The sequence below is a fragment of the Natronococcus amylolyticus DSM 10524 genome (genome assembly GCF_000337675.1).
Lineage (GTDB): Archaea > Halobacteriota > Halobacteria > Halobacteriales > Natrialbaceae > Natronococcus > Natronococcus amylolyticus.
Map to the genome: position 1 here is coordinate 57,672 of NZ_AOIB01000043.1, position 56,824 is coordinate 114,495.

Annotated in this window: 53 protein-coding genes (2 of these 53 only partly in view); 25 read left to right on the forward strand and 28 right to left on the reverse strand. The window is 65.9% G+C overall.

The features are described from left to right. The 4 genes from aglJ to C491_RS20705 all read right to left on the reverse strand — a co-directional run. A protein-coding gene (gene aglJ, locus C491_RS20690) for an S-layer glycoprotein N-glycosyltransferase AglJ (RefSeq protein ID WP_005559904.1) crosses the window boundary here: on the reverse strand, positions 1-256 show its start. It extends 758 nt beyond the left edge of the window; only the first 256 of its 1,014 coding nucleotides appear in the window; its start codon is at positions 254-256; its stop codon lies beyond the left edge, outside the window. Between the two features lie 69 nt (positions 257-325). Continuing rightward, positions 326-1,705: a Cdc6/Cdc18 family protein gene (locus tag C491_RS20695; RefSeq protein ID WP_049892448.1), complete on the reverse strand. Its 1,380-nt coding sequence runs from the start codon at positions 1,703-1,705 to the stop codon at positions 326-328. Between the two features lie 923 nt (positions 1,706-2,628). Next, positions 2,629-3,360 (reverse strand): UTP--glucose-1-phosphate uridylyltransferase AglF, encoded by a 732-nt coding sequence (gene aglF, locus C491_RS20700; RefSeq protein ID WP_005559908.1) that lies wholly within the window; start codon positions 3,358-3,360, stop codon positions 2,629-2,631. Between the two features lie 111 nt (positions 3,361-3,471). Then, positions 3,472-4,440: a ParB N-terminal domain-containing protein gene (locus tag C491_RS20705; RefSeq protein WP_005559910.1), complete on the reverse strand. Its 969-nt coding sequence runs from the start codon at positions 4,438-4,440 to the stop codon at positions 3,472-3,474. Between the two features lie 85 nt (positions 4,441-4,525). Between C491_RS20705 and C491_RS20710 the strand changes: the two genes are divergently transcribed. Together C491_RS20710 and C491_RS20715 are read left to right on the forward strand one after the other, a co-directional pair. Continuing rightward, on the forward strand, positions 4,526-5,461 hold the full coding sequence (locus C491_RS20710; RefSeq protein ID WP_005559913.1) for a hypothetical protein: 936 nt from the start codon (positions 4,526-4,528) through the stop codon (positions 5,459-5,461). A gap of 54 nt (positions 5,462-5,515) precedes the next feature. After that, positions 5,516-6,232, forward strand: coding sequence for a hypothetical protein (locus C491_RS20715; protein WP_152421401.1), 717 nt, complete (start codon positions 5,516-5,518; stop codon positions 6,230-6,232). On the opposite strand, the gene C491_RS20720 is transcribed toward C491_RS20715, so the two are convergent. Then, positions 6,229-7,164, reverse strand: a complete 936-nt coding sequence (locus C491_RS20720; RefSeq protein ID WP_005559917.1) for a glycosyltransferase family 2 protein — start codon at positions 7,162-7,164, stop codon at positions 6,229-6,231. The two genes, C491_RS20715 and C491_RS20720, sit on opposite strands and share 4 nt — an antisense overlap. 72 nt (positions 7,165-7,236) lie before the next feature. Between C491_RS20720 and C491_RS20725 the strand changes: the two genes are divergently transcribed. Further along, positions 7,237-8,130: a glycosyltransferase gene (locus C491_RS20725; protein ID WP_005559919.1), complete on the forward strand. Its 894-nt coding sequence runs from the start codon at positions 7,237-7,239 to the stop codon at positions 8,128-8,130. Positions 8,131-8,135: 5 nt separating this feature from the next. On the opposite strand, the gene C491_RS20730 is transcribed toward C491_RS20725, so the two are convergent. After that, positions 8,136-9,293 (reverse strand): MFS transporter, encoded by a 1,158-nt coding sequence (locus C491_RS20730; protein ID WP_005559920.1) that lies wholly within the window; start codon positions 9,291-9,293, stop codon positions 8,136-8,138. A gap of 152 nt (positions 9,294-9,445) precedes the next feature. Here C491_RS20730 and C491_RS20735 point away from each other — a divergent pair, with 152 nt between their 5' ends. Then, complete coding sequence (locus tag C491_RS20735; RefSeq protein WP_005559922.1) at positions 9,446-9,751, forward strand: hypothetical protein; 306 nt, start codon at positions 9,446-9,448, stop codon at positions 9,749-9,751. Positions 9,752-9,796: 45 nt separating this feature from the next. Here the strand turns inward: C491_RS20735 and C491_RS20740 are convergent, their stop codons facing one another. Both C491_RS20740 and aglG read right to left on the reverse strand, forming a co-directional pair. Then, entirely contained in the window at positions 9,797-10,276 is a 480-nt protein-coding gene (locus C491_RS20740; protein ID WP_005559924.1) for a hypothetical protein, read from the reverse strand. A 110-nt stretch (positions 10,277-10,386) separates the two neighbouring features. Continuing rightward, the gene (gene aglG, locus C491_RS20745) at positions 10,387-11,346 is read right to left on the reverse strand and encodes a glucosyl-dolichyl phosphate glucuronosyltransferase (RefSeq protein ID WP_005559926.1); all 960 of its coding nucleotides are present in this window, start codon (positions 11,344-11,346) and stop codon (positions 10,387-10,389) included. 145 nt (positions 11,347-11,491) lie between these two features. On the opposite strand from aglG, the gene C491_RS20750 reads away from it, so the two are divergent. Beyond that, entirely contained in the window at positions 11,492-14,455 is a 2,964-nt protein-coding gene (locus C491_RS20750) for an oligosaccharyl transferase, archaeosortase A system-associated (protein ID WP_005559928.1), read from the forward strand. A 108-nt stretch (positions 14,456-14,563) separates the two neighbouring features. On the opposite strand, the gene C491_RS20755 is transcribed toward C491_RS20750, so the two are convergent. The 4 genes from C491_RS20755 to glpA all read right to left on the reverse strand — a co-directional run bounded on the left by C491_RS20755 (position 14,564) and on the right by glpA (position 20,207). Continuing rightward, a complete protein-coding gene (locus C491_RS20755) occupies positions 14,564-15,724 on the reverse strand; it encodes a Cdc6/Cdc18 family protein (RefSeq protein ID WP_005559931.1) in 1,161 nt (386 codons plus the stop codon). Beyond that, positions 15,724-17,076, reverse strand: coding sequence for an anaerobic glycerol-3-phosphate dehydrogenase subunit C (locus tag C491_RS20760; protein ID WP_049892449.1), 1,353 nt, complete (start codon positions 17,074-17,076; stop codon positions 15,724-15,726). The genes C491_RS20755 and C491_RS20760 overlap by 1 nt, the downstream gene beginning before the upstream one ends. A gap of 82 nt (positions 17,077-17,158) precedes the next feature. Next, a complete protein-coding gene (gene glpB / locus C491_RS20765; RefSeq protein ID WP_005559934.1) occupies positions 17,159-18,445 on the reverse strand; it encodes a glycerol-3-phosphate dehydrogenase subunit GlpB in 1,287 nt (428 codons plus the stop codon). A gap of 1 nt (position 18,446) precedes the next feature. Continuing rightward, positions 18,447-20,207, reverse strand: a complete 1,761-nt coding sequence (gene glpA / locus C491_RS20770) for an anaerobic glycerol-3-phosphate dehydrogenase subunit GlpA (RefSeq protein ID WP_005559936.1) — start codon at positions 20,205-20,207, stop codon at positions 18,447-18,449. Between the two features lie 309 nt (positions 20,208-20,516). On the opposite strand from glpA, the gene glpK reads away from it, so the two are divergent. From glpK to C491_RS20790, 4 genes are all read left to right on the forward strand, one after another. Next, the gene (gene glpK, locus C491_RS20775) at positions 20,517-22,055 is read left to right on the forward strand and encodes a glycerol kinase GlpK (protein WP_005559938.1); all 1,539 of its coding nucleotides are present in this window, start codon (positions 20,517-20,519) and stop codon (positions 22,053-22,055) included. 2 nt (positions 22,056-22,057) lie between these two features. Next, entirely contained in the window at positions 22,058-23,176 is a 1,119-nt protein-coding gene (locus tag C491_RS20780) for a hypothetical protein (RefSeq protein WP_005559940.1), read from the forward strand. 115 nt (positions 23,177-23,291) lie between these two features. Then, complete coding sequence (locus tag C491_RS20785; protein WP_005559942.1) at positions 23,292-23,975, forward strand: HAD-IIB family hydrolase; 684 nt, start codon at positions 23,292-23,294, stop codon at positions 23,973-23,975. A 234-nt stretch (positions 23,976-24,209) separates the two neighbouring features. Beyond that, positions 24,210-24,422: a hypothetical protein gene (locus C491_RS20790; RefSeq protein WP_005559943.1), complete on the forward strand. Its 213-nt coding sequence runs from the start codon at positions 24,210-24,212 to the stop codon at positions 24,420-24,422. Positions 24,423-24,485: 63 nt separating this feature from the next. Here the strand turns inward: C491_RS20790 and C491_RS20795 are convergent, their stop codons facing one another. Then, a complete protein-coding gene (locus C491_RS20795; protein ID WP_005559945.1) occupies positions 24,486-24,827 on the reverse strand; it encodes a carboxymuconolactone decarboxylase family protein in 342 nt (113 codons plus the stop codon). Positions 24,828-24,967: 140 nt separating this feature from the next. On the opposite strand from C491_RS20795, the gene C491_RS20800 reads away from it, so the two are divergent. From C491_RS20800 to ribB, 4 genes are all read left to right on the forward strand, one after another. Further along, positions 24,968-25,273, forward strand: coding sequence for a hypothetical protein (locus C491_RS20800; protein WP_005559946.1), 306 nt, complete (start codon positions 24,968-24,970; stop codon positions 25,271-25,273). A gap of 107 nt (positions 25,274-25,380) precedes the next feature. Beyond that, the gene (gene twy1, locus C491_RS20805) at positions 25,381-26,412 is read left to right on the forward strand and encodes a 4-demethylwyosine synthase TYW1 (RefSeq protein ID WP_005559947.1); all 1,032 of its coding nucleotides are present in this window, start codon (positions 25,381-25,383) and stop codon (positions 26,410-26,412) included. A gap of 188 nt (positions 26,413-26,600) precedes the next feature. Beyond that, positions 26,601-27,308: a DUF120 domain-containing protein gene (locus tag C491_RS20810; RefSeq protein ID WP_049892450.1), complete on the forward strand. Its 708-nt coding sequence runs from the start codon at positions 26,601-26,603 to the stop codon at positions 27,306-27,308. Next, complete coding sequence (ribB, locus tag C491_RS20815; protein ID WP_005559949.1) at positions 27,305-27,997, forward strand: 3,4-dihydroxy-2-butanone-4-phosphate synthase; 693 nt, start codon at positions 27,305-27,307, stop codon at positions 27,995-27,997. Before C491_RS20810 ends, ribB begins: the two co-directional genes overlap by 4 nt. Before the next feature lie 9 nt (positions 27,998-28,006). Here the strand turns inward: ribB and C491_RS20820 are convergent, their stop codons facing one another. Beyond that, positions 28,007-28,357, reverse strand: coding sequence for a DUF7471 family protein (locus tag C491_RS20820; protein ID WP_005559950.1), 351 nt, complete (start codon positions 28,355-28,357; stop codon positions 28,007-28,009). A gap of 176 nt (positions 28,358-28,533) precedes the next feature. Here C491_RS20820 and C491_RS20825 point away from each other — a divergent pair, with 176 nt between their 5' ends. The 4 genes from C491_RS20825 (at position 28,534) to C491_RS20840 (ending at position 33,487) form a co-directional block, all read left to right on the forward strand. Beyond that, on the forward strand, positions 28,534-29,046 hold the full coding sequence (locus C491_RS20825) for a winged helix-turn-helix transcriptional regulator (protein WP_005559951.1): 513 nt from the start codon (positions 28,534-28,536) through the stop codon (positions 29,044-29,046). A 159-nt stretch (positions 29,047-29,205) separates the two neighbouring features. Beyond that, complete coding sequence (locus C491_RS20830) at positions 29,206-30,468, forward strand: beta-propeller fold lactonase family protein (protein WP_005559952.1); 1,263 nt, start codon at positions 29,206-29,208, stop codon at positions 30,466-30,468. Between the two features lie 3 nt (positions 30,469-30,471). Continuing rightward, entirely contained in the window at positions 30,472-32,484 is a 2,013-nt protein-coding gene (locus tag C491_RS20835) for a copper resistance CopC/CopD family protein (RefSeq protein WP_005559954.1), read from the forward strand. Between the two features lie 73 nt (positions 32,485-32,557). After that, positions 32,558-33,487 (forward strand): branched-chain amino acid transaminase, encoded by a 930-nt coding sequence (locus C491_RS20840; RefSeq protein ID WP_005559956.1) that lies wholly within the window; start codon positions 32,558-32,560, stop codon positions 33,485-33,487. A 156-nt stretch (positions 33,488-33,643) separates the two neighbouring features. On the opposite strand, the gene C491_RS20845 is transcribed toward C491_RS20840, so the two are convergent. The 4 genes from C491_RS20845 to C491_RS20860 all read right to left on the reverse strand — a co-directional run bounded on the left by C491_RS20845 (position 33,644) and on the right by C491_RS20860 (position 36,317). After that, complete coding sequence (locus C491_RS20845) at positions 33,644-34,123, reverse strand: acyltransferase (protein WP_005559957.1); 480 nt, start codon at positions 34,121-34,123, stop codon at positions 33,644-33,646. 68 nt (positions 34,124-34,191) lie between these two features. Continuing rightward, a complete protein-coding gene (locus tag C491_RS20850) occupies positions 34,192-34,629 on the reverse strand; it encodes a hypothetical protein (protein ID WP_005559958.1) in 438 nt (145 codons plus the stop codon). 89 nt (positions 34,630-34,718) lie between these two features. Then, positions 34,719-35,441: a DUF502 domain-containing protein gene (locus C491_RS20855; protein ID WP_005559959.1), complete on the reverse strand. Its 723-nt coding sequence runs from the start codon at positions 35,439-35,441 to the stop codon at positions 34,719-34,721. Positions 35,442-35,480: 39 nt separating this feature from the next. Continuing rightward, on the reverse strand, positions 35,481-36,317 hold the full coding sequence (locus C491_RS20860; protein WP_005559960.1) for a proline dehydrogenase family protein: 837 nt from the start codon (positions 36,315-36,317) through the stop codon (positions 35,481-35,483). 153 nt (positions 36,318-36,470) lie between these two features. Between C491_RS20860 and C491_RS20865 the strand changes: the two genes are divergently transcribed. From C491_RS20865 to C491_RS20895, 7 genes are all read left to right on the forward strand, one after another. After that, the gene (locus C491_RS20865; RefSeq protein ID WP_005559961.1) at positions 36,471-37,016 is read left to right on the forward strand and encodes a CDP-2,3-bis-(O-geranylgeranyl)-sn-glycerol synthase; all 546 of its coding nucleotides are present in this window, start codon (positions 36,471-36,473) and stop codon (positions 37,014-37,016) included. 218 nt (positions 37,017-37,234) lie between these two features. Further along, complete coding sequence (locus C491_RS20870) at positions 37,235-38,617, forward strand: aspartate aminotransferase family protein (RefSeq protein WP_005559962.1); 1,383 nt, start codon at positions 37,235-37,237, stop codon at positions 38,615-38,617. A gap of 11 nt (positions 38,618-38,628) precedes the next feature. Next, positions 38,629-39,024, forward strand: a complete 396-nt coding sequence (locus C491_RS20875; RefSeq protein WP_005559963.1) for a Rid family detoxifying hydrolase — start codon at positions 38,629-38,631, stop codon at positions 39,022-39,024. A gap of 96 nt (positions 39,025-39,120) precedes the next feature. Continuing rightward, on the forward strand, positions 39,121-40,401 hold the full coding sequence (locus C491_RS20880) for an amidohydrolase (protein WP_005559965.1): 1,281 nt from the start codon (positions 39,121-39,123) through the stop codon (positions 40,399-40,401). Between the two features lie 87 nt (positions 40,402-40,488). Then, on the forward strand, positions 40,489-41,136 hold the full coding sequence (locus C491_RS20885) for a hypothetical protein (RefSeq protein ID WP_005559967.1): 648 nt from the start codon (positions 40,489-40,491) through the stop codon (positions 41,134-41,136). Positions 41,137-41,546: 410 nt separating this feature from the next. After that, positions 41,547-43,163, forward strand: coding sequence for a BCCT family transporter (locus C491_RS20890; RefSeq protein WP_086009745.1), 1,617 nt, complete (start codon positions 41,547-41,549; stop codon positions 43,161-43,163). 128 nt (positions 43,164-43,291) lie between these two features. After that, entirely contained in the window at positions 43,292-44,653 is a 1,362-nt protein-coding gene (locus C491_RS20895; protein WP_005559970.1) for an aminotransferase class III-fold pyridoxal phosphate-dependent enzyme, read from the forward strand. Positions 44,654-44,731: 78 nt separating this feature from the next. Here the strand turns inward: C491_RS20895 and C491_RS20900 are convergent, their stop codons facing one another. The 8 genes from C491_RS20900 to C491_RS20935 form a co-directional block, all read right to left on the reverse strand. Beyond that, positions 44,732-47,071: a PAS domain-containing sensor histidine kinase gene (locus tag C491_RS20900; RefSeq protein ID WP_005559971.1), complete on the reverse strand. Its 2,340-nt coding sequence runs from the start codon at positions 47,069-47,071 to the stop codon at positions 44,732-44,734. A gap of 119 nt (positions 47,072-47,190) precedes the next feature. Then, the gene (locus C491_RS20905; protein WP_005559972.1) at positions 47,191-48,159 is read right to left on the reverse strand and encodes a sugar phosphate isomerase/epimerase family protein; all 969 of its coding nucleotides are present in this window, start codon (positions 48,157-48,159) and stop codon (positions 47,191-47,193) included. Positions 48,160-48,318: 159 nt separating this feature from the next. Continuing rightward, complete coding sequence (locus C491_RS20910) at positions 48,319-48,522, reverse strand: hypothetical protein (RefSeq protein ID WP_005559973.1); 204 nt, start codon at positions 48,520-48,522, stop codon at positions 48,319-48,321. Then, positions 48,515-49,711 carry an ABC transporter ATP-binding protein gene (locus C491_RS20915; RefSeq protein WP_005559974.1) on the reverse strand — a complete coding sequence of 399 codons (1,197 nt, stop codon included), beginning with the start codon at positions 49,709-49,711 and terminating at the stop codon, positions 48,515-48,517. Before C491_RS20915 ends, C491_RS20910 begins: the two co-directional genes overlap by 8 nt. A gap of 1 nt (position 49,712) precedes the next feature. After that, positions 49,713-50,711, reverse strand: a complete 999-nt coding sequence (locus C491_RS20920) for a carbohydrate ABC transporter permease (RefSeq protein ID WP_005559975.1) — start codon at positions 50,709-50,711, stop codon at positions 49,713-49,715. A 1-nt stretch (position 50,712) separates the two neighbouring features. Further along, positions 50,713-51,732 (reverse strand): carbohydrate ABC transporter permease, encoded by a 1,020-nt coding sequence (locus C491_RS20925; protein WP_005559977.1) that lies wholly within the window; start codon positions 51,730-51,732, stop codon positions 50,713-50,715. A 2-nt stretch (positions 51,733-51,734) separates the two neighbouring features. Next, on the reverse strand, positions 51,735-53,219 hold the full coding sequence (locus C491_RS20930) for an extracellular solute-binding protein (RefSeq protein ID WP_005559979.1): 1,485 nt from the start codon (positions 53,217-53,219) through the stop codon (positions 51,735-51,737). 138 nt (positions 53,220-53,357) lie between these two features. Beyond that, the gene (locus tag C491_RS20935; protein ID WP_005559981.1) at positions 53,358-54,434 is read right to left on the reverse strand and encodes a TrmB family transcriptional regulator; all 1,077 of its coding nucleotides are present in this window, start codon (positions 54,432-54,434) and stop codon (positions 53,358-53,360) included. A gap of 208 nt (positions 54,435-54,642) precedes the next feature. On the opposite strand from C491_RS20935, the gene C491_RS20940 reads away from it, so the two are divergent. After that, a complete protein-coding gene (locus tag C491_RS20940) occupies positions 54,643-55,464 on the forward strand; it encodes a hypothetical protein (RefSeq protein ID WP_005559984.1) in 822 nt (273 codons plus the stop codon). A gap of 3 nt (positions 55,465-55,467) precedes the next feature. On the opposite strand, the gene C491_RS20945 is transcribed toward C491_RS20940, so the two are convergent. Then, positions 55,468-56,424 (reverse strand): carbohydrate kinase family protein, encoded by a 957-nt coding sequence (locus tag C491_RS20945; protein ID WP_005559986.1) that lies wholly within the window; start codon positions 56,422-56,424, stop codon positions 55,468-55,470. 52 nt (positions 56,425-56,476) lie between these two features. After that, a protein-coding gene (locus C491_RS20950) for a TIGR00366 family protein (RefSeq protein WP_005559988.1) crosses the window boundary here: on the reverse strand, positions 56,477-56,824 show its final stretch. 1,083 nt of this gene lie beyond the right edge of the window; 348 of the gene's 1,431 nt are visible here — the last part of the coding sequence; the start codon falls outside the window, past its right edge; it ends in the stop codon at positions 56,477-56,479.

The window sequence follows — 56,824 nt, forward strand, 5'->3', positions numbered from 1 at the left end:
CGGCCTGGGTGAACACCTGGGCGCCTCGCTCGCGCGCGATAGTGCGCGTCTCGTCGTCGGAGTCGCCGTCGACGACGACGACGTTCGAGTACCCCTGTTCGCGGAAGCCGTCGATCACGCCGCCGATCGTCGCCGCCTCGTTCAGCGTCGGGATGAGGATACAGACCTCGTCGGTCGAAATATCGCGCGTCCGTTCGCTCATCGACAGGAACGCCTCCCGCTCGAGCGTCGACGCGCGGACCCCGTCATGCTCCATTGCTCGTGAATTTCGTGCCGTAGATGAAAAATATATTGGTCATTGATAGTACAAAATAGTCGGTCGGCGCTACGATCCCACTATGGAGACGATGTGCTGGCGCATCCGCCCGTCGATCGGGATCTTCGCACACCGCTCGTCGAGACCGATCGTCTGGAGCAGGAGACTCGAGTCGTCGAGCAGGGAGAGCTGGAGGTAGGTGCCCTCGCGGTAGCCGTCGCTGGTCCTGGTCATGTTGATGATCTTCAGCGTCTCGTACTCCCGGAGCTGGTCGGTGATGCGTTTCTTGCCGAGGACGTTGGCGTCGATCGCCTCGGCGAACGCGCGGTAGACGCGGTACATCTCGGTGGCCTTGAACGCCGAGCGCTCGGAGAACTCGTCCATCGTCGCAAGCGCTGCGATCGCGATCTTCGCCTGCGTGGGACACCCTCTGATAAGATCCTGGATCCGGGTCACCTCGGCGTCGTCGTTTGCGACTCGGACGTGGCTCTCCGTGACCTGGGCGGCGTCGTTGTCCCTGGCGACCTCGCCCGCGAGCCGGAAGAGATCGATCGCCCGACGTGCGTCGCCGTGTTCCTGAGCCGAGAAGGCCGAACACAGCGGGATGACGTCGTCGGTCAGCACGTTCTCGCGGTAGGCGTCGCGCCGGCGCTCGAGGATATCCCCGAGCTGGTTTGCGTCGTAGGCCGGGAAGACGATCTCGTCAGGCGAGAAGGAGCTCTCGACGCGAGTGTCGAGTCGGTCGCCGTACTTCAGGTCGTTGCTGATCCCGATCACCGTAATACTCGCGTCGACGTCGTTCTCCTCGCCCGCTCGCGAGAGCTGCATGAGGAGTTTGCTGTCGTCGGCCTCCTCGGGCGGGACGTTCTCGACGTCATCGGGCGGGGCGAGCCGGTCGATCTCGTCCAGGACCACGATGATCGCGTCGTACAGTTCGTCGATGACCGACCAGAGCCGATCGTAGTACGCCCCCGTCGCGATCCCCGAGTGCGGGATCGTGATCCCCGTCTTCTCGGGTTCGTTCAGGCTCTTCGCGAGGTGGATGACCGTCTGGACCTCCGAACGGCGCTGGGCGCAGTCGATGACCGCTCGGCCGATCCGGACGTCGTTCTCGAGGCCGCGGCCGACGACCTCGCGGCTGACGTAGCGGGTGACCAGCGTCTTCCCGGAGCCCGACTTTCCGAGCAGGAGCGTTCCCTTGCCCGTTCCGCCGGTGATCGTCGGCTTGAGCCGTCGGGCGACGGTCTCGATCTGGTTGTTCCGACCGACGATCTTGTTCTGGTCGGGGACGTGGTCGATCCGGAGCAGATCCTCGTTCGCGAAGATCCGATCTTCCTCGTCTAACACCGAGAGCGGATCGTCGCGAGACTTGGAGCGGGAGTGGGCGACCGCGCCGTGCTCGGCGGCGTACTCGCCGAGCGTCCCCGTCCCCTCCGCGTGCAAAGGCATACACCGTCTTTCAGATGAATTTTCCTTAGCTCTTTCCCTCCGCGAGCGGGGGTCACTCGCGTCGAGTTCGCGTCGGAATCGAAGCCGCCCGAACACTGGTCGCGAGTCACACACCGGATTTCAGATGAATCGCCGGCAAGGGGAGGGTCAGTGCTCCCCCACCCACACCGGATTTCAGATGAAATGCTGCGAAGCCGGGACCGATCTCGGACGAGTACCCCCACCCACACCGGATTTCAGATGAAATGCCGCGAGGAAGGGGGTGGTGGGGGAGGGCTCGTGACGGTCGATCGACGGCTCGGCGTGGGGTGGATCTCCGGGAGACGACCGCGACCTGCGCTCGTCTCGAGTGCTTCTATGCCTCTGCTCGCGGACGATACAGTCCGTGAATCGGCGATATCATCTGAAATCCGGTGTCGGGTCGAAGAACGAACTCGAGACGCGAACACCCCGTGACACCGACGAGAGCAATGCCTCGAGTCCCTCGATCCGGGTCCGTTTCTGGACGTAGAGGCGTAAGGTATAAACAGCAGAGAAGGATCGTCGTTCGATTTCAGAAACTCGACATAGAACGGTTGGTTCGGGATTGTCCCACTACACTACTACTACTAGATTACCACTAGAGTAAAGTATATAATAGAAGTCAGCGATCGTTTTAGACGAAACTCTCGTAGAGATCCGTAGGTCGTGTCTAGCACTCTCTGCACTCCTTAGCGCTCCTCGAGTTCGCTCGAGCCGGAGCCGTCGCCACCCCACCCCCTCCCCACCTCCGACCGATTTCATCTGAAATCCGGTGTGGGGGTGTCCGTCCCCGGAACCGACCCTGATCGCGTTCCGACTGTCGTCCGAACCCCGCTGATCCGTCCGATCTGCGAGCGATAGTCGTCGCTCCCTTGAGGACCTACTCGAGAACGGGTCGACGGCTACTCCGGAATCGGTGCCTCGGCTTCCCGCACGCGCCGTTCCGCTTCCTCCCGATCGTCCGGGTAGCCGACGTCGATCCGCCAGCCGTCCATGCGAATGGCGTCGATCGTCCGTCCCGACTGAATGAGGAGATCGATCGCGTCGGGCAGTTCGTACTCGCCGCGATCGGAGGGCTGGACGAGGTGACAGGCGTGGAAGATCGCGGGCGTAAACGTGTAGAAACCGGTCATCACGAGGTTCGACGGCGGCTCGTCGGGTTTCTCGACGACCTCGACGATCTCGCCGTACTCGTTGGTGTCCAGCACGCCGTACCGGGAAGCCTCCTCGTAGGGAACCTCCTCAACGAGGAAGGCGGCGTCCGCACGCTCCTCGTGCTGGCGCTTGATCACGTCCCCGAGGTTCCCCCGGAAGACGTTGTCGCCGAGCATGAGCACGAAGTCGTCGTCGACGTGAGGCTCGGCCTGCAGGATCGCGTGAGCGAGCCCGAGCTGCTCGCGCTGGTGGGCGTAGGTGATCGGCACGCCCTCGTAGGCGTCGCCGTAGCGCTCGATGAGTTGCTCCTTCTGGTAGCCGACGACGACAACGAGTTCGGTGACGCCGATCTCGAGCAAGTTGTCGAAGACGTCCTCGACGAGCGGCTTCCCGTCGACCTCGACGAGCGCCTTGGGTTTGTCCTCGGTGAGCGGCCGGAGGCGAGTCCCCTCTCCAGCGGCCAGTACGACTGCTTGCATGTCCGAACAGTCTCCGCGAATTACCAAATAGTTTGTGTACGTGTGACGCGGCGCGGAAAGATGGCTGTCGCAACGAACCCGTGGCAACTCGAGACGCGTCCGATCCGCGTGCTACTCCGACACTCGAGGGCGAATGTCACCCGCGACCACGCGGAGATCGGGGTGGTTCGCGAACTCGCGATACTCCGCCGGAAGCGCCTCGAGGGAGTCCGCCGCCGCGAAGCGCTCGCGGATCGTCGCCCAGCGTTCGTGGCGAACGACGACGATGACGGGCACCGTCTCGAGGCCGAGCAGCTTCGCGATCGACAGCCGGTGTTTCCCGGCGCTGAACCGAATTATCTCGCCGTTCCGGCCGATTCCGACGCGCATCTCGTGGGGGAACTCGGTCTCCAGGATCGACTTCGTCGCGGCGTTTCCGGTCTCCATCCCGTCGTCCCCGTGCTCGAGCAGTTCGGTCTGGGAGACGTACCCCTCCTCGGCCATCGAGTCGTAGAGAGTGTCGAGGTCGGCACACCGACGCTCGAGTTCATCGATCGTCGACGACCGCCAGTCCTCGAGGCCGTTCTCGACCTTGCAGGCGGCGTACCGGTACTTGACCGTCCGCTCCCAGGACTCGCCCTCGAGGAACCGGGCTTCGAGCGAGCGGTGGATCCGCGTCTCGGTCCACTCGGTTCGAAACCGATCCCAGCGGCCGCCGACGACCCCGACGATCAGCTCGTCGTGTATCGGCGAGCGTTCGGTATCGCTGTCCTTCGTCGGGAAGTGTGCCTTTCCGAACCGCGACTGGTACCGAAGATCGGCGGGATCGATCTCGACGGTCGCCGGGAGATCCGACGCCGTCGGCTCGCCGGCTGCGCTCCGGTGACGGATCGCCCACCAGTAGCCGAACGCGCTCTCGTATAGGTACTCGAGGGATCGGCCGAGCGCCCTGGAAACTCCCCCGAGCCGGTAGAAGGCCAGAAACTTCCGCCACGACGTGGCCAGTGCAGCGAGAAAGAGCATCTGGTAGTCGGCCTCGGAACCGCCGAGGTTCCCGGCGACTCCCGTTTCCTGTACGTCGAGCGCGATCGATCCGGGCAAAAAACTTCGGCGAGGACGGCGTTCACGTTGGATCCGGTGATTTAACTGAAGGACTCACTTACTAATACGTGAGGAAATCGGTAGAGTGAGCCTCGTACACAGATCGGGTCGAATACTCCGCGAGGACGGCGTTCTATCCCTGCTGTGGCGTTCCGTACGGTTCGTCTGGACGACGACCGTCTGGCGGCAGGAACTCGTTCAGCGGCTCCCAGTGTGGGCACTCGAGTTCGCGTTCGATGTCCGCAGCCGGCTGCTGTTCAGCATGAGTGACGCGAACCCGGCCCGACCGATCATGATCGATCCCGACGAGATCGAGTACTACCACGGGAGCGACGACCCGTGGCGGCTTGGACGCGTTCTCGACGGCGACTGGGACGAGCCCGAGGGACGGTTCGAGGAGACGGCCGTCTACCGGTCGCTCGAGGCCCGGTTCCTCGAAGGCGTCGACTGGGCGGAGACGGAGCTCTACACCGAGTACCGCGACCGCCTCGAGGCCGGCGATCCGTACTGGCGATGTACGACGGAGGCGGAACTCGAGGCCTACTTCGAGCGGATCGACGACCTCTACGAGTCGATGGCCGAGGAGGGGTACCGCTCACAGCGGGAGCTGCTGGCCGACGACGACGCCGACCCCCGCGGGGAGAACACCGACGCGGTCCACCCGGTCGTCCAGGAGATCGGCGTCAACGTCTACCGCGACGGCGAACTGGTCAAAAAGGGTGCGGGCTTCCACCGACTCGCGATCGCGAAGCTGCTCGACCTCGAGGAGATCCCGGTGACGGTGCGGGTCAGACACGCCGACTGGCAGGCGGTCAGAGACGAGATCCGCGCGGCCTCGTCACCCGAGGAGTTGGGCGACCGGGCGAGAGCCCACCTCGAGCATCCGGATCTCCAGGACGTCGTCCCCGAACACTGGCGGGCGTCGACGATCGAACCGACGGATCGTCCGGATCGTCCGGATCGCGAGGCGCCGCGGACGGACGATTCTGAGGACGACGACGTCCCGGTACCCCGCCGGTAGCCGACACGCACCGAGCCAGCACGGTTAACTACCGCTGTCCGGAATCTCTCGGACGTGTCCCATCTCCTCGCGCGGGTGAAAGAGATCTGGCGGCGAGACGGCGCTCTCGCGGTCGCCGACGAGACGGTCGCCCACCTCCGGTGGCGTCTCGAGCGCTCCGCGGCGTACGGAGCCGTCAAAACCCGCGAACTCGAGCTTCGGAACCGATACGTCGACGCCGATCCACTCGAGCTGACCTGGGTCGATCCCGCCGAGATAGAGTACGTCGTCGGCGAACTCGTCCCCGACGAGACCGACGACTCGCACTTCGAACGGCCGAACGTCCCGGCCCAGGGGCGGGACGGGATCGGTGCCGTCCGCGGGGGCGAGTGGGACCGACCGACGGTTCCGTTCACCGACCTCTCGGAGTACCGGCTCTTCGAGGAGCGCTTTCTCGAGGGCGTCCCCTGGACCGAGACCGAGTTCGTCGACCGTCACCGCCGGTCTGCGGACTCAAACTGGTGCGAACGGAAGCTGGTGCACAAGCTCGAGCGCTTCGACGACCTCTACGAGACGATCGCGACGGCGGGGTACTCGAGCCAGCGCGAACTCGGCGGCCACCCGCTGAACGAGATCATCGTCTACCTTGGCCGGAACGGCGAACTCCGGTGGCACGAGAACGGCCGCCACCGGCTCGCGATCGCGAAGCTGCTCGACCTCGAGTCGGTACCCGTACTGATCACGGTTCGCCACCGAAAGCTGCTCTTTCCGGGCGAACAACCCCCTCGTTAACTCCCGGAGCGGTAGCTCTCGAGTCGGCTCGCGAACACCGCGAGCCGGCTCTTCACCTCGAGCACGCCCAGTAACGCCCTGCAGCCGACGCTGGCCGCCCAGTAGTAGAGGGTATATCGCACGTTTCCGGGATCGATCGCCAGCGCGTGCCTGAGATAGGCGGCCGCCGACTCCCGTCGTCCGCTCTCGGCGTAGATGATTGCGACGTTCGCCGCGAGCTCGGCCCGCCGTCGTCGGCCGACGTGTTCGCCATGTCGCTCGAGGACTCGTCTGTATCCCTCGAGCTTGCGCTCGGGATCCGTTCCGATCCGCTCGCCGTCGGTGTGGCGGTCCAGGAGTAGCTCGGGGATGCCCCTGATCTCGGCGCCCTCGTCGGCCGCCAGCAGGCGCAGGTAGAACTCGTAGTCCTGGACGGCGGGCAGCTCCTCGTCGAGGGGGCCGACGTCGTCGAACGCCGACGCGCGAAACGTCGTCGCCGAGAAGCTTCCGACCGGGTTGCCCCGCCCGAGGTCCTCGAGTGTGACCCGTTCCTGTGCGCGGATAACGTCGTAGACCGCGCCGTCCCGGTGTTTCCGATAGGAGGTGTAGACGCCGCGGACTTGCTCGGGAGCCTCCTGAAAGGTCTCGAGAACGCGGGCGACGTGGGTCGACGCCAGTTCGTCGTCGGAGTCGAGAAAGGAGACGAACTCGCCGGTCGCCCGTTCGATCCCGCGGTTCCGTGCCGCGTTCGCCCCGCCGTTCGATCCGGTCTCGAGGACCTCCAGCCGATCGTCGTCGCACGAATCGAGGACCGCGTCGGTCCCGTCGGTCGAGCCGTCGTCGACGACGATCACCTCGAGGTCGTCGGCCGTCTGTGCGAGCGCGCTGTCGATCGCCCGACCGACGACCGACGCGCGGTTGTACGTCGGGATCACGATGCTGACCGCGGGCATTTCGTTGTCCGTCCTCTCGCCGCCGAAATCAAAGTCCTTTTGCTCGAGAGACCGTACCGCTAAACGAATCCGATGACGACCGTTTCGATCATCACGCCCGTCTACAACGACTTCCCGGGACTCCGCGAGACGGTCGACTCGCTTGCGGCTCTCTCGACGGAGATTGACTGGGAGCACGTCGTCGTCGACAACGGTTCGACCGACGGCACCCGTGAGCGCGCCGAGCGCTACGTCGCGGATCAGCTCGGGGGCACCGTCCTGCTCGAAGACGAGATCCAGTCCTCCTACGCGGCCCGCAACGCAGGCGTTCGACACAGCGGCGGCGACGTTCTCGCGTTCGTCGACGCCGATATGACCGTTCCCGAGGGGTGGCTCGAAGACGCCCTCGACGCCTTCCGGGCCGCGGACGCCGACTACATGGGTTGTAACGTCGAACTCGAGGTTCCCGACGGCCCCTCGCTCGCCGCCCGCTACGACCACCACTCCGGCTTTCCGGTCGGCCACTACCTCGAGCACCAGCGCTTCGCGCCGACGTGCTGTCTGTTTGTCCGTCGCGAGGTCTTCGCCGACGTCGGCCTCTTCGATCACCGGCTCACCTCGGGCGGCGACAAGGAGTTCGGCAACCGGGTCGACGAGGCGGGGTACGACCTCCACTTCGCCGACGACGTCACCATGCACCATCCCGTCCGGGATTCGATTCGTGCGCTCGTCCGGAAGGATCTCCGCGTCGGCCGGGGGCTCTGCCAGCTCCAGCGCTACCACCCGGATCGGTACGGGACGCCCGGAATCCCGCCCCGTCCCTCGGGCGTCAAACAGCCCGACCCCGGCCTCGAGCGGCGGGAACGGCTGGCCTTCGGCGCGCTCGAGACTGCGCTGACGGGCGTTCGCGGGATCGGCTACTACCGCGAGTACCTCGCCAGGAAACGAGGACGCGAGCTGGGCGGGATCCCCTCGCTCGCCGAGTAGCGTCTCTATCCCGGCAGTCGGCCCGTTCGTTCGACGAGGACGAGGACGACGACCATCGCGCCGAGGACGACCGCGGCGCTCGCGAACACGGTGTCGTAGGCGTACCCTCGCTCGACGAGCGAGCCGACGGCCGACGAGCCGAGCGCCTGCATCAGCATCCACGTGGAGCTGAACACGGCGTAGGCACTGCCTCGCGTCGAGTCCGGCAGCGTGTCGAGAAGGTAGGTGTCGATCGCGGGAAAGAGAGCGTGGATGATGAAGCCGACCACCGTCGAGAGGACGATCAGTCCGATCAGCCCCTCCACCTGCGTCAACACGAGGAGGCTCGTCGCGAACGCGCCGACGATTCCGAGCAGGTACGGGACATGGGGGAACCTGTCGGCCAGATCGCCTCCGAAGAAGAAGGCGGGGACGCCGGCGGCGAAGATGATCGTCAACATCATCCCCGCCGCCCAGTCCGAGAGCCCCTTCGACTGCATGTACAGCTCGTAGAAGTTGAACAGTCCCTGCCAGACGAACGACGCCGCGCCGACGATCGCCAGCGCGGTCACGATCAGCTTCCACTCCGAGAGCGCGCCGGCGACGAAGTCGCGGTCGGCGTCCCCCGCAGTCGGTAACTCGGCGTCTCTCGCCGCGACCCACGTGTAGGCCGTCGTCAGTGCTGCGCCGACGGCGATCGCCCACAGCGAGAGTCGCCAGTCGACGAGCAGCGTGAGCGCGACGAACGGCGCGGCGATCACCGCGGCGATCTGGCTGGCGGCGCCGTGGATGCCGATGATCCGACCGATGCGTGTCGGATACAGTTCGCTCAACAGCGGGTTCGCCGAGACGAAGTAGATCCCGGAGGCGATCCCCATGAGGAAGGCGCCAACCATGAGGTGTTCGACCGTCGTCGCGGTCGCGGCGAGCGCCGAGGAGCCCGCGAGGACGAGCCCCGACACGAGGACGACGTGGTGGCGGGGGACCTTCGTGAGGATCCACCCGGTCGGCAACCGCGGCGAGGCGCTGCCGACCCAGGCGAGGGTCACGATGAGGCCGGCGGTCGCCTCGCCGATCCCGAACTCGGCGATAAAGACGTCCAGCAGCGGCGCGAAGACGATCCTGGCGAGATTTACCAGAAAGACGAGTCCGCAGAGAGAGGCGAACAGTCGGGCGCGAGTCACGGTCGGTGTTTCTAACGGGTCGTCTCAAGCGTTCCGAAGTCGGCGCGAGATCGGCTGAGGGGGTGAAGACTCGAGGAGCCTCCGAAGGCGCTCGAGCGGACACGACGAAAACGACCCGAGGCGTTTTGCTCGACGAACCCCTATCCAGGTCGATGCCGACGACGTGTGCGCTCTGTCGACGAGTCGTCCCCGACGAGCGGATCGACGATCCTCAGGTCGTCCAGGAACACCACCTCCGCCCCGAGGAACGGGCCACGAGCCCGACGGTGATGCTCTGCCGGCCCTGTCACAAACAGATTCACGCCCTGTTCACGAACGAGGAGCTCCGCGAGTCGTACGATACGATCGAGGCCCTGCGATCCGCGGACCGCCTGCAGGGGTACGTCGACTGGATCAGGGGGACGAACAAATTCGAGATCCAGGTCAGAACGAGCGGTCGGGTGCGCGACGGCAGATGACGGCAGACGACGGCGACAGCGGCGAGCGGTCTCTCTCCTGTGAGGTCAGGTCGCGAACTCGCACGCGTGATCGGGATCCCCGTCGTCGCAAGATCCCTCGAGGCGGATCCAGGTCGACGAATCGTACGTTGCGTCGACGAGGACGCAGTCGTCGTCCAGCTCACTCGCTTCGACCAGCTCCGGAACGGACTCCATCTCCCAGTCGCCGCCGTCCACCCGGACGCGTACCGCGTAGTTGCCTCGCGAACTCCCCCATTCACAGTCCACGAGCGCCCCGTAGTTGCGCTGACCGCCGCCGTCGAGTTCGCGCGCGGCCCGGATCTCGTGCGTGGAGGCGTGGACGACGTCCCCGTCCCGCAACACCTCGGCGTCGAACCGGTGTGATGACTCCGTATCCGCGCTGTGTAGCGAGACCCCGCCGAGCCGAACCGGGTCGGGATCGTTCCACTCGGCCAACGACGAACAGCCCGCACCGAGCGCGACGACGGCGACACCACCGGAACCAAGGAACGTACGACGATCCATCGGGCGTCGTTTCCCGTTTTCCCGCAAGTGCTTTCGGGTGTTTCTCGGTCCGTTCGACCGCGGATTCCCGTGGCTTCGCACTTCTCTCGATCGACGTGGCTCGAGCCCGCTCAGGCGGCCGACGCGTCCTCGAGCTCCTCCCGAACGAGCGCGTCGTCGGACTGCACAAGTCCGTACAGGTAGCCGAAACCGACCGCTGCGGTGAACACGAAGATTGCGACCAGCTGTTTAACCTTCGAGCTCGAGGGTTCACGTCCAAGGTCCCGGAGCCGTGAGGGAACGAACTCGAGCATGAGCCGTCGGAGATACTCGTTCTTGTCGCCCGCGGCTTCGGGCAACAGGAGGTCCATGATCCGCTTGGAGTACCCTTGCCAGAACGAGCGAAAGACGAGCCACCGGAACTCGCCGCGGTAGTCGAACAGTTTGTGGTTCACGACGGCGTCCGTGTTGTAGATCACACCCTTGCCGTACCGGTTCGCCATCCGGATACAGACCGGGGCCTCGTGGGCCTGGATGTGGCGGTCGCCCTTCCGCCCCGTGTTCTCGTCGTAGCCGCCGACATCGAGGAAGACGTCGCGACGAAAGGAGATGTTCGAGCCGTAGGTGTTGCGCAGCTCTTCCATATGCTCGCCCATCCCGCGCTCGTCGCAGCCGACGAGCCAGTAGAACTCTTCGGGGAAGAAGTCAGGCTTCTCGGTGACCCAGTCGGGTTTCGCGTGCCCTCCGACCGCGATCGCGTCGGTCTCCTCGTAGACTCGGGCGAGCTCCGCGATCCAGTCGGGTTCGGCAACTGCGTCGTCGTCGATAAAGGCGACGACCTCGCCGCTTGCGATCTCGGCCCCTCGAGTGCGACTGTAGGAGATCCCCCGATTCTCGTCGTTGCAGCGGAGGACGATCTCCTCGCGGTCCCCGTACTCCTCGCGGACGCGCTCGTAGACGGCCTCGTTGCCGTCGACGACGATCACGACCTCGAGGTCGTCGTACGTCTGTGCGAGCACGCTGTCGACACACTCCGAGAAGACGTCGTAGCGCTCTATCGCGTACGTACAGACGACGGCGGAGACCTTCATCGGGAGACCCGTTTCGATGAGGGGAGAATAAACTTTGTCGTCGGTCTCGGATCCCGACCGAGTAGAACTATCCACTGACTATGAAAGTAAAATAATCTGGGTGGTATGAGAAAGCTTATTCGTGGCTTCCCTCTCGTGAAACCTAATGAGTACGGAGACCGAACGAGCCGAGGAGCGGACGGAATCGTCCGTCCTCGGCTCGTGGGCGGAGTGGTACCACGTCCCGGTCGTCGGGGCCGTGATGCTGTTTATGTTTTGGGTCAGGACGCAGTCGTACGAGGCCTTCGTCACCGAGGACGGCACCCCCGCGCTCGCGGGCGTCGACTCCTGGTATCACTGGCGGACGATCCAGTGGACCGCCGAGAACTACCCTCGGACGATGCCGTACGAGGTCTGGACCGGCTTCCCGACGGGCAACTACGTCGGTCAGTTCGGAACTCTCTTCGACCAGCTGATCGTCACCGCCGCGATGATCGTCGGTCTCGGGGATCCATCCTCGAGCACGCTCTACACCGTCTCGCTGCTCGCGGTGCCGGCGATGGCGGCGCTGGTCGCGATCCCCGTCTTCTATCTCGGCCGACGGCTGGGCGGGACCGTCGGCGGACTCGTCGCCGTCGTCCTGCTGGCGCTCGCGCCCGGCCAGTTCCTCACGCGAACCACCGCGGGTCAGCTTCAACACCACGTCGCAGAGGTGCTGTTCATGGCGATCGCCGTCCTCGCGATGATGGCCGCACTGCGGGTCGCCGAGCGCGAGCAGCCGATCTACGAACTCGTCGCCGACAAGAACTGGGACGCGCTCCGACAACCGACGATCTACGCCGCGCTGGCGGGGGTCGCGCTCGCGCTGTACATCTGGGTCTGGCCCCCCGGCGTCGTCCTGATTGGGATCTTCGGCGTCTTCTTCGCGGTTCAGCTCTGTCTCGACTACGTCCGGGGGATCTCTCCGGACCACGTCGCGTTCGTCGGCGCCGTCTCGCTGGGCGTGACCGCGGTCGCGACCGCCCTCCTGATCGAGGAGCCCGGCACGAGCGTCACGAGCTTCGGCTACCTCCAGCCGGGCACCGCGGCGCTGGTCGCCGTCGGCTGTCTGTTTATGGCCTGGTTCGCCCGCCAGTGGAACGCCCGCGGGATCGATCGCCGCATCTACCCGGGCGCGATCGCCGCGCTGATCGTCGGCGCGTTCGCGGTCATGTGGCTCGTCCTGCCTGACTTCTACGACACGCTTGTCGGAAACCTCACGGGACGACTCATCCCGCTCGACCCCGACGCGGGAACGCTGACGATTCAGGAGGCCCAGCCACCCGATGACTTCACGGCCCACGTCTTCGGCGAGTTCGGGACCGCGTTCTACACGATGCTCGCCGGACTCGCGCTGCTGGTCGTCCGACCGCTGTTCGGCCGCGAGTACCGCGCGGAGTACACGCTGATCCTCGTCTGGTCGCTGTTCCTGATCAGCATGTCCGCAACCCAGATCCGCTTCTCGTACTACCTCGTGCTCGCGGTCGCCGTGGTCAACGCCGTCTTCGTCGCCGACGTCCTGCGGCTGTTCGACCTCGACCTCCAGCGCGGCGCGCGCTCGCTCGAGGGAGTCGAAACTTACCAGCTCATCATCCTGCTCGTGGTCGTTCTGCTCCTGTTCGCGCCACTGCTGCCCGTTGTCGCCGCCGACGGCGACACCGCGATCGACCGCGGCGAGGCGACGGGGCCACACCCCGACGCGATGGTCTGGGAGGAGTCGACCCACTGGCTCGAGTCGAGCACACCCGAGCCGGGTAACTACGGCGACGCCGACTACGCCGACGAACTCGAGTACTACGGCAGCTACGACTACCCCGACGGCGGGGACTTCGACTATCCCGACGGCGCCTACGGCGTGATGTCCTGGTGGGACTACGGCCACCTGATCACGACCCAGGCCGAGCGGATCCCCCACTCCAACCCGTTCCAGCAGAACGCCGAGACCGCCTCGGCGTTCCTGACCGCCGAATCCGAGCGGGAGGCCGAACTGATCCTCGAGGCGATCGCGACCGGCGAGGACCCGCTCGACGGTGACGACGACGTGCGTCCGCTCGAGGAGCTCGAGGCGACGGTCGACGACGACGCCGACGAGCAGATGCGGTACGTGATGATCGACGACCAGATGGCGGGCGGGAAGTTCAGCGCGATGACCGCCTGGTCGGGTCCCGACTACGACCACTACGTCACGCCCGACGTCGAGCCCGGCGAGGAGATCGACCGCGAGGACGTCGACGAGCGCCTTGAGGTTCCCTACGAGGACACGATGGTCGCGGGTCTCTACTTCGACGACGCTGCGGGGATGGAGAACTACCGGCTCGTCCACGAGAACGACCAGCGCCAGGCCGGCTTCGTCAGCTACGCGCTGATCGACCCCGAGACCGATCAGGTGCTCACCGACGAGACCGGCCAGCATCAGGTCGCGATCAACCAGCCCCTCGACCAGCAGACGGAGGTCCAGCTCTCGCAGTTCGAGCAGAGCCCCGACGTCGACGTCGAGTACGTCGACGAGCGCGAGGGTGCCGGCGTCAAGACCTACGAACGCGTCGATGGCGCGACGATCGTCGGCACCGCCGACGCCGACGAGGGGACGGCGGTGACCGCCGAACTCGAGCTCGACTCCGGCGTCGACCGCGGCACGTTCACCTACGAGCAGGACGCTGAAGTCGACGAGGACGGCGAGTTCGAGCTGACGGTACCGTACGCGACCGACGACGAACTCGACGTCGAGGACGGCTACACCGAAAGCGCCGTCGAGGCCGTCGACGACTACACCGTGACCGTCGAGGGCGAGACACCCCAGCAGGGCGACCTCGAGGTTCCCGAGAGCGCGGTCATCGAGGGCGACACTATGGAGGTCGACCTCGAGGAGACGGAACTCGAGGACGCCGACGATACCGAGAACGGCGCCGACGATGCGGGCGCTGGCGAGGACGATGACGTCGACACCGCCGACGATGGTGAGGATGCCAACACCGCTGACGTCGACGAGAATGATGACGCCGGCACCGCTGACGCCGACGATAACGACGAGGACGCCGACGACGATACCGCCGGCTCGCTCGTTCCGACTGCGGCCGGACTCGCGGACTGACTTCGCCCCTTTTCCGTTGGCTCGAGTGAGAAGCTCCTACTACGTGTTCGCCATCGACGCGATCGTCGGACGGTGTCTCGTCGCGACCCCGCTATCCGACGGAGTTGCTCACGACGACTCGCCGTCGGTCGCGGCCAGCGCTCGGAACGCGATCGTCGGAAACCGGGGAACAACCGTGCTCGGACGGCGCCCGCTCCCGGTCGTCGGCAACGGCACCCGCTCGATGACGCCCCGATCGGCGAGTTCGTACAGGAATCGCTTGACCGTTCCGGCGGTCAGCCCCGATCGATCCGCGATTTCGGTCGCAACCTCGCGAATGGATCGGTCGGCCGCGTCGACGGCGATCAGGTCACACAGTACCCGCTGGCGCGTCTCCGACAGCGAGAGCGCCCGGTCGACGTGGACGCCGTCGTCGGGAACGTCGTTCATCGCCCGCTCGAGGTGAGAGTGTTCGATCCGATCCGCATCGTCCTCGCCGGCCAGCACCGCGGCGCCGAACAGCGCCGCGAGGGCGTCGTGGGCGTTGCCGTCGGCCCAGACTGCGATCTCGCGGACGGTCTCGTGATCGAGCGCGCCCGCCGTCAGCCCCGTCGACGTCCGATCGGTGAGGACGTCGACGAGTTCGTGGTGACGGTAGGCCGATGCCGTCACCGTCGTCCCGCGCCAGCCGTCGGGTTCGTGCTGGCCAACGGCGAGCGTCGCGACGTTCTCGCTTACCGGTTCGACGAGTTCGCGAACGCGATCGTACGAGAGCGTCTCGGGCTCGTCGTGGTGATCGACGGCAACGACGGCTCCCCGGTCCGGTCGCGAGAGTTGGCTACGGAGTCGGTCCCGCAGGTCGTCGGTCCCGACGCCGCTCTCGGGGACCGAGTTCGGGGAGATCATCGAGAGCACGGACCGGTAGAACGCGAAGGGGCTTCCGACGCGGCGGGCGTCGACGTAGACGAACCACGTCACCGTTCCGGAGCTGCCGGCCCGGGTCGTCGTGCCGATCGTTCGGGTCGGCTCGCCGAACCGTTCGTTCAGCGCGTCGAACAGCGCCGTCACGATCGCGGACGTGCCGGCTCCCGCCGGCCCGACGAGCGCGGCCGACTCGGGTAGCTCGTCGTCGAACACCGGCTCGAGCGCGTCGAGCAACTGCTCGAGGACGGGGCCTCGTCCCACCGGTTCCGCGCGATGGACGACCGGACTGAGGTGGTTACGGTTGACGACGATCCCGCTCGTTCGGTGCGCGGATCGTCGTCTGGCGATGCGCTCCTCGAGGTTCATCAGTCGACGAGCGCAGCCTCGAGGACCTCGAGGGTGTGGGTGATCTCGTAGCCGGTGCCGTGGCCCATCTGCATCGAACAGGTCGGACACTCCGTGAGTCCGGTCGTCGCTTCCGCGTCTTCCATGTGCTCGAACATCTCCTCGCCGATCTTCATGGAGGTTTCGTAGTTCTCCTCCTTCCAGCCGTACGTTCCGGAGATGCCCGAACAGGAGTCGCCGACGTCCTCGACGTCGATCCCGTCGATCGCGCTCAGTACCTCGACGGTCTGGCCGTCCAGTCCCTGGTTGCGGGCGTGACACGGCGCGTGGTAGGCGAACTCCGCGTCGACGGCGGTGCCCTCGAGTTCGCCTTTCAGGTCCTCGTGGACCCGGAGGTACTCGACGGCGTCCCAGGTGTTCGCCGCGACGTCCTCGGTGCCCTCGAAGTCGAACAGCTCGGGGTACTCCTGGCGGATCGACATCGAACACGAGCTACAGGAGGCGACGATATCGGCGCCGTTCTCGATCGCGTCGGCGAGTTCGCGGACGTTGGTCTCGGCCGCTCGGCGGGCGTCCTCGAGCATCCCGTTGGCGAACATCGGCGTCCCGGAACAGGACTGCTCGGGGACCATCACCTCGTAGCCGAGGTGTTCGTAGACCCGAACGAGTGCCTTCGCGACCTCCGGCGTGTTGTAGTTCGAGTAGCAGCCGTGGAAGTACGCGATTCGCTTGTGGGGGTTTTCGAGGTCCTCGCCGCGTCTCGCTCGCGCCGCCCGCGCTTGCTCTCTCGAGGTGTCGTTGCCGCCGCGTTCGGTCCACCAGCCGCGGAACGTCTGGGTCGCGAACTCGGGGAACTCCCGGTCGCCGGCGATTCCCATCACTTTCTCGCCCATCCACTGGGTGGCCGAGAGCCCCATTACGAAGTTGGCGGTCCGCGGGAACGTCGCCGCCAGCGGCGCGAGCTTCCGGTAGTTCGAGAGCATCCGGTTGCGCCAGTACTCCCGGGAGAGCTTGCTCATGTTCTCCTCGACGTACTCGGCGCGAGCCGTGTTGTGCATCTGGGAGAGGGGCACCTCGGAGGGACAGGCGCTGTCACAGCGCATGCAGTTCGAGCACTTCATCACCGAGTCGTCGATGTCGTGGTCCTCCTGGCGTTTGAGCCGCCACTGCTCGGGGCCCTGGAACTTCGGTCCGGGGAACTCGTCGTCGACCTCGGCGACGGGACAGTTCGTGTCGCAGGTCGAACACTTGTAACAGTTGTCAGCGCCCGGCCGGAGGTCCATATCCTCGGCCTCGGGGAACACCTCGATCGGCTCGAACCCCTCTTCCTCGCCCGGTACGTGATCGTCCATCGGCTGTTCTGCGTCACTCATCGAATCACCTGAATAGATCGCGCTCGCTCGTTCGGTCCGCTCGAGTCCGCGTCAGTCGCTCTCGTCGATACCGTCCTTACAGTCATCTGTTCGCCTCCGTCCCGGCCCGACCGCCAGCGACGTACCCCGTGGCCAGCGAGACGCCGGCGCCCGACTTCTCGGCCGCGTAGTCGTACCCGCCGAGCACCGCTCCAGCCGCCCGTAGATTGGAAAATTCGGGCTCCTCGTCGGCGCCGAGGGGCCGCAGCTCCCGATCCGGAACCAGCCCGAAGCGGGCGTACGGTTGCTCGCCGAAGACGTCGTCGACGAACCAGTCGTAGCGGTCGTCGGCGTGTGGCACGTAACAGTCGAAGATCGGCTCGAACACCCGGTCGCGCTCGCTGCGGACGCCCTTGCCGACGAGCCCGCCCGTCGCGAGCACGTACTGGCTCGCCTCGTGGGGGATCTCCTGGCCGTGGCGGTCGACGAGTACGTGGTCGATCGCTCCGGCTTCGTCGGTCTCGTAGTCGACCACCGGCACGCCCGAGGTTACGCGAACGCCGGCGTCCTCGAGCGCGTCGTACAGCAGATCCTCGAGGCGCATCCCCGGCAAACTCGGCGGTCCCATCGGTACTTCGAAGACGCCGGCGCCCAGCGACTCGGCGAGATCGGCCCGGACCTCCGCGGCGTGTTCGTCACCCAGGAGGGCAGGGAGACCGACGCGGGACTCGCCCTCGAGGTGCGGTTTCACGATTGAGGCGAGGGCCTCGCGGGCGGATCGGTCGCCCGACCCCGTCGAGACGGACTCCTCGTGATCGAGCAGGTGGGCGTACCGCGTGAGCTTCGCGTCGTCACGGACGATCCCGGGGAACTGCAGGGTGACGCCGCGGGCCGAAAACGGCGCGCCCGCGGCCTCGAGGTGGGAGGCCGCGAGCGGGGCGTCGAAATCGGTCAGCGTCTCGAAGCCGACCAGCAGCGTGTCCTGTGAGTCGCTCGCCAGCCCGGCGGCCGTCGAAACCGGGTATCGGGCCGTCGGTTTGACCGTTCCGCCGTGGGTCGGCACCAGCGCGTTCGAGTCGGTGTGGCTGCCCGCGTAGGCGTCGCCGGCGACCGCGTCGAAAAACGAAAGCGCGTCGCGGACCGCCTCGGTGCCGACCCGCTCGTAGGGGTGGCCCTTCGGGAGCTCCTCGAGTCGCTCGAACGGGTCGACGATCGGGCCCTCGCCCTCGTGGGTGTAGCCCAGCACGTCGATCAGCCCGCTGGCGTTTCGCAGCGTGCTCTGCTTGTGGGTGACGAGTCGGACGTCGACGCCCTCCTCGGCCGCGGCGAGGGCTGTCGTCGCGCCCGCGATCCCGCCGCCGATCACGAGGACGTCGTCTGTAATCGCCATCTCAGCGCTCACCTCCGTCAGATCGAAGATCTGACGAGGATCGCGAACCGTCGGTTCGCTTCCCGCCGTCGGAGCGTGCTGGCGAGGCGGTCTGTGCGCCCGAATCGAACGCACCGTAGTCGACTCCCTCCGTGCGGTTCGCGGGGTCGTTGTCCCGGTTCATCGTCGTCGCGTGCAGGGCGTAGTTGAGCATCGCCTGGGAGAGCTGTTCCCCCCAGAGGGCGTGGCGCTCGCCCTTCCAGCGCTCCTGAAACAGTTCGTCGAGCGCTTCCCGGGTCGTCTCCTCGTCGTACTCCGGATGGAGCTCGTTGGCCATGTTCGCACAGCAGAAGCCGCCCTGACAGTTGCCCATCGACGCGCGGGTCCGGATGCGGACCGCGTTGAGGTCCGAGCCGGACTGCGAGATCGCGTCCTGCACTTCGGCTCGCGTGACGCCCTCGCACTGGCAGACCACTGGATTGGGGTCGTCGGTCTCGAGCACCTCCTGCGACCGGCTTCCGAGTCGCTGCTTGCTCCGGCGGGCAATCGGCGAGCGCAGGCCGAAGTCGTCCATCCCTTCCTCGAGGACGGCGAGGTTCTCGCTGCCCGGCAGGGCCTCCTTGGCGGTCGCACACGAGGCGCGAACGCCGAGCTGGTCACAGACGTGATTCGAGATCTCCTCGGCCATCGCCCGGTAGGTCGTGAACTTCCCGCCGACGATACTGGACATCCCGGAGACGCCGTCGCGCTCTGCGTGATCGAGCAGGAAAAAATCACGCGTGATGTCGGTGGGATCCTTCGTCCCCCGTCCTGGAGGCTCGTACAGGGGCCGGACGCCCCAGAACGAGCGGATCGTTCGGGCCTCCTCGAGGATCGGCACGAGCTCGGAGAGCGTGTCGATCATCATGTCGACCTCCCACTTCTCCTCGGGGTAGTCGTCGGGATCGGAGACCTCCTCGTCCGTGGTGCCCAGAATCGCCGTCGTCTCGTGGGGAACGATGATGTCGGCGTCGCCCTTCGGCCGGCAGCGGTTGATGACCGTGTCGACCTGTCGGACGTTCATGATCGTCATCACGCCCTTCGAGGGGCGGACCTCGACGTCTAAGTCGGCCATCGCGCCGATCTGGCCGGCCCAGGCGCCGGTGGCGTTGACGACGTAGTCGGCCGTGATATCCTCGGTCGTCCCGGGCGTCTTGTGCGTTCGCTTGCCCGGCCCGGAGTCGTGGCGCACCGTCACGCCGTAGATGTCGTCGCCGTCCCGAAGCAGGTCGATCACTTCGGCGTGGGTCTCGACCCGGGCACCGTAGTTCTCGGCGTCGATCGCGTTCGCGACACACAGGCGGAACGGATCGATCGCTCCGTCCGGGACCTGAATGGCGCGCTTGACGTCTTTCGCGAGATATGGTTCGACCTCGCGGGCCTCTCGGCCCGAGAGAACTCTCGCGGGAATGTCGCAGTCGCGACAGCCCTCGAGTTTCTCCCGAAAGTAGTCGTCGGGGTCCTCGGGGCGCTGGACGAACAGCCCGCCGGTCAGCTCGACGCAGTGGCCGGCGATCTCCCGAAGGATCTCGTTTTCTTCGATACACTCGACCGCGCTGGCCTGATCCGAGACCGCGTATCGTCCCCCGCTGTGTAGCAGGCCGTGCATCCGGCCCGTCGTCCCGTCGGTCAGATTGCCTCGCTCGACGAGCGTGACCTCGAGGCCGCGCATCGCCAGGTCCCTGGCGATGCCACAGCCGGTCGAGCCGCCCCCGAGTACGAGAACCTCGGTGTCGTGTGCCATCCCTTCGTCCGTACATCGCTTTCGTCCGTCTTTATTTTATCGACGGGAGAGAACCGCCAGTAACGTTCGGCTAGCCGGCTGATGAGTTCGGAACGGAACACTCTCGCTTTTCGAATAATACCCCCCGGACGATCGACGCTCGGGCACCTAAAGCGAAATATTTCGACCGGTTCGAACACGACCCGCACCCGTCCTAGTAACAGCTATCCTACTGTTTCGGTAACGTTTATAATGATCGTAGGAAATGTTTACCAGTAGGATGCGATCGTCAGTAAAGACATCGCTCGGGACGATCCGGGGTGACCACGAATGACAGCACAGACGTACGTCGGCGCGGTTGATCAGGGGACGACCGGAACGCGGTTTATGGTGTTCGACCACGGCGGGCAGGTCGTCGCCAACGCCTACGAGAAACACGAACAGATCTATCCGGAGCCGGGATGGGTCGAACACGACCCGATGGAGATCTGGGAGAACACGAAGAGCGTGATGACGACGGCGCTCGGTAAGGCGGGGATCAGCCCCGACCAGCTCGAGGCCATCGGCGTCACGAACCAGCGCGAGACGACGCTGCTGTGGGACGCCGAATCGGGACGGCCGGTCCACAACGCGATCGTCTGGCAGGACCGACGAACGACCGATCGGGTCGAGCAGCTCGAGGAAGACGGCCTCGTCGACACCGTTCGCGAGAAGACCGGGCTCGAGGCCGACGCCTACTTCTCGGCGACGAAAGCCGAGTGGCTCCTCGAGAACGCCGATCCGATCAAGATGGAGCGGGCCCGTCCCGCGGACATCCAGGATCGGGCGGCCGAGGGCGACGTCCTGTTCGGAACGATCGACAGCTGGCTGATCTACAACCTCACCGGCGAGCACATTACCGAGGTCACGAACGCCTCGCGGACGATGCTGTACAACATCCACGACCTCGAGTGGGACGACGAACTCCTCGAGGAGTTCGACATTCCGGAGGCGATGCTTCCGGAGGTTCGACCCTCGAGCGACGACGCGACCTACGGCTCGACCGACCCCGAGGGGTTCCTCGAGGCCGAGGTCCCCGTCGCCGGGGCGCTGGGTGACCAGCAGGCCGCGCTGTTCGGTCAGACCTGTTTCGACGCCGGCGAGGCCAAGAACACCTACGGAACGGGCTCGTTCTTCCTGATGAACACCGGCGACGAGGCCGTCGAGAGCGACCACGGACTGCTGACGACGATCGGCTTCCAGCGCTCGGGTGAGTCGGTCCAGTACGCCCTCGAGGGATCGATCTTCGTCACCGGGGCGGCCATCGAGTGGCTCGAGGACCTCACGCTGATCGACAACCCGGCCCAGACCGCCGAGCTGGCCCGCAGCGTCGACTCGACCGACGGCGTCTACGTCGTCCCCGCCTTCACGGGCCTCGGTGCACCGCACTGGGACCAGCGCGCCCGCGGCACTATCGTCGGGATGACGCGGGGTACCCGCAAGGAGCACGTCGTCCGGGCGACCCTCGAGTCGATCGCCTACCAGACCCGCGACGTCGCCGAGGCGATGGAGGCCGACTCGGGCATCGAGATGACGAGCCTCCGGGTCGACGGCGGCGCGGTCAAGAACAACTACCTCTGTCAGCTCCAGTCCGACATCATCGGCTCGAAGATCGTCCGCCCGCAGGTCGACGAGACGACGGCGCTGGGGTCGGCCTACGCCGCCGGACTGGCCGTCGGGTACTGGGAGGATATCGAAGGGCTGCGCGACAACTGGCAGATCGACCGCGAGTTCGACCCCGAGATGGACCGCGGCGAGGCCAACCGGAAGTACGACCGCTGGGGCGACGCGCTCGATAGATCGCGGGACTGGGCCCGGGACGGTGACTGAGCATGCTTGACGCGCTTCTCGATCTCGCCGAGATCATCGCCGCGTTCGGCGGGGGCGCTTTCGGCGCCGCGCTCGGCCCGCTGCCAGCGTTTATTTTCACGGGCTTCATGGTGATCGCGGGCGAGGCCGCGACGCTCGTCGATCCCGAGGCGGCCGCGATCACCGATCAGGTCGCGTTCGGCCCACCGTTCTCGCCGGCGATTAGCTTCGCCGGTGGGGTGGCGGCAACGGCGTACGCCGCCAGGCGGGGGTATATGGACACTGGTTTCGACTACCACGAGGCCAAGAACATCGCCTACGCGCTCGGGACGAAACCCGACGTGCTGGCGGTCGGCGGCGCGTTCGGTATCCTCGGCTACTGGCTCGTTACGCTCTCGGCCGAACTCGGCATGCCCTACGACCCCATTGCGATGGGGGTCGTCCTTTCGGCCTTTGCTCACCGGCTGATTCTGGGCTACAGCATCATCGGCAAGGTCCGGGGCGCGAACATCCTCGACATGGGCCCCTTCGAGCGCGAGGAGATGCGCGTCATCGGCGACTCTGCGACCGACGGCGGCGAGGCGACCGACCGCGCGGAGGGGAAGCCGACGGCTGCCGCAGCGCCACAGAAGGAGCGCCTGAAGGTAGAACCGTGGCTCCCCCACCAGTACAAGTGGGATCACGTTGCGATGCTCGGGCTCGCGGCCGGGATCCTCGGCGCCTACGTCGGGATCGTGACCGGCAGCGCGTTCCTCGGGTTCGGAATCAGCGCGGCGTCGCTGGTCTTCCTCAACTGCGGCGTCGAGAAGATCCCGGTGACCCACCACATCACGCTGCCGGCAGCGACCGCCGCGCTGGCGGTGTACGTCCCCGCCGACGGCGGGATCGCGGAGGGCGCACCGGTCGCCTACGACAGCGGCGCGTTGCTCGCGGGAACCGGGACCGAGGTCGCCCTGATCGTTGGGCTCGTCGTTGGCGTGATCGCCGCGCTGTTCGGCGAGCTCTTCCAGCGGGTGTTCTTCGCCCACGGCGACACCCACGTCGACCCGCCCGCCGCGGCGATCGTCTTCGGGACCTTCCTCGTCGCACTCCTGTACGTCCTGGGGGTCTTCCCGACGACGGTCTGGGTCCCGTGGTTCTGATCGCTCGCTAACCCTTCTTTCGGTTTTATCGCCGCGTTCGACACGCTCTCGAGCGACCCTACTCGCGTTCGTCCGGATCCGTTCGCTTTAGGCGACCGCGGCCCGACGTCCCGTCATGACCGCCGACCCGCCGCTGGTTCTCGACATCGACGGCACCCTGACCCGCCCCGATCGGTGGGGGATCGACCCGCGCGTCTTCGACCCGATCCGCGACTGGGAGGCACCGGTCGTGATCGCCACCGGGAAGGCCTTCCCCTACCCCGTCGCCCTCTGTCACTTCGTCGGCGTGCCCGAACTCGTCGTCGCCGAGAACGGCGGCGTCGTCTACACCGGCGACGACGTCTTCTTCACCGCCGACCGGGAGGCCGCCCAGGCCGTCGCCGAACGGTATCGGGGCGCGGGCTACGAGCTGGGGTGGGGCGAGGAGGACACCGTCAACCGCTGGCGGGAGACCGAGGTCGCGATCAACCTCGAGCAACCGATCGAACCGCTCCGGGAGATCGCCGCCGAGTACGGCCTCGAGGTCGTCGACACCGGCTACGCCTACCACGTCAAGGACACGAATCCGAACAAAGGCGACGGCGTCGAGACGATCGCCGACCACGTCGGCTTCGACCTCGAGGGGGCCGTCGCCGTCGGCGACTCGGTCAACGACGTCTCGACGTTCGAGGCCGTCGGCCGGAGCTTCGCGGTGGCCAACGCCGACGCGGCCGCGACCGAGGCGGCAGACGAGGTGCTCGAGGAGGTCCACGCCGACGGAACGCTGTCGGTACTCGAGCGCGTTCGGGAGAGCCGATAACGCTCGGACCCGCCTCAACGACGGTGCTTCCAGTGTCTCGTCGGAGACGGGACCGCTTCGAACCGATCGACGATCGGTGCGGTGGCGCGCGCTGTCGCCAGGATTTCGCTGTCGCTCGATCCTGGCTGACGCTATCGTACGAGTTGACCAGGGAGAGCGTGGGGATTCTCCGTTTCTGCGACCGGCAACTGGGTAGTAATTCAGCTATCTGTCCATATAGGACGACTATCCACTATGGTTCGAGCACGGATCGTCGGACTGGGATTGGTCCTCGCGACCGGACTCCACCTCTGGACGACGACTCGAGTCAGCGGCTACGAGCTACAGGTCCTCTTTGCACTGCTGACGATGAGCGTTGCGCTCGCCGCCGTCGTCGTCCTCTTTCGCTCGAGCGCGTCGATGCGTCCGAGTAACTCGCTCGGGGATACGGCCTCCCTCGAGACGTGACTGCGCCTGGTCTCGCGTCGCTCGAGGACTCGCGAAAGAAACGGAACCGAAGTCTGGACTGCGTTAGGCCTCGTCCTCGTCGGTGAGATCCTCGATCCAGCTGATCGCGGCCATCGCCTGCGGGAATCCGAGCGTCGGGATCGAGAGCGCGGCGACCTGTTTGAGCGCTTCGGGATCGACGTCCTCGTCGAGCCCGCGCCGGACGTGGGAGTGGACGGCACCCTCGGACCCGGCGCCGATCGCGAGCGCGAGTTTGACGAGCCGCTTCGTCTCGTCGTCGATCGGACCGGCCTCTGAGCACGCCTCGCCGAGGTCGGAGTACGCCTCCCAGACCTCGGGGTAGTCGTCTGCGAACTCGCCCGCCGTCGACGGCAGTTCGTCGGGATCGTCTATCTGATCGGCCATCTGTGTGCGAGGCGTCAGTCCGAACCGACAAGATAGTTCTGCCGGAGCCCGGTCCGTGGGAATCAGCTCGCACGGCCGGGCGATCCGCTCGAGCGAGCGGTCGCAGAACGCTTTTCTATCGACCGCCCCGACTCTCGGGTATGGACGGATTCGACGTCGCAGTCGGGGCCTTCGGTCTCAGCGCGACGGCCGCGATCTTCGCGCTCGTTCACCGGGACGCGATCGGCCAGGAGATCTCCCGGCCGCGGCTGTGGGCCGCGATCGCGGCGGTCCCGTTCCTGCTCGGGGTGGGACTGTACCTGTTCGCCCCGGCGCCGATGACGGGCGTGATCATGACCGCTAACACCGGAATCGTACTCTACACGTTCGAACGAGAGATCGTCAACGAGGACGACGAGGGCGACGACGAACCGGTCGAACCCGGGACGTTGCCACACCAGAAGTAGCGTTACTCGCCGCCTCGCTCGTCGAGTCGGCGACGGCGCGCCGGGCCTCGAGCGAGCGAACCGACACCACACGGCTTTTGCCCGCGCCCGAGCAAGGAGGGATCAACATGAGCGACTCCGCGGATCCCGCAACCGGGTCGGGGACGCCCGAGGCTGACGACGGAGGAGCCGACGACACTCCCGCCCAGATCTCGAGCCCGAACTACCACAGCGAGAACCACACCGCGGCCCAGACCTGCGGCTGGACGGCGAACGCCCTCCGGGGCGAGGGACGGTGTTACAAGAACGTCTTCTACGGCATCCAGTCCCACCGTTGCATTCAGATGACGCCGGTCGTCAAGTGCAACGAGCGCTGCGTCTTCTGCTGGCGCGACCACCGGGGTCACGCCTACGAGCTGGGCGACGTCGAGTGGGACGACCCCGAGGCGGTCGTCGACGCCTCGATCCGCCTCCAGAAGAAGCTGCTGTCGGGTTTCGGCGGCAACGACGACGTCCCCCGCGAAGTGTTCGAGGAGGCGATGGAGCCCCGCCACGTCGCCATCTCGCTGGACGGCGAGCCGACGCTGTACCCCTACCTGCCGGAACTGCTCGAGGCCTTTCACGACCGGGATATCACCACGTTCCTCGTCTCTAACGGCACCCGACCCGAGGTGCTCCGGGAGTGTGATCCCACACAGCTGTACGTCAGCGTCGACGCCGCCGAGCGCCACACCTTCGACCAGGTGGTCAAGGCCGTCGAGGACGACGCCTGGGATCGGCTGCTCGAGACGATGGACGTCCTCCGCGAGAAGGACGAAACGCGGACCGTGCTGCGGACGACGCTCGTCAAGGGCGAGAACATGCACCACCCCGACTGGTACGCCGGCTTCTACCAGCAGGCCGATCCGGACTTCCTCGAGCTGAAGGCGTACATGCACGTCGGCCACTCCCAGGGACGACTCGACCGCTCGTCGATGCCCGACCACGAGGAGGTCGTCGACTTCACCGAACAGGTACAGGAGTACATGCCCGAGTTCACCGAACTCCGTGGCGTTCCACCGTCGCGCGTGGCGCTGCTCGCGAAGGACGAGGAAACGTGGGTACCCAAACTCGAGCAGGGAAGCGAGTTCTGGGAGCGGGACCCGGTGACTGGCGACTGAGCCGACCGTCGTCCCGTACCGTCGGTTCGTTAGCGTCCCCGGGGGGCGAAGGTGTTAGCCGGAGGCCTTTTATCGACGTCGGGCTGACGTTCAGTACGAACCGAATAAACGGCCGCCAACTGCATCACAGTTCTGTTACGCATTCCACATCCGATACGCTTTTGAGTGCCCCCGCGAACCTTCTAGGTATGTCAGTGTCAGCCGAGTCCGCCGTCGGCCACGACGAACTCGCCGTTCTCAAGCTGCTCGCGCTCGAGGGCGGGCTCGAGGGTGACGTCAAGATCTCCTGTTCCCGCCTCGCGGAGCGCCTCGAGGCGTCGAACCAGACGGCCTCGCGCCGGCTCCAGCGCCTCGAGGCGTCCGACCTGCTCGAGCGCGATACCGTCAGCGACGGGCAGTGGGTCGCGGTGACCGACGCGGGCGAACGAGCGCTCCACGCCGAGTACGAGGACTACCGACGCATCTTCGAGAGCGACCCGGAGGTCGAACTCGAGGGGACCGTCACCAGCGGGATGGGCGAGGGCCGCCACTACATCTCGCTGTCGGGGTACAAACGCCAGTTCGCCGACCGACTCGGCTACGAGCCGTTTCCCGGAACGCTGAACGTCGACCTCCGAGAGGACAGCGTTCGCCGCCGGAGCGCGATGGCCTCCCTCGAGCCGGTGCCGATCGACGGCTGGGAGGACGAGGACCGGACCTACGGTCCCGCGGTCTGTCACCCCGCGACCGTCGAGACCGCCGACGGCGGGCGTTACGAGGAGGCCCACATCATCGCGCCCGAACGAACCCACCACGACGAGGACCAACTCGAGGTCATCGCCCCCGAGAAGCTCCGCGAAACGCTGGAACTCGAGGACGGGAATCGCGTGACGGTCACCGTGGGTGATCGTCGATGACCGGGCGCCACGCCAGCGCGAACGCCGGCGCGGGCGAGCAGGCGCCGGCGGCGTTCGAGCGCGCCCTCGAGTCGCTGCGGGCGGGCGAGCCGGTACTGGTCCACGACGCGGCCGACCGCGAGGGAGAGACGGACATCATCTACCACGCCGACGCGGTCACGTCCGACGCCGTCGCCCACATGCGAAACGACGCCGGCGGGCTGGTCTGTGTCGCCCTCGCCCACGAGGTCGCGGAGGCGTTCGACCTTCCCTTCTACACCGAGGAGATCGATCACCCTGCCGCAGCCGACCACGAACTCGGCTACGACGAGCGCTCGTCGTTCTCGCTAACGGTCAACCACCGTGATACCTACACCGGGATCACCGACGCCGACCGCTCGCTGACGATCCGAACCCTGGGCGAGGCCGCGGCCGAACCGTCTGCGACGGAGTTCGCAACCGAGTTCCGCGTCCCTGGTCACGTCCACCTGCTGAAAGCGGCTCCCGACCTGCTCGCCCAGCGAGAGGGTCACACCGAACTCGGCCTCGCCCTCGCCGGCGCCGCCGACCTCCCGCCCGCGGTCGTCGTCTGCGAGATGTTAGACGACCAGACCGGCGAGGCGCTCACCCCCGCCGACGCCCGCGCCTACGCCGACCGCCACGACTACGTCTACCTCGAGGGCCGGGACGTTCTCGAGCGACTGGCCTGATCGGGATCGTCAGTCGCCGTCGGTTTCGAACCGGGATTGGTCGGTTCCGGGACCGCTTCGGTACACCGCGTAGAGGATGAGCACGGCGATCGAGACGTCGACGCCGTGTTCGACCAGGTGGTGGACCGTCATCGGAACCAGCCCGAAGACGGTTCCCAGTCCGACGAGCGAGCGGGTGACGAGCAATCCGAGTGCGATCGTTACCAGCAGATACCGCGTCGACCGCCGCCGGGAGTAGGCGACGACCCCGATACAGAACAGTACCGTCGTTCCGGCGACCGCGAGCACGATAACGGCGAGCAGGACGGGCGTCAGCTGGGGGTCCACCCACCCGACGTCGAACGGGTTCGTGTGCTGCATCTCCGTTGGTAGACGTCGAGCGGAGAGTTACCTATGTGCTTCGATCGTAAAAACAGGGTTATAGTCGTCCGGAACGGAACGCCGGTACGAACCGCGGGTGGTGACTCGGTCGGCGCCCGACCCGGGAGCGAAACGAAAGCCGATGCCGACGCCGTCCGCCGACGGAACCAATCGCAATGACAGAGACGAGACGACAGATCAGAACGCACGTCTACGCCAACGCCGGCATCCACTTCAACGAACTCGTGAGGGAGTCGTCGTTCGCACCGGGACAGATTCAGTACCACGTTCGCCGACTGATCGACGACGGCGAACTCGTTCGGGGGGAGTTCTACGGCCGAACTCACTACTACGCGCCCGGGTACGACGAACACGAACGGGCGATGCTGGCACTGTTCCGGCGCGAAACCGCCCGTGAGATCGTCGTCCACCTGATCGAACACGAGCCCACGGGGCCAGGCGGGGTCGCCAATGCGGTCGGGATCGCCCGGAGCACGCTCGAGTACCACCTCGACCGGCTGGTCGAACAGAAGGTCGTCGAGAAGACCTACGACGAGCGCGGTCGAGTCGTTCTCCGACTGGCGAACCCCGAACGGACCGGCGAACTGCTGTCGGCGGTCGAACCGACCGTTCCCGACCGGTTGCTCGACCGGTTTACCCGCCTCGTCGACGACCTGCTCGGGGGGTAACCGAGCTCACGGTGACGACGGGAGTCGACCGTTCCGTACGACGCCCGGAAGCCGACAGCTGCGTACCCGTTGGGCGACTCGCGTTTCCGTTCGCTTATCGAACCAGAGTTTCGACAACCGCACCAGAACGAACGTGGTCGACCGGGAATAGAGTCGAGTATGGACCAATCGGTCAAGCGACGACGTTTCGTACAGGTAGCTGGAAGCGGACTCGTCGTCGGTATTGCGGGCTGTGCCGGTGACGATGGCGACGATGGTGACGATAGCGACGAAGCAGGTGACGATCACGACGATCATGACGACCATAACGGTGACGACGAAGAGTCGGAGACCGAGAACGGCGACAGCGAGGGACTGATCTACGCCTTCGCGCCGAACACGATCGCGATTATCGACCCCGAAGACGGCGAGGTAGTCGACGAGATCACCGACGACCTCGACGACGAAGGGTGGGGCGATCCGCGGATCACGACCGATTACAGCGAGATCTACGTGATCAGGGAGTCGCCCTCGCAGGTGCTCGTCATCGACACCGAGGCACGCGAGATCGTCGATGAGGTCGATATCGGACCGGACGCGACCCACATGTACCACCCCAACGACGACGAGATGTGGGCCCACAGCGACGACGAAGGAACCTTCTACGTCATCGATACCGACTCCCACGAGGTCACCGAAATCGTCGAGTCGGGGCTCGAGGAGGAAGGCCACGGGAAGCTGCTCTACCACGAGGATATGGGCTCGGTTGGCTACGCGACGAACGTCAACGACCCCGGATCGCCGGTGATCGACCTCGAGAACTACGAACGAAGCGACTTTATCGAGTTCGAGAACGACGAGGAGGGCACCCACTACAAGGCCTATGCGCCCGAAACGGGGCTGGCGTACTTCGAGTTCGGGGACGAGACCGTCGTCGTCGACACCGAGGACGACGAGGTCGTCGACACCCTCGACTTCGCGGGCGGGATGTACCTCACCCCCGATGAGGAGGTTCTCGGCGTACTCGACGGCGACGACGTCCGATTCCTCGACGCGACGAGCGAGGATAGCGAGGAGCTCGGCGTCGTCGAGGTCGGGGACGATCCGGACGCGCTCCGGTATCACGAGGCCGACGACGCGGTCTACGCGTTCACGGCGAACACACAGACCGACGAGGCGTCGATCATCGACGTTGAGGCGGCCGAGGTCGTCGAGACCGTCGACATCGGCGATATCGAGCGCCCCGAGGACGCCGACCACCTCCACCGAACCGGCGTCGCCGGCGGCGACTACTTCGTCAGCCCAGCCGACGCCGACGGAATCGTCGCGATCGTCGACATGGACGCACAGGAGCTCGTTGAGCAGGTCGAGGTCGAGGAGGGCGTCGACACCGTCCAGTACGTCGGCCATTCCGGCGTCGGCTACACCGGCACACTCAGGTAAGCGATGCGCTCGAAATCGGCGTCTCGTGGACGTGGTTCGCTCCTCGCGGCGCTACTCGCCTGTCTCGTCGTCGCCGGACTCGCCCTGGGTCTCGTAGCGACCCCGGTTGCGGCCCACGCCTACCTCAGCGAGACGGACCCCGCGAACGGCGAGCAGGTCGACGGGGTGCCCGACGAGATCACGCTGACCTTCTCCGGTGACGGTGTCGTCAACGCCGATATTACCGTCGAGGGGCCGGACGGCGAGGTCGTCAGCGGTGAGTCCGAGATCGATCCCGACGACACGCAACTCGTCGACGTGCCGATCGAGGACGCAGCCGACGAGGAGGGGATGTACACCGTCGAGTGGGAGGTCCTCGCTGACGACGGCCACACCACGTCGGGCTCGTTCTTCTTCGCCGTCGGTGACGAACCGCTCGACCGCGACGCGGTGCTCGAGTCCCACGAGGACGACGAAACCGACGAGTCCATCTCGCCGATCGAGGCGGGCGCGAAGGGCCTGTTGCTCGTCGGAATCATTGGACTGGTCGGGATCCCGGCGACCGCAGCCGTCGCCGCCGGACCCGTTTTCGCTCGAGCCGGTGGCTCGCGACGAGCCGCCCTCGACGGACGTGTCGGTCGGCTGCTCGTCGGCGCTGCGGTCCTCACCCTCGCGAGCGCGCTCGCCCTCGGGCTCGTCCGGAGCACGAGCCTGGGTCCGCTCTCGGTCGACACCGTCTCGCAGTTCCTCGAGACGCCGCTCGGGCAGGCCTGGCTCGTACAGCTCGTCGTGGCGGCGCTCGTCACCGCGGTCGTCGTCTGGCACCTTCGAGGCGGTGCCCGTCGATCCGCGCTCGCCGGCACGTTCGGCGGAGCCCTCGCCCTGGCGGGAACGGTCGCCTGGACGAGCCACTCGGCGACGGCGATCGATCGCCTCCAGGGGACGGTCGTCGACTTCGTCCACATCGTCGGTGCCGGGCTCTGGATCGGCGGGCTGGCGGTGCTCGCGCTCGCCGTCGTCCCCGCGGCCCGTACTGGCGCGCCTGCCGATCGAACCGCACTCGTTACCGGAGCGATCCGGCGATTCTCGGTGCTCGCGCTGGGCGGCGTCACCCTCGTCGTGGCGACGGGGTTCGTCCTCGCCTCCTGGCACGTTCCCGAAGCGGACGGCCTCGTCGACACCGTGTACGGACTGACGCTCGTCGCGAAACTCGCGCTGATCGCGATCGCACTCGGGCTTGGAGGTGTGACACGGTTCGTCCTGCTGCGTCGGCTCGAGCCGTCGAGAGCCACCGATTCGGCGGGCCCCTCGCGGCCGGCGAGTGCGGACGGCGGTGCTGCTCCCGAAGACGGCCAACTCCGGACGATCGTCCGATCGATCCGCCTCGAGTTGGCCCTCCTCGTCGCTGTCCTCCTGCTGTCGGGACTGCTCACGTCGGCGCCGACGGCCGCCGTCACCGAGGGAGACGAGCTCGTCGAATCGACGATCGAGCGCGAGTACGACGACGGCATCCTCGAGGTCAGCGCGTTCCCGGCCGCGGAGGAGGCCGACGGGGACGACTACTTCGTCCTCGAGGCCGACGAGCCGATCGTCTTCGAGGTCGCGTTCCTCGACGACGACGGCGAGCCGATGAGTTCGGACCAGGCCGTTCGGTTGCTCGCGAGCAGCGAGGACGGAACCGAAACCGAGGTCGAACTCGAGGAGACCGACGACGGCGCGTACGCCACGGTCCAGCCCCTCGCCGCCGACGGCCGCTGGGAGCTGCGGGTGACCGGCGCGCCCGAGGGCTCGTACGTCAGCGAGTGGATCGACGTGATCGCCGTCTCACCCGACGGCCACGAAGACCACGACCACGGAGACGACGACAGTCACGATCACGGTGACGATGCTCACGACCACGAGGATGCCCACGATCACGACGGCGAGAGCGACGACTCGGCGTTCGCCGTCTTCCTCCAGTTCGGCGCCGTCGCGGTCGCCGTCGTCGGAACCGTCGCGGTCACCGTCGAAACCCTTCGGGTTCGAAACCGCGACTAATCGCCCGAGGGCACCCCTCCCTCGCTTCCCGAATAGCGAACACTTAGTACCGTGGTGTTCAACACCTACGATCATGGGATTCGACGAGATGGACGTCGACACGATCTGGATGGACGGAGAGTTCGTCGACTGGGACGACGCGCAGATTCACGTCCTGACACACGGACTTCACTACGGCACGGGGATCTTCGAGGGGGCGCGCTGTTACGACACCGAGGAGGGGCCTGCCATCTTCCGCTGGGAGGAACACATCGAGCGCCTCTACCAGTCCGCCAAACCCTACGAGATGGAGATCGACCACGATATCGAGGAGCTGACCGAGGCGACCCTCGAGCTCATTCAACGCCAGGAGCTCGCCTCCTGTTACATCCGCCCGATCGCCTTCTACGGCTACGACACCCTCGGCGTGGGTCCCGGTGACTGCCCGACGCGGATCGCGATCGCCGCCTGGCCGTGGGGGGCCTACCTCGGCGAGGACGCCCTCGAGAACGGGATCGAGGTGATGGTCTCCTCCTGGCGGAAACACGCCTCGAGTCAGATCCCGACGAACGCGAAGACGACGGGACTGTACGTCAACAGCCTGCTGGCCGGCGAGGAGGCCCGTCGGAACGGGTACGCAGAGGCGATCGTGCTGAACAAGGAGGGCGACGTCGCCGAGGGCCCCGGCGAGAACATCTTCATGGTCCGAGACGGCGAGATCTACACGCCCGGGCTCTCGGAGTCGATCCTCGACGGCATCACCCGCCGAACCGTGATCACGCTCGCGGAGGATCTGGGGTACACCGTCCACGACAGAGCCTCGATCTCGCGGGGCGAGCTCAACACCGCCGACGAGCTGTTCTTCACTGGCTCGGCAGCCGAGGTCACGCCTATCCGGAAGGTCGACAACGTCGTCATCGGCGACGGCGACCGCGGACCCGTTACCGAGGATATCCAGTCAAAGTTCTTCGAGGTCGTCGAGCGTCGCACCGACGAGTACGACGACTGGTTCACCTACGTCTGAGGATCCGGCGTTTCCTTCTGCGATTTTCGCACCCTACCGCGGGCACGACGTCGGTTCCGGACTTCATCGGCTGCTCGAGCAAGCGCTCGACGAAGACGAACTGGACGCGAGCGGCTTCCGGCCGACGATCACCATCCCCGAACCCGTTCCCCGTGTTCACCGATCCAGCCACTCGTCCAGCGGAACGATCCGCCGTGTCGGCGGCGATCCGAGGACGATCCGCTCCGGACCGACGTCGTCGGTGACGGTTGCGCCCGCGGCCACAACTGTCCCCTCGCCGATCTCGAGTCCGGGACCGACGACGCTGCCGGCGCCGACGAACGCTCCCGCGCCGAGTACGATCCGCTCGAGGACGTCGTTGCGAAACGCCATCCCGTCCTCGCGTAGCTCGTGGGTGACGCCGACGACGCTACAGTTCGGGCCGATCTGTACGTCGGGTCCGATCTCGGCGTTCTCGACGTACGTCCCTGCGTTGACGTCGACGTCGCCCTCGAGCCGGGATTTCTTGATCGATGTTCGCTCGTAGAGCCGACAGCCGTCGCCGATCTCGGCGTCGTGGATCGTCACGAACTCCCGGATCTCGGCCCGGCCGACGTCGGAATCGACCACTCTCGCCGTGTCGTCGATAGTTGGCATGCCCGTACTCGAGTCCGACCCATCATCAACCCGGGCGAACGGCTCTCGGACCGATTGTCGGGTCGCTCTTATCCGCTGGTCGACACCTCGAGGACCATCTCCTCGCCGTCCTCGAGCGTGTGTTCCGTCGGGTCGACGGACTCACCGTCGACCAGGAACGTCATCTCGGTGTCAACGTCGGCCTCGTCGTAGGTGTCGCCGTCGTGCTCGAGGACGTGGTCGCCGTCGTCCGTTTCGAACGAGAAGTACGGCAGGAGATCGATCCCCTCGGCGAACGTGACCTGCTCCTCGCCCTCCATGTACCACTGGTCGCTGCCCTCGTGGAGGTGGAAGTCGATCGAGTGGTTTTCGGCGTGTTCGGCCTGGTACCGATCCTCGGAGAGGTTCACCGGTTCGTCGTCGATCAGGATCTCGATCTCGCCCCGTTCGTCGATCTCGTCGTCGGAGAGACAGCCGGCGAGGGCGACGAGACCCGAGACGCTGGCGAGAACTGCACGTCGTTGCATGGCCGATCGGAGCGGACCGTCGATACAAAAGGTTCTGGTTTCCCCGTCGAAAGCGCGGCGAGTAGGGGGATTTCGACTACCGCTCGGGGTCAGTCCTCGAGCCGCATCCGGTCGTGGTCGGATTCGCTCTCGCCGCCGTCGGTCGTCGCCTCGTCGACGACGTCGATCGAGACGCCGGCGGCCATGTCTCGGTTGCGCTTCGAGTCACCGAAGCCGGCGCTCAGCACGCGAGTCAGGGCGTCCTCGACGTCCTCGTCGAGTTCGGTGATCCGACTCGACTCGACCTCGATGACGAACCCGGTCGTGATGTTCGGCGACGTCGGCAGGAACAGCACCTCGCGGCCGTCCTCGGTCACTTTCCCGGTTTTGAACGCGGTCATTCGAAGTCCCTCCCAGGTCTCGAGTTTGACCGGTTTCTGCAGGGAGTCCTGCTCGCCGAAGGCGGTCTCGGCGGCCATCTTCGAGGCGTTGTAGACGACCCGGATCACGGGGACCCGGTTGGCGACGTTGTCGACCAGCCGCTCGACCAGTCCGCCGACGGTCGTCCGCATCAGGTAGCCGACCGAGAACGTCAGGATCACCAGAACAGTCAGGGCGACGATCACTCGGAGGAACTGGGCGACCTCCTCGCGGGTCTGCTGGGCCTGGGCGCCGTCGCCGGGGATCAGCGGTCGGAGCGCGGCCTCGTCGAGGATGAGCCCCGGAGTCAACCCCGCGATGAGGCCGTAGAGCCAGTAGATAACGTAGAGGGTCACGAGAATCGGGCCGAGGACGATCAGCCCGCTTGCGAAATCTCGCTTCCACGAAGCCATGTACGCCACCTCACACTAGGGGCTAATGAGCCCTTTCCTTTACCGGCCGAGGACGGCTCGAACCGCGAACCAGAGGTTCTCCTTGCGTTCCATCGCCCGGCGGTAGAAGTACGACATCCAGCGGTCCCCGTAGGGGATGTACTGGTAGACCTCGTACTCCTCGGCGAGTTCGACCTGGGCGTCGTCGCGGACGCCCATCAGCATCTGGATCTCGAAGTCGGTGCCGTGCTCCTCGTGCAGTTCGATCGCGCGGTCGATCATCGCCGGGTCGTGGCTGCCGATCGCGATCCCCCCATCGAAGTTCTCGAAGGCGTACTCGAGCAGGGCCTCGTACTCCCGGTTGACGGCCTCTTTGCCCTTGTAGGCGATCTCGACCGGCTCGTCGTAGGCTCCCTTGACGAACCGAACCTTTCCGGGGACGTCCGCGAGCCGTTCGACGTCTCCGCGGGTCCGCTTGAGGTTTGCCTGGACGCAGACGCCCACCCCTCCACCATGCTCTCGAGCCAGCTCCTCGTAGGCGTCGAGGGTCGCGTCGGTCGTCGTGTGGTCCTCCATGTCGATCCAGACGAACACGTCGCGTTCGGCCGCCGTCTCGACGATCCCCTCGAGGTTCTCCCGGAAGACGTCCTCGCCCAGATCGAGGCCGACCTGGGAGGGTTTGACCGACACCGTCGCCTCGAGATCGGACCGCGCGATGTCCTCGACGAGCTCGCGGTACTCCCGGGCGTCGGCGTCGGCGGCCTCGCGGTCGTCGTAGTGTTCACCCAGCAGGTTCACGATCGCCTTCACGTTCCGGTCGTTCAGCTGACGAACGTGCTCGAGAGCCTCGGCTGGTCCCTCCCCGGCGACGAACCGGCCCGCGACTGGCAACATCATACGTGGGCTACGTCACCGAGCTTATAAAAAGCAAGGAGAATACCCGCGCCTTTAGGCGCAGGAGGATGTCAAATGAAACTGATGTTATCGACGGCGCGACGGGTCGGGGACGAACCACCCCCGATTAAGACCTGCGGGTTCGTCCCGCCGAACATGGCAGTACTCGAGACGATCGTCGTCGCCTTCTGGGCGATGTTGCCCGCCTACGTGCCGAACAACGCCGCGGTGCTGGCCGGCGGTGGTCGGCCGATCGACGGTGGGCGGACGTGGGACGACAAGCGCGTGCTCGGCGACGGGAAGACCTGGCGGGGAACCGCCGCGGGGATCCTCGCGGGCGTGCTCCTCGCTGGTGCGCTGACCCTCGTTGCCGACGACGTGAGCGCAGCGATCGGGATCGACGTCCCGGCGTTTACGCCGCTCGCGGCTGTCGGCCTCGCCGCGGGGGCGATGCTCGGCGACATTATGGCCTCGTTTCTCAAACGTCGATCTGGGCGCGAGCGCGGCGCGATGTTCCCCGGGCTCGATCAGCTCGACTTCGTCGTCGTCTCGTTGCCCCTGACGGCGCTGCTCGCGACCGAGTGGTTCTTCGAGGTGTTCACGTGGGGCGTGATCGCCGTCGTCGTCGTGCTCACCCCGATCCTGCACGTCACGACGAACATGATCGCCTACCAGCTCGGCCTGAAGGACGAGCCCTGGTAACCCTCGAGTCGACAGGAGAGTTTCTCTCGTCCCGTTCCTGCGGCGGTTCGCCGACGTCTTTCGGCCCGTTTATCTCACTGCTTCCCCTCGGTAGTGACTACCTATCGACCGGTGGGTGTTTGCACGCCCCGACCCACGGCTCTCGAACCGATTTCTGTGTACGTCCTCTATAGTTACTGTGGACAAATTATTTATCACTGTTCCACCTGGCCCTACGTATGACGAGCAGTCCACCGATCGACGAGCTCCACTACGACGAGGCACCGAACGTCGACAGCGTCCCCGGCCAGCGCTCGCGGGAGCTACTCGAGAAGCAACGCGAGATCGACAGCAGCGCGGTCGCCTACCCCGAGGATATCCCGGTCGCGTTCGAGGAGGGTTCGGGCGCGACGGTTCGCGACGTCGACGGCAACACCTACATCGACATGTTCGCGGGGATCGGCGTACTCAACGTCGGCCACGCGAACCCGTACGTCCTCGAGGCTGTCCACGAGCAGGCCGACAAGCTCGTGCACACGGTCGACTTCCCGACTGAGGCTCGCCTCGAGCTGATCGAGAAGCTCGACGAGATCGCCCCCTCGGGGCTGCAGGGCAACCAGAAGGTCGTCTTCGGCGGTCCGACCGGCAGCGACGCCGTCGAAGCCTCGATCAAGCTCGCCAAGTACAACACCGGCGGCGACGGCCTGATCGCGTTCCGGGGTGCCTACCACGGCGCGACGCCCGGCGCGATGAGCCTCACTGGCAACAAAGGGTTCAAGGAACACTACTCGCCGCTGCTGCCCGACGTCGTCCACGCCCCTTACCCCAACCCGTTCGAACAGGGGAAGGCGCCACAGGAGGCCGTCGATCACGCACTCGAGGAGGTCCAGGCGATCCTCGAGGATCCCTACGGCGGGCTCGCAAACCCCGCGGGCATCTTCGTCGAGCCGATCCAGGGCGAGGGTGGCGTCGTCACCCCGCCGGAGGGGTTCCTGCAGGGGCTGCGCGACCTCGCCGACGACAACGATATTACGCTCATGTTCGACGAGATCCAGAGCGGGTTCGGCCGCACCGGCGAGTGGTGGGCCAACGACTGGGCCGACGTCACGCCCGACGTGATGACCTCGGCGAAGGCGCTCGGCGGTGTGGGCTTCCCGCTGTCGGCGACGATGTATCACGAGGATCTCGACACGTGGGGCTCGGGGGACCACGCCGGCACCTACCGGGGCCACGTCGTCGCGATGCGGGCCGGCAGCCGCGCCATCGAGTACATCCAGGACCACGACCTGCTCGCTCACGCCCGCGAGCTGGGCGACCACATCCGCGGCCGACTCCGCGAGGTCGCCGACGGGAACGACCACCTCGGCGACGTCCGCGGTCAGGGGCTGTTCATCGGCGCCGAGTTCGTCGATAGCGACGGCGCGCCAGCCGACGACCTCGTCGACGAGATCCAGCAGTACTGCTTCGAACACGGCGTGCTCGTCTGGACGGCCGGCCGTCACGGCAACGTCCTCCGGCTGCTGCCGCCGCTCGTGCTCACCCAGGAGCTCGCGGAGACGGCGATGGACGTCATCGCCGACGCGATCGAACACGCGACGGCCGAGACCAAACAGACTGCCTGACGACCCGACCGATGTCCGACACCGAACCCATCAGCACCGATGGCGCACCGAGCAACGACAACCCCTACTCCCAGGGCGTCCGTGCTGGGGACACGCTCCACGTCTCGGGCTACGGCCCCGTCGACCCGGACACGGGCGAGGCTGTCGACGGCGACATCGAAGCTCAGACGGACCGCGTCCTCGAGAACATCGCCGCGGTCGTCGACGAAGCCGGCGGCGACGGCCTCGCGGACGTCGTGAAGGTCACCGTCTACCTGACCGATCTCGAGGACTACGAGCGGGTCAACGAGGCCTACGGCGAGAAGTTCGGCGAGGCGCCGCCCGCCAGGGTCTGCGTCGAGGTCTCGCGACTGCCCGAGGACGTCCGGGTCGAGATGGACGCGACCGCCTACCTCGGCTCACAGTAGGAGCGGATTCGATCTTCGTTTTCGGGTCGAGCGGATTCGAACCGAATCCCGGTATTGACTATCGTTAAGTGTACCGGCTTCTTACCGCCACGAAAGATGGTGTACGACGTTCGAAGCAGGCTGTCGGAGCTCAGACGGGAGTTCCACCGATGTCCGGAGCCGGGGTGGCGCGAGTTTCGAACGACGGCCCGAATCGTCGAGGAGCTCGAGCGACTCGACGTCGACGAGATCGCCGTCGGTCGCGAGGCGCTCTCGACCGACCAGCGGATGGCGGTACCCGATACGAGCGAACTCGAGCCCTGGTTCGAGCGTGCCCGCGAGGCGGGTGTTCGCGAGGACGTCCTCGAGCGAACGGCGGACGGCCACACCGGCGTGGTCGGCGTCCTCGAGCGCGGCGACGGGCCGACGATCGGCCTGCGAGTCGACATGGACGGAATCTCGATGGCCGAGTCCGATCTGACCGAGCACCGACCCGCTGTAGAGGGGTTTCGCTCCGAACACGAGGGGTACATGCACGCCTGCGGCCACGACGCGCACATCGCGATGGCGCTGGGAACGATCGAGGCGACCGCGGGGAGTAGTTTTGAAGGGACGCTGAAGGTCTTCTTCCAGCCCGCCGAGGAGATCTCGGGCGGCGGGAAGGCGATGGCCCAGGGGGGCTACCTCGAGGACGTCGACTACCTGCTGGCGCTCCACATCGGCCTCGACCATCCGACGGGCGAGATCGTCGCCGGCGTCGAGAAGCCGCTGGCGATGGCCCACCTGACAGCGACGTTCGAGGGGGCGAGCGCCCACGCGGGGAAGGCACCCAACGAGGGTGGGAACGCGATGCAGGCCGCGGCGACCGCGATCCAGAACGCGTACGCGATCCCCCGCCACAGCGACGGCCAGACTCGCGTCAACGTCGGCCGCATCGAGGGCGGGACGGCGAGCAACGTCATCGCCGAGGAGATCACGATCGACGCGGAGGTCCGCGGCGAGACGACGGGACTGATGGAGTACATGCGGACCGAACTCGAGCGGGTGCTGTACGCGGCCGCGGAGATGCACGACTGCGACGTCACGCCGCGGGTCATCAGCGAGTCGCCCCGCGCCGACAGCCACCCCGCCTTGCGCGAGCTGATCGGCTCGGTCGCCAGGGAGGTTGAGGGGGTCGACCGGGTGGTCCCCTCGACGGAGTTCGGCGTCAGCGAGGACGTCACCTACCTGATGAACCGCGTTCAGGATCGTGGCGGGCTCGCCTCCTATCTGCTCGTTGGAACCGACCACCCGACCAACCACCACACGCCGACGTTCGACGTCGACGAACGGAGCCTCGAGATCGGCGTCGGGGTACTCTCGGAGACGATCACCGAACTCTCCCGCCGGCCAGTCTGACGCGCTCGCCGGTCACGGAAACCGTCCGATTACTATCATGTTGTGTGGATCAGAAACGTTAATTCACGCGCTCCACCAGTAGCCTGTATGAGCCAGGATGACGTCCCGCAGTCGCTTCGAACTGCGGCCGACTCGGACCGACCTCGCGGGATCCTCACCCCCTCCGACCGCGACTTCTTGCTCGGCCGGAAGACGGACTACACCGACCACTCGAAGAAACAGAAGCGAAACCGGATCCGGCGCCGGGTCCGGAACGCGGTGCTCGACTTCAGTATCCTCTTCGAGTACTTGGAGGAGCGCGACCGGGAGACGGTGTTCGACCCCGACGACGAGGACCGGGACGCCTACACCCAGGGGATCACGGACATGCTCGCCTTCCTCCACCTCGGTACGATGGGATATCACACCCCGTTCAGGGACATGCTCTCGGAGGGCGTCGGCAAGGCCGAACAGCGCCTCGCAGGCTCGAACTACCGAATGGTCAACGTCGAGTTCAGCGTCGAGCCCGTCGGCCAGATCGACGTCGACGAGGTCGTCGAGAAGCTCGAGAACGAGGAGTTCGCCCAGCTCACCGACGAGGAACTCAGGGCGTTCGTTCGGCTGCTGACGATGTCCGACTCCTTTTCGCCGGAGGCGACCCGCGAGGAGATCAAGGATCGCGTCGACGAGTTCGCCGAGCGCACCGACGAGAGCGCAACGGTGCGCGAACGAAACCTCGAGGAGCTCACGAACTGATCGGCGCCGCTCGGCCGCGATTCGAGCGAGAGCACCCGGATTGAGGATCGAATACGGTTCGTGAGTACGCCGCGTTTTCGATGCGATCGGGGGTTGGCTTGGTGAGACTAGCTTCCGAGCGGTAGAGTTGACTAATGGACGTCATGTCGTGAAGATCTGAAGATATCTCTATGTACTATGCCCGAGTGTTAGATTATGAATACCGTTGAGGGGATTCCTGTAGGAACCGTACAATAAACGCAATCTGTGTATGGTGGGTACGAAAAGGAAATATTTATGCAAGATACAGTCGATTAGTTCGGTATGCCATTGCAGTGCACGGCGAGTGGGAGGGAGCACCAACGCGGATCGAACCGGCCACTCGGCTCTCGAGCCGGAGGTGAGTGCTCGTGAGTGACGGCGAGCAGGGGATGATCGGTCGATTCCTCGACGAGCTCGATCCGGTCGTCTTCGTCTTCGGCGCGTTGCTCACGGTCGGCGTCATCGTCGCCTTCTTCGTCGATCGAAGCTTCGTCGCCGGCGGAATCGAGACCGTTCACGGGGAGATGCTCAGCTACATGAGCTGGGCACTGCTGGTGATCGTGTTCCTGGTCGTCGTCTTCCTGTTGTACCTGATCATCGGTCCGTGGGGCAAGCTCAAGCTCGGCGACACGGATCCCGAGTACAGCTTCCTCTCGTTTTTCGCGATGCTGTACTCGGCCGGGTTCGCCGCGGGCGTCGTGTTCTGGGGACCGACCGAGGGGCTGTTCTACTACGACGATCCGAACCCGTTGTTCGGAGTCGAGGGCGGAAGCAGTGAGGCGATTCCGCTCGCGATCCAGCAGACGCTGTTCCACTGGGCCTTACCCCAGCTCGCGGTGTTTACGATCATGGGGATCGCGATCGGCTACTTCGCGTACAACTACGACAAGGTCCCGCTGCGGGCCTCGTCGGCGCTGACGCCGATCATCGGGAAGGAGAACCTCGACGGACCGGTCGCCAAGGTCGTCGACATCCTCGCCGTCTTCGCAACGATCGGCGGCGTCGCGACCTCGCTCGGGTTCATCGGCAGCCAGTTCGTCAGCGGTCTCGAGTACCAGTGGGGACTGAGCTTCGGCGACACCGGTATCCTGCTCGTCGTGACGACGATGACGATCCTGTTTACGATCTCGATGGTGCTGGGGATCGACAAGGGGATCCGCCGGCTCTCGAACTTCAACATGGGGCTGTTCGTTGTGATTATGCTCGCGACGTTCATCCTCGGGCCGTCGATGTTTCTGCTGTTGCTCGGCTCGCAGGCGATCGGCGGGATGATCAGCGACTTCGTCGCGATGAGTCTCTACACCGGCGCCGGCGACGGCGGCACCGGCTGGGTCGAGAGCTGGACCGTCTTCTACTGGGCGTGGGCGCTCTCGTGGTCCCCCTTCGCCGGGCTGTTTATCGCCCGGATCTCGAAGGGCCGAACGATTCGCGAGGTCGCCTTCACCGGGATCGTCGCGACCTCCGCCGCGACGGTTCCGTGGTTTACGTTCGTCGGCGGTACCGCCGTCTTCCTGCAGGACACCGGTGGTGCGGACTTCAGCGAGGTTATCGCGGGTGAGGTCGGGGCGGAGGTCTCCGGGTTCATCCTGTTCGACGCCCTCCCGCTCGGCGCGATCTTTATGGTCGCGTTCCTCGTGCTCGTGACGACGTTCTTCATCACGTCGGCGGACTCCTCGACGCTCGCGGTCTCGATGATGACCACAGGCGGCAAGGAGTCCCCGTCGACGATCAACCGGGTCTTCTGGGGCGTCGTCCTCGGACTGACCGCCGCGATCCTGATGATCCTCGGCGGCGAGGGCGGCGCCGGCGCGCTCGAGCAGGCCGTCGTCATCACCGGCGCGCCGTTCGCGATCGTCTGTTTCCTCGCGATGCTGTCGCTGATCAAGAACCTGAGCGGCACCAACGGCCGCGTGTTGCTCCAGGAGGAGACGGTGATCGTCGGCTCGACGGAGCGTCGGTCGGACGATCCGACGACGACCGCGGAACCGGGCGACGACGACGACTGACGGAGCCGTTCGGACCGACCTTTCTCTCGTTTAGCTGACTCACCTGCCGCGACCTCCCGACTCTCGTCTCCTGACTCCCGTCCCCATCTATAACAACATTTAATGTACGACGTACACATTATCTGTGTATGGATAGGGACACTGCCGAACCGAACGTGGACGCGTTCCCCGGCCCCAACGCCCGAGAGTGGGTCGAGTTCCACGGGGAGAACGCGGCACCCAGCGAGTACTCCCACGAGTTCGTCTGGGACGTCACCCGCGAGGCCGACGGACCGTTCGTCACCGACGTCGACGGCAACGTCTTGCTCGATTTCACGTGCCACATCGGCGCCGCGCCGCTCGGGTACAACAACGAAAAGATTACTGACAAGCTCCGGGAGTTCGACCTCGTCGAACCGATGAAGATCGCCGGCCAGGACATGTACTTCGGCGCGGGCCCGACTCCCGAGAAGTCAGACGTGCCGGGCTCGAGTCACCTGATGGAGAAACTGGTCGACGTCTCGAGTCAGTACGGGATGGACACCGTCTTTCTCTCGAACTCCGGCGCGGAGTCGATGGAGAACGCGATGAAGATCGCCCACGACCACCGGGCGCCCGCGAAGTACGGCGTCGCCTTCGCCGGCAGCTTCCACGGGCGCACCTTCGGGACCCTCTCGATCACCAAATCGAAGGAGGTCTACACCCGTCACTACCCCGAGATCAGCGGGATCGAGACGGTGCCGTTCTGCGCCGATCGTGGCTGTGACGCCGCCAGCTGCGACTGTGGCTTCTTCGCGAACGAGGGCTCACAGCTACGGAACTCGCTGTCCCCCGAGGGCGGCCACATCAATCCCGACGAGATCGCGTTCCTGACCCTCGAGCCGATCCAGGGCGTCGGCGGTTACCGGTTCCCCAGCCAGGCGTTCATGCAGGAGGTGGCCGACGTCACCGAGGAGTATGACATTCCGCTGATCGTCGACGAGATCCAGGCCGGGATCGGCCGTACCGGAAAGATCTGGGCCTCCGATCACTACCCGATCGAGCCCGACGTCATCTCTGCCGCGAAGGCGCTGCGCGTCGGCGCGACCGTCTCCCGGTCGGAGATCTTCCCGTCCGAAAAGAACCGTCTGGGCTCGACGTTCGGCGGCGGCGACCTGCTCGGTTCGATGATGGGGACGTTTACCCTCGAGGCGATCGACGAACACGACCTGCTCGAGAACGCCACCGAGCGTGGCGAGCAGGCGAAAGAACTGCTTCGTGACGACTCGCCCGACCACGTCGTCGACGTCCGGGGCAAGGGCCTGATGCTGGCCGTCGAGTTCGACACACCCGAGCGTCGCAGCGCGGTCGTCGAGGAGTCGCTTCGCCGCGGGCTGTTGACCCTCGGCTGCGGGAAGAAGACGATTCGACTGCTCCCGCCGCTGGACTCGAGCGAGCGCGAGATCGAGTTCGGAATCGGGATCTTCCTCGAGGCGATCGAGGCCGCAGGACGAAGCGCGACCGTCGCGTAAGCGGCTCGGTCGGCCGGTTTCGCCGACCGCCCGAACCCCTGATTCATCCCGGCGGCGTCGCCTACACTCCGCCCCTTTCTACGCCGCGGGGAGCGTGAACGCGAACGTCGCCCCCTCGCCGGGTTCGGATTCCACGCTGATCTCGCCCCCGTGGCGCTCGACGATCCGCTTGCAGAGTGCGAGTCCGATCCCGGTTCCGGGGTGTTCCTCCTGACTGTGGAGCCGTTCGAACACGTCGAAGACCTGCGCTTGCTTGTCCACGTCGATGCCGACCCCCTCGTCGTGGATCGCCACCCTCCAGGAGGTACCGGTACGTTCGGTCTCGATTTGGATCCGCGGCGCCCCCTCGCCGGAGTATTCGATCGCGTTCGACAGCAGGTTCTGGAGGAGCTGGCGGAGCTGTGCCGGATCGCCCCGTACGCGGGGAAGGGATTCCGCTTCGATCTCGGCCTCGCTCTCGTCGATCTTCATCCGAAGGGTCTCGCGAACGTCCTCGAGTACGGCGTCCAGCTCGACGGGTTCGAAGGGCTCGTCTCTCGTATCGACCCGCGCATACTCGAGCAGGGCGTCGATCATCTCGCGCATCCGATCGGCGCCGTCGACGGCGAACTCGAGGAACTCCTCGCCGTCCGCGTCGAGGTCGTCGCCGTACTGGCGCTCGAGCAACTCGAGGTAGCTCGTGACCATCCGCAGGGGTTCCTGGAGGTCGTGGGAGGCAGCGTAGGCGAACTGCTCGAGCCGTTCGTTCGACTCCTCGAGGCGCTGCTCGTACGTCTTCCGCTCGGTGATATCGGTGAGCGTCACGATCGCTCGGATCACCTCGCCGTTGGCGTCTTTCACCGGCTTGCCGTGCTCCATGATGATTCGACGCTCGCCGTCGAACGCACGGATCTCGTAGACGTTTGGGTCCGTGACCGAGTCGCCGCGAAGCACCTGGGCCATCGTCCACTCTTCGGGGTCGACCCGCTCGCCCGTGTCGGCCCACTCCGCCGGATACTTGTCGTACTCGTCGACGGACTCCACGTCGAACACGTCGCCGCCCCAGATGTCCCTGGCGACGTCGTTGGCCCTGAGCACCGAGCCGTTCCCGTCTGCGACGACGGCGCCGACGGGCAGGACCTGAAACAGCGTCTCGAGCTGCCGCGACTGGTCTTCGGCCTCGAGTTCGGCTCGCTTTCGTTCGGTGATGTCGGTGAGCGTTCCGGGGAACGTCAGCGCGTTCCCGTCCTCGTCGCACTCGACGTGGCCGCGGGCGACCACCCACCGGAACTCGTCGTCGGCGTTTCGGACGCGGTACTCCGCTTCGTACTCTCCGCAGGTCTCGACCGCGGTCTCGATTTTCTTTCTGACACGTTCGCGGTCGGCTTCGTGAATCGACGAGACGAACTGCTCGAGCGGGACGCCCTCGCGGGCGGCGTCGGGATCGACGCCGAACTGCTCGGCGAACGATGCGCCGACGACCATCCGATCGTCGGGAACGTGCCACTCCCAGGTCCCGACGGCGCCGGCTTCGGTCGCGGCCTCGAGCCGCGCCGTCGCGTCCTCGAGGGATTTTGCGTTCTCCTTCTGTTCGGTGACGTCCTGGACGACTCCGATCGCCCGAACCGGCTCGCCGTCGGTGTCGTAGTAGAACTCGCCCTGGGCAGTGATCCACCGTCGCTCGTCGTCGGCTCGAACGATCCGACAGTCGAACTCCCACGTTCCCGTCTCGAAGGCCTCCTCGAAGCTGCGTTCGACGAACTCGCGATCGTCGGGGTAGACGTGCTCGAGAAAGATCTCGAAGCTCCAGTCCTCGCGGGGCTCCTCGTAGCCGAAGATTCGATCGTGCTTGGGCGAACGGACTGGCGACTCCCGGGTCTGGAGATCGAGCTCCCACATGCCCAGGCCCCCGGCCTGGAGCGCGAGCCGCAGTCGCTCCTCGCTCTCCTGTAGGTCCCGCGTGATCTCGTAGCTCTCGCCTTCGTACTCGAAATCGCGGTGCTGTTGCTGCCAGTCCAGCTCCGTCCGATTCCGACGGGAGATCTCGCGAACGGTCCCGACGGCGCCCCACAGGGAGTCGTCTCCGTTGAACGGGTGTACCCGAACTTCACAGAGCACGGGCTCCTCGTTGGCGGTTGTAACGGGTACCTCGAGGAGTGCGCTCCGGGTCTCGGGCTCCGCTCGAAGGCGCTCGATCTCGCGCTCGATCGCCGATCCGTCGGTCTCGAGGACGGTAGCAATCGGCTCACCCAGGAGGTCGTCGTACCCGTACCCCGTTATCTCCCGCACGGTGTCGTTCACCGCGGCGAAACGCCCTTCGACGTCGAGTTGAAAGACCCCGTCGCCGGTCGCGTGGTGAAGCGTTCGGTACCGCCGGTGGGCGTCACCTTCGACCGCACCATCCCAAAACGCCATTTCGATCCCATTCCACTCGCTCATACTCCCACCAACCGGTGCACAGCGGATAAACTCTGTGCGGGAAAGACGAGGTCGGCCCAACCTCGTCGACGGTGGCGCCAACTCGGGAATCCGTGAACCGATACGAAGCTGTGAAACGGCTACTCGGCCCAGTACGCCTCGCCGGGCTGTTCGCGGAAGACAGCCCGCTCGAGGATTTCAACGGCCTTCTCGAGTCCCTCGCGGGAACTCGTCAGCGAGTCCTCGTGCTCGATCGAGAGCGCGCCGTCGTAACCGACCATCCGTAGCGTCGAGACGACGTCCTTCCAGTGGCCCTCGCCGTGGCCGTAGCCGACCGACCGGAACAGCCACGAGCGGTTGGGCTCGTCGTCGTAGGCCGTCGTGTCGAGGACACCCTTCTCGCGGGCCTGCTCCTCGTAGACCTTCGTGTCCTTGGCGTGGAAGTGGTGGATCGCGTCGCGCTCGCCGAGGTACCGAATCGCGTCGGTGATCGAGATATCCTGCCAGTACAGATGCGAGGGGTCGAAGTTCGCGCCGACGCGTTCGTTCGTCGCCTCGCGCAGGCGGGCCATCCCGTGTGGTTCGTAGACGAGCATGTTCGGATGCATCTCGATCGCGAGGTTGACGTCGTGGTCGTCGGCGTACGCGGCGAGGTCGGACCAGTAGTCGACGGCGACCTCCCACTGGTAGTCGTGGGCGTCGGCGTGCTCGGTCGGCCACGGTGCGGTGATCCAGTTCGGCACCTCGTCGTCGGGGCCGCCCGCGGGAAGTCCGGAGAAGCAGGTCACGGTCCCGACGTTGAGCTGGTCGGCGAGCTCGATCGCCTCGCGGAGCTCCGTGTCGGCCTCGTCGGCTCGCTCGTCGTCCGGATGCAGCGGATTGTTGTGCGTCGCGAGCGCGCTGATACGCATGTCGAACTCGGAGAGCAGCTCCTCGAGCTCGAGCTGGGCGTCTTCGTCGTCCAGGTACTCCTCGCGAACCAGGTGGTCGTCCCCTGGGAAGCCGCCGACGCCGGGCTCGATCGCGTCGACGCCGATATCCGAGAGGTACGCCAGGGCGCCCTCGAGCGATTCGTCCGCGAGCGGTGGGGTGTGTACGCCGATATCCATACGGGTGGACGGTCGGGGCGAGAGTCAATAAATCCGGGTGAAGTGAGGCTCGCGTATTGCGGAGAGACGGCCCGTAAAACGGCGTTTCCCGAGGAAGCTGTGAGTCGGTGTTCGCGCTTCCGTCGTTCGAACCGTGACCGAAACCGATTCGGTCAGCGTTCAGTACAGCTGCTGTTCCTGTTCGTTCTGTTCCTGCTCGTGTTCCTGCTTTGCCTTCTGGCGCTTTCGTCCGCGGCGATACTGTTTGATGCCGGGAATGACCTTGTTCTTGACGTCCAGACCGAACGAGACGATCCCGTAGATCCAGAAGAAGAACAACACGAGAAAGCCCCCGTAGTAGACGACGGGGACGAGACTACTCATGTTGCCCTCGCGATTCGGCCGCCGCCCTCGTTCGCTCGGCCTCCGAGAGATCGACGATGCCATGTGCGAGCGCGTCACCCGAGGCGGTGTCGAACAGGTGGATCTTCGAGCGATCGAGCACGATCGAGACCGACTCGTCCTCGCCGATCTCGGTGTCGGGGTCGACGCTCATCAACAGCTGGTTCGAAGCGCCGGCGGCCTCGTCGCTGGTCATCGAGGAGCCGCTGGTGCCGTCGAGCGAGAGGTAGACGAAGATCTCGTCGCCCATCGGCTCGAGCACGTCCGTCGTCGCCTCGATCACTTCGGAGGAGGAGTCGACCTCGTCCTCGTTTCTGGTGAGGTAGATGTCCTCAGGGCGGACGCCGGCCGTGATCTCGTCGCCGGGGCTGATTCCGAGTTCGGTCGTGTCGAACTCGATGTCGTAGTGTTCGGTCGTCAGCCCGCCGTCGACGAGTTCGCCGTCGGTGAAGTTCATCGACGGCGAGCCGATGAAGCCGGCGACGAACAGGTTCGCGGGCTCGTTGTAACAGACCAGTGGCGGATCGATCTGCTGGAGCTGGCCCGCGTTGAGGACGGCGATCCGATCGGACATCGTCATCGCCTCGGCCTGGTCGTGGGTGACGTAGATGATGGTCGTATCCAGCTGCTTGTGCAGGCGCTGGAGTTCGGTTCGCATGTGAACCCGGAGTTTGGCGTCCAGGTTCGCGAGGGGCTCGTCCATCAGGAAGACGTCCGGGTTGCGGACGATCGCACGGGCGATCGCGACGCGCTGTTGCTGGCCGCCCGAGAGCTCGTTGGGCTCGCGGTCGAGCATTCCCTCAAGCTGAACGATCTCGGAGGCGTTGTCGACCCGCCGGTCGATCTCGTCCTGGTCGTACTTGCGCAGCCGGAGCCCGAACGAGATGTTCTCGTAGACGTCCATGTGCGGGAACAGCGCGATGTTCTGGAAGACCATCGACACCCCGCGGTCCTTCGGCGGGAGCTTGGTGACGTCGGTCTCGCCGATCCGGATCGTTCCCTCGCTCGGTTTGGTGAGGCCGGCGATCGTCTCCATCGTCGTCGACTTGCCACAACCGGAGGGGCCGACGAAACAGACGAACTCCCCGTCCTTGATGTCGAGATTCATCTCGTCGACCGCGACGACGTCTTCGTACCGCTTCGTAACGTTGCTGAGTGATACGCGTGCCATGTTATTCCTTGAGTCCTCCCGCAGTTAGTCCGCTAACGATTCGTTCCTGTGCGACGATCACGAGGATCAGGATCGGGATGACCCCGACGATGCTCGCCGCCGCCATGAGGTTGAAGTCAGTTGTGTACTGGTCCTGGTAGCTCAGGATCCCGCCGACGAGCGGCGACCAGTTCTCGGGGACGTTCTCCAGGGCCATGATCGAGCTGAAGAAGTACTCGTTGTACACCGCGATGAACGTCAGGACGGCCGCCGTCGCGACGCCTGGTGCCGACAGCGGCATGATGACCCGGAACAGCGCGCCGAGGCGCGTGGTTCCTTCGACCCTCGCGGCGTCCTCGAGCCCGTCGGGAATCTGGGCGTAGAACGTCGTGAGGATGAAGATCGCCAGCGGCAGGAACAGCGCGCTGAAGGGCATGATCATCGACCCCGGCGTGTTCACCAGCCGCGGCGGCTCGAACAGCTCGATCCCGAGGAACGGAATCACGACGGCGTTCCCGAGGAACGCGTCGAACAGCGGGATCAGAAACGCCGCTGGTGGGAAGTACGACACCATCAACACGCCGAGCATGAGCGGCCCCTTCCCGGGGAAGTCGAGTCGCCCGAAGACGTAGCCGGCGAGGCTCGCGACCAGCAGGACGATGATCGTCGTGACCGTCGCGAGCACGAAGCTGTTGAACACGTAGAGGTGGAACGGGATCTGCTGGAATACCTCGACGAACGCCTGCGGGTTGAACCCCTGTGGGTGGGGGAACTCGATTCCGATGACCGGAAGCGACCAGTCACCGGTCAGGATCTGGCTGTTCGGCGTCAGCGCCAGCACCAGTAGCCAGTAGAACGGGAACAGTGTCGTCACGAGGAAGAAGCCACACGCCACGTAGAACAGCGCCCGATAGAGGCGCGCGCGCTTCTCGTCGTCTCCGATAACGCCTTTGGTCCACTTCGCGATAACGCCGTCCTCGGCGTCCTCGGAGTCGGACCGTTGTTCGGTTGTCGTAGCCATCTTAGAATCCCTCCTTGTACTGCCTGTAGATCACGATCATCGCGAGGATGCCGATGATCCCCGCCGTTACGAACGCGATCGCCGACGCGAGTCCGCGATGCGTGTTGAACGTCTCGACGACCATACACGACAGCGACGGGACGACCGTACAGCTCGAGGTGATGTCGATCAGGCCGTAGATTCGCATCGCGTCGATCGTCCGGAAGAGGACGGCGATGGCGACGGCGGGCAGAACCAGCGGTAGCGTGATCAGCTTGAACTGCTGCCAGCGGCTCGCGCCGGCGACCCTCGCGACGTCGTAGAGGCTGCGGTCGACGCTCTGGAGGCCGGCCAGGATCAGCAGGGCCATGAACGCCGTCGTCTTCCAGATGTCGGCGATGGTAACGATGATCAGGGCGCTCAGCGGATCGTTGAGCGTGTTCGTCGGCGCGAGGATCCCGACGTTCGCGAGATACTCCGTCAGGAACCCGGTGCTCGGGTGGAACATCAGGTAGAAGATCATCCCCTGGATGACCAGCGGGATCGCCCACGGGATGATGATGGCGACGCGGACGAGGCGTCGGCCGCGGAACTCCTGATCGAGGATCAGTGCCTGCCCGAACCCGATGACCGTCTCGAAGAAGACGCTCACGATGGTAAACACGAGCGTCACGACCAGGGCGCTACGGAACCAGCCGCTGACGTGGACGAACGGGAAGCTCGAGGACGTGCTCACGTCGGGCAGGAACATTGTCGATCCGGGGAAGTCGGGGTCGCGGGCGCCGGTGAACATGTCGACGTAGTTCTGGAGGCCGACGAACTCCGGGTCGCCGGTTCCCAGCACGTTGATGTACATCGACAGCTCGAACGTCCGCAGGAGCGGATAGAGCGCGATCGCACCCAGGATGACGAACACGGGCGTCAACAGCAGGTACGCGAACGCTGTTTCGCCGAGGTTCTCGAGCCACCGGGTGACCGCGACCAGCGGTCCCGAGCGCCGAGATTCTCGGTTTGCGGTATCCGCCTCTTGTTCCGTACTCATGCTTACGACTCGCTTTCTTCGAGCGCTTCCTGAAGATCAGCAGCGGCGTCTTCGGGGCTCACGTCGCCGGCAACGGCCTGATTGAGCTGCTCTGCGATGATCTCCGCCTGCGACGGCCACTGCTCGGTGACCGGACGGGGCATCGCGTTCTCGCCGGCGACGCGCAGGGTCTCCATATAGTGACCGATCGGTCCGACCTCGTCGGCGTCGGTCGCCTCCTCGTCGTCGAAGAGGTCCGGCTTCGGCGGCAGCCAGGCGACGACCTCGAGCATTCCGAGGTTGAAGTCGTCCTCGGTCATCGCCTGCATGACCTGCACGGCCTCCTCGGTGCGTTCGGAGTTCGGGTTGAGTCCGATGTGCCAGCCACCCTGTGCGGACGTGGTGCCGCCCGCGCCGGGCTGGGCGGCCTCGTCCTCTTCGACCGCGTAGGGGATCGGCATCGCGCCGAGGTCGTCCTCGTCGTCGAAGGGGTAGTCGTCGTCCTCGAGCGTCCCGGGAACGATGTACGGCCAGTTGCGCAACATCGCGGCCTGCCCCGACGAGAACGGCTCGCGGGCGCCCTCCTCGTCCCAGGAGGTGATGTCGGTCGGGGCGATCCCGGTCGGGTACTCCTCGAGCGTGTCGTCGTCCTGTTCGTCCGCGACGAACGTCCGCATCATCGCGAGGGAGTCGATGAACTCCTCCTCGTCGATGGTGATAGGACGGTCGCCGACGGGACCGCCGAGGTTGTCCTCGCCGCCGAAGTACGCGCCGCCCCAGGAGGTCATGACCTCGTTGAAGCTACAGCAGGAGGTTCCCTCGTAGATGTCGAACTGGGTCGCCAATCCAACCTCCGCGTCCGAGGAGTCGACCATCTCTTCGGTGATCTCGGCCCACTCCTCCCAGCTCATCGGCTCGGTCTCCCACTCGTCGAAGTCGTCGTCGTCGTAGCCGGCGTCGCGGGCGTAGTTCTTGTTGTAGTACAGGCAGCCGTAGTCCGGGAACAGCGGCAGCGCCATGAGATCGTCGCTCTCCGGGTCGCGGGCCGTGTCGACGAACGCCTCGAAGTACTCCTCGTCGATGAGTTCCAGCGTTTCGTCGTCGAGCTCCTCCGAGAGGTTCGCGAGGTAGCCGTTCTCGATGAGCACGTTCGTCCAGCCGGTGTCACACATCATGAGGTCCGGCTCGCTCTCACCGGCCTCGATCAGCTGCGAGTAGGTGTCTCGCTGGTCGCCGGTGTCGTCCGACTGGGAACTGAAGCTGATCTCGATGTCCTCGTCCAGTCCGTTCTCGTAGAGCAGGTCGGGCATCCCGTCTTCGACGTCGTCGATGGTGGTCGACCCCATCGCGATGACGACGCCGTCGCCGTCGTCGTCGCTGTCGCCGTAGATACAGCCGGCGAGGCTGACCGTCGCGCCGGTCGCACCAGCCGCGGCGACGAACGTCCGCCGCGAGACGCTGGATTCGGATTCGGATTCGGTACTCCCCCGTGAATATCTACCACTCATGAACGAGAATATTGAATTGTACCTATTTATAATTGCTGGGTTAGTACAACGGCTGTAGTTAACTTCTCTCGGCCGTGCCGAGGAACAAGGCCGAATCGATCCTCGAGCCGCCGCGATGCGGGCGATCGGTCGTGTCGGTTACGCCGACGGATCGATTCCGATTCTGACCGCTTCGACGTCCTCGATTATCGCTCCCCAACCGCCGACGGTGTAGCTCTCGGTCCCGCTTTCGAGCGTGAAGCCGGCTTTCCCTGCGAACTGTGTGATCGGTACCGACCCTCCATCGTCGCCGGACGTTCCGGAGTAGGCGATGTCGGTGATCGTGCCGGAAACGGTGATCTCGCGGCCGGTGTCCGTCTCGAACCCCTCGACTGTGGCCTCGACGCGCCGATCGTCCTCGAGCAGCGGCTCGATCCGACGCAGACACTCGCGGATGTCGACGTAGGTGGTCGGGGGTCGATCGTCCCGGGCCGAGTAGACGGGCTCGTAGACGTCCCAGAGACAGGTGCTAAAGTACCAGTAGAAGACGTAGGTATGGGTGCGGTCGTTGACGAGAACGCCGTACTCGTTCGCCGAGTGTCTGTTCGGGGCGAAACACGTCCAGGATCGATCGACGAGCGCCACGAACGGCGCGGGAATCCGACGGTGCCGGGCCTCGGTGCACGTCCTGGCGAGGCGTTCGGCCGACGGCAGCGACGACTCCTCGGCCGTTTCGGGAAACAGACACACCTTGACGTCAGCACCGTTCTCGCGGGCGGTCTCGAGGGCCCCCTCGAGCGCGTCGAACTGGGCGGGAGTGAGCCCGATCTGCACCTGGTGGTCGGCCGACCGGACGAGTTCGTTCGCCCTGGCCAGGACGGTGTCGAACCGTTTGACGATGCTGACGGCGTGGTCCTCGATGTCGGGGCGGGTCCATCGGGTTTCGATCTCGTCGGCCGCGCTCTCGAGACGGGTCGCCCGCGACCGGAGGTCCTCGAGGACCTCCGTGGGGTCACGCGCCCGCGCCTGAAGGCTCTCCTGTTCGTACGTTTCGACGTAGCCGCGTTCCTCGAGCCCTCGGAGCACGTCGTAGATCCGCGGATCAGGCACCGAACTCGCCTGGGCGACGTCCGTCGCGGAGGCGGAGCCGCGCTCGAGGAGGGTCACGAAGGCGTCGGCCTGGTACGGCGAGAGCCCCGCCTCCTCGAGGGTCGCCACGAGCTCGTCGGGGTTCATCCGGCGACCACCGGACGGGCCACTCGTCGAACGAATCGATCGGCCGGGAATCCGCGTCGAATGCTCCGCGAGCAGCCATTAGCCCCCCATCGAACGCGCCCCCTGTATCGTGTGACCGATCGTCGCATAGCAGTGATATACAACAGTAATTGTAAAAAAGACTCTCGTTGTCGCTACACTGAAGACGATCGGGTCGGAACGCGACCGTATGACCTCTCTCCTCGAGCGGATTCGACGCCCCGAGTACACCGGTTCGAACCGGTGTTGGCCCTGTACGATCACCAACGGCGCGCTGGTCGCGGTCGCCGCCACCGCGCTCGCTCTGATCCGCCGCGGCCGACTGGCCGCCGCGGTCGGGATCGCCGGACTCGCCTCGATCGGGCTCCGGGGCTACGTTGTCCCGTACACGCCTCGCTTCGCGCCGCAGCTCGCGGCCGCGCTCTCGCTTGACCCCCACGACGCCGACGAGCCCGGCTCGCTCTCGGGAGTTTCCGAGGGCGACGAGGCCGGCGACGACGCGGTCTCCGGCGAGGCGGTTCTCGCCGCGCTGGTCGAGGCGAACGTCGTCGTTCCCGACGGCGAGGAACTTCGTCTCGAGCCCGCGTTCAGATCGGCCTGGCGCGACGAGATGCGGTCGCTGCGCGACGACGACCTCGAGGCACTCGCCCGGCTCGCCGATCGACACACGGCGCCCGAAACCGACGTGTGGGTCGGGAGCAGCTTCGGTCGGTCCTACCTCGTCTTGCAGGGCGAGGGCGGCGGCATCGTCACCCTCCGTCGAGAGATCGCGGTCGCCGAACTCGGCGCCGCACGCGCCCTCGAGTCGCGGGTCGACGACCCCGCGATCCGCCGCGCAGCAGGCCGACCGCTGCGCTCGCTACTCGAGACGTGCCCACTCTGTGAGGGGTCCCTGGAAATTACGCAGTCGACCTGCTGCGGCGAGGTGACGCCGATCGGCTCGCTGCCGTCGGAGAAGCTGTACTGTCCGGACTGTAACGTCCGGCTGTTCACCTTCGATCGCGAGCGGTGAGGATCACTCAGCGTCCCTGATCGCTCGAACGGCCTCGCGATCCGGCAGCGCCGTCATCGCGCCCGCGGCCGTCGTCGCGGTCGCGCCGACGGCGTTGGCGAACGCGAGCGTCTCCTCGAGATCCTCGCCGTCGGAGAGCGACGCGATCGCGCCCGCGACGAAGGCATCGCCCGCCCCCGTCGTGTCGACGACATCCGCGTCGTACCCGGGGTGGCTGGCAGTGCCGGACCACGGTGCGTCCTCATCGGCGACGGCGAGCGCGCCCTCGCCGCCGCGAGTCGCGAGGACCGTCGACGGCCCCGCCTCGAGGGCCAGGGCGTCGCGAGCCATCCCTTCGATGTCGTCGCCGGCGAATCCGAGCGCCTCAAGTTCCTCCTCGGCGGCCTTCAGTACGTCGACGTGGGCCAGCGCCTCGCGAACGACCTCGCGAAACTCGCCGTCGGGCCACAGCTCCGGTCTGGCGTTCGGGTCGAACGAGACCGTACAGTCGTTGGCCGCGGCCCGCTCGAGCAGGTCGAGCGTCGCCTCTCGCGAGGAGCCCGCCGAGAGGGCAACGCCGCCGGCGTGGACCCACTCGAGGTCCGCCAGCACGGAATCGTCGATTCGGCCGGGCTCGAGGCGGGTGTCGGCGGTGTCGTCGCGGTAGAACGAGAACTCCCGATCCCCCGTCTCGTCGTGGGTGACGAACGCGAGCGTCGTCTTCGCGTCGGGATCGCGCTCGAGAAAGCGGTCCGGGAGGCCGTGTTCGTCGAGGGTCTCGACGAGGTAGCGGCCGAACGGATCCTCGCCGACGCGGGTCCAGAACAGCGGCGTCCGCTCGAGGCGCTCGAGCGCGACGGCGACGTTCGCGGGCGCGCCGCCGGCCCGTCGGTCGAAGCGCTCGACGCTCGAGATCGGTCCCGGATGCTCGGGCAGAAAGTCGATCAGCGTCTCGCCGGCGACCAGAATGTCGCGAGTCATGGGCTCCCGTTCGTCCGCCGGGTGATAATGTATTGCGAAGCGGGGCGCCCGGTCAGAAGATCAGTAGCAGGCCGATCACGACGACCGAGACGTACGCCGTGACGACGGCGGCGTAGGTCGCGAACTCCCGCCAGTCGAAGCCGTAGATCGAGAGCACGCTGGCGAAGAGGAACGCGAGCCAGAGGTTCGAGACGCCGGCGCCGTACATCGTCGCGACCAGCGCGGGCACGCCGTCGATTCCCGCTGCCGCCACCGCGGGCCCCTGGAGCAACCAGAGCGAACCGGGGTCGGGCACCAGCAGGCCGAGCGCGAACGCGGCGACGTAGGAACCGACGTACGGCAGTCCGGTCGCCGCCAGCGCGTCGCCAAGCGGCGCGTACAGCGCCGCCTCCGTCAACAG

Excerpts from the sequence above, each read along its gene's own strand:
- C491_RS20695 (WP_049892448.1), bottom strand. The coding sequence starts at position 1,705 with ATGCCTTTGCACGCGGAGGGGACGGGGACGCTCGGCGAGTACGCCGCC.
- aglF (WP_005559908.1), bottom strand. The coding sequence starts at position 3,360 with ATGCAAGCAGTCGTACTGGCCGCTGGAGAGGGGACTCGCCTCCGGCCG.
- C491_RS20720 (WP_005559917.1), bottom strand. The coding sequence starts at position 7,164 with ATGCCCGCGGTCAGCATCGTGATCCCGACGTACAACCGCGCGTCGGTC.
- C491_RS20725 (WP_005559919.1), top strand. The coding sequence starts at position 7,237 with ATGACGACCGTTTCGATCATCACGCCCGTCTACAACGACTTCCCGGGA.
- C491_RS20735 (WP_005559922.1), top strand. The coding sequence starts at position 9,446 with ATGCCGACGACGTGTGCGCTCTGTCGACGAGTCGTCCCCGACGAGCGG.
- C491_RS20740 (WP_005559924.1), bottom strand. The coding sequence starts at position 10,276 with ATGGATCGTCGTACGTTCCTTGGTTCCGGTGGTGTCGCCGTCGTCGCG.
- aglG (WP_005559926.1), bottom strand. The coding sequence starts at position 11,346 with ATGAAGGTCTCCGCCGTCGTCTGTACGTACGCGATAGAGCGCTACGAC.
- C491_RS20750 (WP_005559928.1), top strand. The coding sequence starts at position 11,492 with ATGAGTACGGAGACCGAACGAGCCGAGGAGCGGACGGAATCGTCCGTC.
- C491_RS20755 (WP_005559931.1), bottom strand. The coding sequence starts at position 15,724 with ATGAACCTCGAGGAGCGCATCGCCAGACGACGATCCGCGCACCGAACG.
- C491_RS20760 (WP_049892449.1), bottom strand. The coding sequence starts at position 17,076 with ATGAGTGACGCAGAACAGCCGATGGACGATCACGTACCGGGCGAGGAA.
- glpB (WP_005559934.1), bottom strand. The coding sequence starts at position 18,445 with ATGGCGATTACAGACGACGTCCTCGTGATCGGCGGCGGGATCGCGGGC.
- glpA (WP_005559936.1), bottom strand. The coding sequence starts at position 20,207 with ATGGCACACGACACCGAGGTTCTCGTACTCGGGGGCGGCTCGACCGGC.
- glpK (WP_005559938.1), top strand. The coding sequence starts at position 20,517 with ATGACAGCACAGACGTACGTCGGCGCGGTTGATCAGGGGACGACCGGA.
- C491_RS20780 (WP_005559940.1), top strand. The coding sequence starts at position 22,058 with ATGCTTGACGCGCTTCTCGATCTCGCCGAGATCATCGCCGCGTTCGGC.
- C491_RS20785 (WP_005559942.1), top strand. The coding sequence starts at position 23,292 with ATGACCGCCGACCCGCCGCTGGTTCTCGACATCGACGGCACCCTGACC.
- C491_RS20790 (WP_005559943.1), top strand. The coding sequence starts at position 24,210 with ATGGTTCGAGCACGGATCGTCGGACTGGGATTGGTCCTCGCGACCGGA.
- C491_RS20795 (WP_005559945.1), bottom strand. The coding sequence starts at position 24,827 with ATGGCCGATCAGATAGACGATCCCGACGAACTGCCGTCGACGGCGGGC.
- C491_RS20800 (WP_005559946.1), top strand. The coding sequence starts at position 24,968 with ATGGACGGATTCGACGTCGCAGTCGGGGCCTTCGGTCTCAGCGCGACG.
- twy1 (WP_005559947.1), top strand. The coding sequence starts at position 25,381 with ATGAGCGACTCCGCGGATCCCGCAACCGGGTCGGGGACGCCCGAGGCT.
- C491_RS20810 (WP_049892450.1), top strand. The coding sequence starts at position 26,601 with ATGTCAGTGTCAGCCGAGTCCGCCGTCGGCCACGACGAACTCGCCGTT.
- ribB (WP_005559949.1), top strand. The coding sequence starts at position 27,305 with ATGACCGGGCGCCACGCCAGCGCGAACGCCGGCGCGGGCGAGCAGGCG.
- C491_RS20820 (WP_005559950.1), bottom strand. The coding sequence starts at position 28,357 with ATGCAGCACACGAACCCGTTCGACGTCGGGTGGGTGGACCCCCAGCTG.
- C491_RS20825 (WP_005559951.1), top strand. The coding sequence starts at position 28,534 with ATGACAGAGACGAGACGACAGATCAGAACGCACGTCTACGCCAACGCC.
- C491_RS20830 (WP_005559952.1), top strand. The coding sequence starts at position 29,206 with ATGGACCAATCGGTCAAGCGACGACGTTTCGTACAGGTAGCTGGAAGC.
- C491_RS20835 (WP_005559954.1), top strand. The coding sequence starts at position 30,472 with ATGCGCTCGAAATCGGCGTCTCGTGGACGTGGTTCGCTCCTCGCGGCG.
- C491_RS20840 (WP_005559956.1), top strand. The coding sequence starts at position 32,558 with ATGGGATTCGACGAGATGGACGTCGACACGATCTGGATGGACGGAGAG.
- C491_RS20845 (WP_005559957.1), bottom strand. The coding sequence starts at position 34,123 with ATGCCAACTATCGACGACACGGCGAGAGTGGTCGATTCCGACGTCGGC.
- C491_RS20850 (WP_005559958.1), bottom strand. The coding sequence starts at position 34,629 with ATGCAACGACGTGCAGTTCTCGCCAGCGTCTCGGGTCTCGTCGCCCTC.
- C491_RS20855 (WP_005559959.1), bottom strand. The coding sequence starts at position 35,441 with ATGGCTTCGTGGAAGCGAGATTTCGCAAGCGGGCTGATCGTCCTCGGC.
- C491_RS20860 (WP_005559960.1), bottom strand. The coding sequence starts at position 36,317 with ATGATGTTGCCAGTCGCGGGCCGGTTCGTCGCCGGGGAGGGACCAGCC.
- C491_RS20865 (WP_005559961.1), top strand. The coding sequence starts at position 36,471 with ATGGCAGTACTCGAGACGATCGTCGTCGCCTTCTGGGCGATGTTGCCC.
- C491_RS20870 (WP_005559962.1), top strand. The coding sequence starts at position 37,235 with ATGACGAGCAGTCCACCGATCGACGAGCTCCACTACGACGAGGCACCG.
- C491_RS20875 (WP_005559963.1), top strand. The coding sequence starts at position 38,629 with ATGTCCGACACCGAACCCATCAGCACCGATGGCGCACCGAGCAACGAC.
- C491_RS20880 (WP_005559965.1), top strand. The coding sequence starts at position 39,121 with ATGGTGTACGACGTTCGAAGCAGGCTGTCGGAGCTCAGACGGGAGTTC.
- C491_RS20885 (WP_005559967.1), top strand. The coding sequence starts at position 40,489 with ATGAGCCAGGATGACGTCCCGCAGTCGCTTCGAACTGCGGCCGACTCG.
- C491_RS20890 (WP_086009745.1), top strand. The coding sequence starts at position 41,547 with ATGATCGGTCGATTCCTCGACGAGCTCGATCCGGTCGTCTTCGTCTTC.
- C491_RS20895 (WP_005559970.1), top strand. The coding sequence starts at position 43,292 with ATGGATAGGGACACTGCCGAACCGAACGTGGACGCGTTCCCCGGCCCC.
- C491_RS20900 (WP_005559971.1), bottom strand. The coding sequence starts at position 47,071 with ATGAGCGAGTGGAATGGGATCGAAATGGCGTTTTGGGATGGTGCGGTC.
- C491_RS20905 (WP_005559972.1), bottom strand. The coding sequence starts at position 48,159 with ATGGATATCGGCGTACACACCCCACCGCTCGCGGACGAATCGCTCGAG.
- C491_RS20910 (WP_005559973.1), bottom strand. The coding sequence starts at position 48,522 with ATGAGTAGTCTCGTCCCCGTCGTCTACTACGGGGGCTTTCTCGTGTTG.
- C491_RS20915 (WP_005559974.1), bottom strand. The coding sequence starts at position 49,711 with ATGGCACGCGTATCACTCAGCAACGTTACGAAGCGGTACGAAGACGTC.
- C491_RS20920 (WP_005559975.1), bottom strand. The coding sequence starts at position 50,711 with ATGGCTACGACAACCGAACAACGGTCCGACTCCGAGGACGCCGAGGAC.
- C491_RS20925 (WP_005559977.1), bottom strand. The coding sequence starts at position 51,732 with ATGAGTACGGAACAAGAGGCGGATACCGCAAACCGAGAATCTCGGCGC.
- C491_RS20930 (WP_005559979.1), bottom strand. The coding sequence starts at position 53,219 with ATGAGTGGTAGATATTCACGGGGGAGTACCGAATCCGAATCCGAATCC.
- C491_RS20935 (WP_005559981.1), bottom strand. The coding sequence starts at position 54,434 with ATGAACCCCGACGAGCTCGTGGCGACCCTCGAGGAGGCGGGGCTCTCG.
- C491_RS20940 (WP_005559984.1), top strand. The coding sequence starts at position 54,643 with ATGACCTCTCTCCTCGAGCGGATTCGACGCCCCGAGTACACCGGTTCG.
- C491_RS20945 (WP_005559986.1), bottom strand. The coding sequence starts at position 56,424 with ATGACTCGCGACATTCTGGTCGCCGGCGAGACGCTGATCGACTTTCTG.